39 protein-coding genes (1 of these 39 running past the window's edge) are annotated in these 44,434 nt (G+C 47.0%); 14 read left to right on the forward strand and 25 right to left on the reverse strand.

The annotated features are described in order from the left end of the window. Nucleotides 1-1,835, forward strand: the 3' portion of a protein-coding gene (locus ACNKW2_RS05990) for an acyltransferase family protein (protein WP_419147737.1). It extends 133 nt beyond the left edge of the window; the window shows 1,835 of its 1,968 coding nt (coding positions 134-1,968); its start codon lies off the left edge, out of view; it ends in the stop codon at nt 1,833-1,835. Between the two features lie 105 nt (nt 1,836-1,940). On the opposite strand, the gene ACNKW2_RS05995 is transcribed toward ACNKW2_RS05990, so the two are convergent. The 3 genes from ACNKW2_RS05995 to dinB form a co-directional block, all read right to left on the reverse strand. Next, a complete protein-coding gene (locus tag ACNKW2_RS05995; protein ID WP_419147738.1) occupies nt 1,941-3,473 on the reverse strand; it encodes a M17 family metallopeptidase in 1,533 nt (510 codons plus the stop codon). Nucleotides 3,474-3,541: 68 nt separating this feature from the next. Further along, the gene (locus ACNKW2_RS06000) at nt 3,542-5,227 is read right to left on the reverse strand and encodes a carbon starvation CstA family protein (RefSeq protein WP_419147739.1); all 1,686 of its coding nucleotides are present in this window, start codon (nt 5,225-5,227) and stop codon (nt 3,542-3,544) included. Between the two features lie 143 nt (nt 5,228-5,370). Continuing rightward, the gene (dinB, locus tag ACNKW2_RS06005) at nt 5,371-6,423 is read right to left on the reverse strand and encodes a DNA polymerase IV (protein WP_419147740.1); all 1,053 of its coding nucleotides are present in this window, start codon (nt 6,421-6,423) and stop codon (nt 5,371-5,373) included. A 257-nt stretch (nt 6,424-6,680) separates the two neighbouring features. Between dinB and ACNKW2_RS06010 the strand changes: the two genes are divergently transcribed. The 4 genes from ACNKW2_RS06010 (at nt 6,681) to ACNKW2_RS06025 (ending at nt 9,861) form a co-directional block, all read left to right on the forward strand. Then, complete coding sequence (locus ACNKW2_RS06010) at nt 6,681-7,733, forward strand: aldo/keto reductase (RefSeq protein ID WP_419147741.1); 1,053 nt, start codon at nt 6,681-6,683, stop codon at nt 7,731-7,733. A 65-nt stretch (nt 7,734-7,798) separates the two neighbouring features. After that, on the forward strand, nt 7,799-8,305 hold the full coding sequence (locus ACNKW2_RS06015; RefSeq protein ID WP_419147742.1) for an NUDIX hydrolase: 507 nt from the start codon (nt 7,799-7,801) through the stop codon (nt 8,303-8,305). 94 nt (nt 8,306-8,399) lie between these two features. Continuing rightward, a complete protein-coding gene (locus ACNKW2_RS06020; protein ID WP_419147743.1) occupies nt 8,400-8,882 on the forward strand; it encodes an NYN domain-containing protein in 483 nt (160 codons plus the stop codon). 19 nt (nt 8,883-8,901) lie between these two features. Further along, nucleotides 8,902-9,861, forward strand: coding sequence for a DUF4350 domain-containing protein (locus ACNKW2_RS06025; RefSeq protein WP_419147744.1), 960 nt, complete (start codon nt 8,902-8,904; stop codon nt 9,859-9,861). A gap of 98 nt (nt 9,862-9,959) precedes the next feature. Here the strand turns inward: ACNKW2_RS06025 and ACNKW2_RS06030 are convergent, their stop codons facing one another. Next, the gene (locus tag ACNKW2_RS06030; RefSeq protein WP_419147745.1) at nt 9,960-10,670 is read right to left on the reverse strand and encodes an SIMPL domain-containing protein; all 711 of its coding nucleotides are present in this window, start codon (nt 10,668-10,670) and stop codon (nt 9,960-9,962) included. Nucleotides 10,671-10,792: 122 nt separating this feature from the next. Here ACNKW2_RS06030 and ACNKW2_RS06035 point away from each other — a divergent pair, with 122 nt between their 5' ends. Together ACNKW2_RS06035 and ACNKW2_RS06040 are read left to right on the forward strand one after the other, a co-directional pair. Next, entirely contained in the window at nt 10,793-13,471 is a 2,679-nt protein-coding gene (locus ACNKW2_RS06035) for a bifunctional acetate--CoA ligase family protein/GNAT family N-acetyltransferase (RefSeq protein WP_419147746.1), read from the forward strand. Nucleotides 13,472-13,487: 16 nt separating this feature from the next. Continuing rightward, on the forward strand, nt 13,488-14,435 hold the full coding sequence (locus ACNKW2_RS06040; protein WP_419147773.1) for an ion transporter: 948 nt from the start codon (nt 13,488-13,490) through the stop codon (nt 14,433-14,435). A gap of 12 nt (nt 14,436-14,447) precedes the next feature. Here ACNKW2_RS06040 and ACNKW2_RS06045 read toward each other — a convergent pair whose 3' ends face one another. Genes ACNKW2_RS06045 through ACNKW2_RS06055 form a run of 3 tightly spaced genes read right to left on the reverse strand, consistent with a single transcriptional unit; the run spans nt 14,448 to nt 18,309 of the window. After that, complete coding sequence (locus tag ACNKW2_RS06045; RefSeq protein WP_419147747.1) at nt 14,448-17,633, reverse strand: two-component regulator propeller domain-containing protein; 3,186 nt, start codon at nt 17,631-17,633, stop codon at nt 14,448-14,450. A gap of 19 nt (nt 17,634-17,652) precedes the next feature. Then, entirely contained in the window at nt 17,653-18,102 is a 450-nt protein-coding gene (locus ACNKW2_RS06050) for a GNAT family N-acetyltransferase (RefSeq protein ID WP_419147748.1), read from the reverse strand. Nucleotides 18,103-18,105: 3 nt separating this feature from the next. Further along, complete coding sequence (locus ACNKW2_RS06055; RefSeq protein WP_336567294.1) at nt 18,106-18,309, reverse strand: DUF3283 family protein; 204 nt, start codon at nt 18,307-18,309, stop codon at nt 18,106-18,108. Nucleotides 18,310-18,574: 265 nt separating this feature from the next. On the opposite strand from ACNKW2_RS06055, the gene ACNKW2_RS06060 reads away from it, so the two are divergent. Further along, nucleotides 18,575-19,189: a hypothetical protein gene (locus ACNKW2_RS06060; RefSeq protein WP_419147749.1), complete on the forward strand. Its 615-nt coding sequence runs from the start codon at nt 18,575-18,577 to the stop codon at nt 19,187-19,189. On the opposite strand, the gene ACNKW2_RS06065 is transcribed toward ACNKW2_RS06060, so the two are convergent. The 5 genes from ACNKW2_RS06065 to pdhR all read right to left on the reverse strand — a co-directional run bounded on the left by ACNKW2_RS06065 (nt 19,173) and on the right by pdhR (nt 26,816). Further along, entirely contained in the window at nt 19,173-19,421 is a 249-nt protein-coding gene (locus ACNKW2_RS06065) for a DUF1289 domain-containing protein (RefSeq protein ID WP_336567296.1), read from the reverse strand. The two genes, ACNKW2_RS06060 and ACNKW2_RS06065, sit on opposite strands and share 17 nt — an antisense overlap. Nucleotides 19,422-19,766: 345 nt before the next feature. After that, nucleotides 19,767-21,194 (reverse strand): dihydrolipoyl dehydrogenase, encoded by a 1,428-nt coding sequence (lpdA, locus tag ACNKW2_RS06070; RefSeq protein WP_419147750.1) that lies wholly within the window; start codon nt 21,192-21,194, stop codon nt 19,767-19,769. Between the two features lie 213 nt (nt 21,195-21,407). Next, a complete protein-coding gene (aceF, locus tag ACNKW2_RS06075; RefSeq protein ID WP_419147751.1) occupies nt 21,408-23,318 on the reverse strand; it encodes a pyruvate dehydrogenase complex dihydrolipoyllysine-residue acetyltransferase in 1,911 nt (636 codons plus the stop codon). A gap of 11 nt (nt 23,319-23,329) precedes the next feature. Next, nucleotides 23,330-25,996: a pyruvate dehydrogenase (acetyl-transferring), homodimeric type gene (gene aceE / locus ACNKW2_RS06080; RefSeq protein ID WP_419147752.1), complete on the reverse strand. Its 2,667-nt coding sequence runs from the start codon at nt 25,994-25,996 to the stop codon at nt 23,330-23,332. Between the two features lie 70 nt (nt 25,997-26,066). Further along, nucleotides 26,067-26,816 carry a pyruvate dehydrogenase complex transcriptional repressor PdhR gene (gene pdhR, locus ACNKW2_RS06085; protein WP_419147753.1) on the reverse strand — a complete coding sequence of 250 codons (750 nt, stop codon included), beginning with the start codon at nt 26,814-26,816 and terminating at the stop codon, nt 26,067-26,069. Nucleotides 26,817-27,192: 376 nt separating this feature from the next. Between pdhR and ACNKW2_RS06090 the strand changes: the two genes are divergently transcribed. Beyond that, a complete protein-coding gene (locus ACNKW2_RS06090; RefSeq protein WP_419147754.1) occupies nt 27,193-28,302 on the forward strand; it encodes a hypothetical protein in 1,110 nt (369 codons plus the stop codon). A 1-nt stretch (nt 28,303) separates the two neighbouring features. On the opposite strand, the gene ACNKW2_RS06095 is transcribed toward ACNKW2_RS06090, so the two are convergent. Both ACNKW2_RS06095 and serB read right to left on the reverse strand, forming a co-directional pair. Further along, nucleotides 28,304-29,047 carry a substrate-binding periplasmic protein gene (locus ACNKW2_RS06095; protein ID WP_419147755.1) on the reverse strand — a complete coding sequence of 248 codons (744 nt, stop codon included), beginning with the start codon at nt 29,045-29,047 and terminating at the stop codon, nt 28,304-28,306. Nucleotides 29,048-29,155: 108 nt separating this feature from the next. Beyond that, a complete protein-coding gene (serB, locus tag ACNKW2_RS06100; RefSeq protein ID WP_419147756.1) occupies nt 29,156-30,169 on the reverse strand; it encodes a phosphoserine phosphatase SerB in 1,014 nt (337 codons plus the stop codon). A gap of 99 nt (nt 30,170-30,268) precedes the next feature. Between serB and ACNKW2_RS06105 the strand changes: the two genes are divergently transcribed. Further along, complete coding sequence (locus tag ACNKW2_RS06105) at nt 30,269-30,907, forward strand: AhpA/YtjB family protein (protein ID WP_419147757.1); 639 nt, start codon at nt 30,269-30,271, stop codon at nt 30,905-30,907. 9 nt (nt 30,908-30,916) lie between these two features. On the opposite strand, the gene ACNKW2_RS06110 is transcribed toward ACNKW2_RS06105, so the two are convergent. The 6 genes from ACNKW2_RS06110 to ACNKW2_RS06135 form a co-directional block, all read right to left on the reverse strand. Further along, nucleotides 30,917-31,726: a TatD family hydrolase gene (locus ACNKW2_RS06110; RefSeq protein WP_419147758.1), complete on the reverse strand. Its 810-nt coding sequence runs from the start codon at nt 31,724-31,726 to the stop codon at nt 30,917-30,919. Continuing rightward, complete coding sequence (gene pdxH / locus ACNKW2_RS06115) at nt 31,692-32,330, reverse strand: pyridoxamine 5'-phosphate oxidase (protein ID WP_336567311.1); 639 nt, start codon at nt 32,328-32,330, stop codon at nt 31,692-31,694. The genes ACNKW2_RS06110 and pdxH overlap by 35 nt, the downstream gene beginning before the upstream one ends. Before the next feature lie 70 nt (nt 32,331-32,400). Then, complete coding sequence (gene argS / locus ACNKW2_RS06120; RefSeq protein WP_419147759.1) at nt 32,401-34,143, reverse strand: arginine--tRNA ligase; 1,743 nt, start codon at nt 34,141-34,143, stop codon at nt 32,401-32,403. Nucleotides 34,144-34,167: 24 nt separating this feature from the next. Then, nucleotides 34,168-35,757 carry a peptide chain release factor 3 gene (gene prfC / locus ACNKW2_RS06125; RefSeq protein ID WP_419147760.1) on the reverse strand — a complete coding sequence of 530 codons (1,590 nt, stop codon included), beginning with the start codon at nt 35,755-35,757 and terminating at the stop codon, nt 34,168-34,170. A gap of 263 nt (nt 35,758-36,020) precedes the next feature. Then, entirely contained in the window at nt 36,021-36,722 is a 702-nt protein-coding gene (locus tag ACNKW2_RS06130) for a DUF3581 family protein (RefSeq protein WP_336567315.1), read from the reverse strand. A gap of 74 nt (nt 36,723-36,796) precedes the next feature. Continuing rightward, complete coding sequence (locus ACNKW2_RS06135; protein WP_419147761.1) at nt 36,797-37,435, reverse strand: cytochrome b/b6 domain-containing protein; 639 nt, start codon at nt 37,433-37,435, stop codon at nt 36,797-36,799. A 163-nt stretch (nt 37,436-37,598) separates the two neighbouring features. Here ACNKW2_RS06135 and ACNKW2_RS06140 point away from each other — a divergent pair, with 163 nt between their 5' ends. Together ACNKW2_RS06140 and ACNKW2_RS06145 are read left to right on the forward strand one after the other, a co-directional pair. Then, nucleotides 37,599-38,081, forward strand: a complete 483-nt coding sequence (locus ACNKW2_RS06140; RefSeq protein ID WP_419147762.1) for a glutathione peroxidase — start codon at nt 37,599-37,601, stop codon at nt 38,079-38,081. A 4-nt stretch (nt 38,082-38,085) separates the two neighbouring features. After that, complete coding sequence (locus ACNKW2_RS06145; protein ID WP_336567319.1) at nt 38,086-38,526, forward strand: MarR family winged helix-turn-helix transcriptional regulator; 441 nt, start codon at nt 38,086-38,088, stop codon at nt 38,524-38,526. A 33-nt stretch (nt 38,527-38,559) separates the two neighbouring features. Here the strand turns inward: ACNKW2_RS06145 and gltX are convergent, their stop codons facing one another. From gltX to proB, 4 genes are all read right to left on the reverse strand, one after another. Beyond that, nucleotides 38,560-40,047 carry a glutamate--tRNA ligase gene (gene gltX, locus ACNKW2_RS06150; protein ID WP_419147763.1) on the reverse strand — a complete coding sequence of 496 codons (1,488 nt, stop codon included), beginning with the start codon at nt 40,045-40,047 and terminating at the stop codon, nt 38,560-38,562. Between the two features lie 86 nt (nt 40,048-40,133). After that, on the reverse strand, nt 40,134-40,499 hold the full coding sequence (locus tag ACNKW2_RS06155) for a glutaredoxin family protein (protein ID WP_419147764.1): 366 nt from the start codon (nt 40,497-40,499) through the stop codon (nt 40,134-40,136). A 90-nt stretch (nt 40,500-40,589) separates the two neighbouring features. Further along, nucleotides 40,590-41,555, reverse strand: coding sequence for a GGDEF domain-containing protein (locus ACNKW2_RS06160; RefSeq protein WP_419147765.1), 966 nt, complete (start codon nt 41,553-41,555; stop codon nt 40,590-40,592). 81 nt (nt 41,556-41,636) lie between these two features. Next, the gene (gene proB / locus ACNKW2_RS06165; protein ID WP_419147766.1) at nt 41,637-42,770 is read right to left on the reverse strand and encodes a glutamate 5-kinase; all 1,134 of its coding nucleotides are present in this window, start codon (nt 42,768-42,770) and stop codon (nt 41,637-41,639) included. Nucleotides 42,771-42,988: 218 nt separating this feature from the next. On the opposite strand from proB, the gene ACNKW2_RS06170 reads away from it, so the two are divergent. Next, nucleotides 42,989-43,207, forward strand: a complete 219-nt coding sequence (locus ACNKW2_RS06170) for a hypothetical protein (RefSeq protein WP_419147767.1) — start codon at nt 42,989-42,991, stop codon at nt 43,205-43,207. 2 nt (nt 43,208-43,209) lie between these two features. On the opposite strand, the gene ACNKW2_RS06175 is transcribed toward ACNKW2_RS06170, so the two are convergent. Continuing rightward, the gene (locus tag ACNKW2_RS06175) at nt 43,210-43,710 is read right to left on the reverse strand and encodes a DUF1543 domain-containing protein (protein ID WP_419147768.1); all 501 of its coding nucleotides are present in this window, start codon (nt 43,708-43,710) and stop codon (nt 43,210-43,212) included. Between the two features lie 114 nt (nt 43,711-43,824). Between ACNKW2_RS06175 and ACNKW2_RS06180 the strand changes: the two genes are divergently transcribed. Further along, nucleotides 43,825-44,434 (forward strand): amidohydrolase family protein (locus ACNKW2_RS06180; RefSeq protein WP_419147769.1); only part of this gene is annotated, 610 nt, incomplete at its 3' end.

The following is a 44,434-nucleotide window of genomic DNA, read 5'->3' on the forward strand; positions in this document are numbered from 1 at the left end:
TTTTCTTTGTCATTTCAGGCTATTTAATGACTGCAATTATTGTTAATGAAAATGAGCGAGGAAACTTCTCGATCTGGAATTTTTATATGGCAAGGGCAAGAAGAATTCTGCCAGCATTGTTTGTTGTTCTTATTTTTTTACTTGCCTTAGGTTGGTTCTGGTTACCAACCTATGATTACAAATCTTTGGGGTTGCAATCTATTTTTGCAGTAAACTCTCTGAGTAATATCTTGTTTTATAAATCAGCAGGGTATTTTGATTCCATAGCAGAAGACAAATGGTTATTGCATACCTGGTCACTAGGGATAGAGGCTCAGTTTTATATTCTCTTCCCAATATTTTTAACCTTAGTTAATAAAAAATGGCAAGGTAGTAAAGCGTTAACTATTAGCATATTTTTTCTGTTTCTAATTTCTTTTTTTTTAAACTTAATAATTTCCAAGAGAGATCCATCCGCTGCTTTTTACCTGCTCCCGACTCGTATCTGGGAGTTGGCCGCTGGGGGGTTAGTCTTCATGGTGATAAAACAATATAACCAATTAAAAATGCGAAGCAACAAGTTATACTGGCTTGGCTGGTTACTTATTATTATTAGCTTTCTTTTTATAGATGAAAGTTTCACATGGCCAAGTTATTGGGCTATTGCTCCAACTTTAGGAACTTGCTTAATTATTCTGTCCCAAAAAGAAAAATGCATATTTACAAATAACTCTGTTGCTCAATGGCTCGGTGAACGTTCTTACTCACTTTACCTTTGGCATTGGCCTTTTGTTGTTGCATTATATTTTGCAAACCTTCAGCATGACTCGGCATGGGTTTATGGGAGTGTATTATTATGTATTCTAATAGCACATTACTCATATAAATTAGTGGAAATACCTTCCAGAAAGATATTGTCGAGCCGTTCCATAAAAAGCGAATTATTCATTATTGCCTTCTTATGTCTACTTTTAAGCTCTTTTGCTGCAAGCATAAAGTTTAACAATTATCATTGGAGACTGGCCGATCCTGAAATACAAAAAGTAGTGAGTGTTCAGAAGCAAGCGAAGCCACAACCAAAAAGCAACTCGGCAATGGATGGTGATATTGTATTACTTGGTGACTCTCATGCTGCTGTGTCGAGCGCTTACCTCAAACAAGTAGTAGAGCGACACAAGTTAACTTTTTCAACCTATAATCAGCCAGGCTGCCCAATGATAGAAGGAGTGAGCTATACAGACTTCGGTATGGAGTCAAAGAATAAAAATGCATGTTCAAGCTTCGTTCAGCAAATACTGAAAAAAAAGCAGTTTAAAACGGTTGTGATTATTAATAGGTTGCCGTATTACTTCCATGGTCCAAATGAGCAGGGAAAAGAACCTTATTGGGGCTTGCCAGTTGTGTTTTTTAAAGGTGGACTTCAAACGAATACTTTCACTGATGATTATTTGGAAAAACTAAAAACAAGATACATTGATACCGTATGCAAAATTAAGAGAAAATCAAATAACGTATTTCTCACCCGACCTATACCCGAAGTTATAGTACATACCTCAAACGTTTTAATGCGAAATAGGTTATTTAAAAAGGCTGATGATGATATAAAAATTAGCATATACGACTATTACAAGCGCAATGTGTTTATCTGGGAAATGCAAGATGAAGCCAGTAAGCGGTGTGGGGTAAAAATTGTGGATCCTACAAAATACTTGTGTGATAAACAGTTTTGCTATGCTTCAAAGAATGGATACCCATATTACTCAGATAATAACCACTTAAACTTTCTTGGTAATCAGCTTATTAGTCCCATTTTTGAAAAAATAGCACTGTCGGAATCTTCCTCTAAGGGGAAATAACTTGGAAGGAAAGCTTTTTCTTTTTAGGATTTGTCAGCCACAACATACACCAATAACTAATGAAGGGAAGCAAAGCGCTTCCCTTTCTACAAACAAACCAAAAGCTTAAATACAATAACGCGCAAACAAGCTCGCCACGGTCGCGGCGGTCGGCTTACCATGCTGCCAATCACCCCCTTCAACTCCACTCCCTGCAATATCCATATGCACATAAGGTAGCGGCTGCTCAGCATTACAACCGTGCTTATCTAAACCACCCACAATCGCTAAGAACGCCATTGGGAACTGGTGACCACGAGCTGTCACTGCAGACGCGGCATTGTTGCTCGATAGCACATCGTCAGCCAAGGTACGCGGCTGGATAAAGTCATAGTCTTCACGACGACTGCGAGACACCTCAGCGCAATCTGCCCACAGGTCACCCAAGTCAGCGATTTGACGCGAGACTTTGGCCGCTCGAGCCGGACCATTTTCAACATACGCGCTGTAAGGACCCATAGCACGGGCAGCGTGCCCCGTTAGTGTGGCAACCGTGAATAGCTCTGGATTTTTCTCACCCAGCGCTAAGTCTTTGGCTTCACTGAGTAAGTCGCCCATGGCAAGACGCCCTTCGGCATCGGTATTACCAATGCGCACCCGTACGCCTTCACGACCGGCAATAATTTCATCGGGCACAAAACAGTCAGAGCCAATTGAATTGCGTACTACGGCTAAGTAAGCAATGACTTTAACGCCCTTCGGCTGGTATTTTGCCACCGCTTCCATAAAGCCAACCACCGATGCCGCACCACCTTTATCGCGGCTCATGCCTGCCATAAAGCCACCTACTTTTAAGTCGGCACCACCGGTGTCATACACCAAGCCCTTACCAACAAAAATCAAGGTGCGTTCAACTTCACCTTCTGGCTCATAAGCCATTTTTACCACCCGTGGGTGATGGCGCTCAACCGCATAAGAAGCGCGAGCAACGGTACTTAGCAGCGGGTACTGCTCATCAATGGTTTTACGGTCGGCCACCACTTCCACATTCACCGCAGAGTCTTTAAATAACTCAACGCAGTAATCGGCAAAGCGCGGTGGAGCCATACGCTCAGGTTCCGTACCACAAAGGTCACGTGCCGCATATTGACCAGCAGAAATGGCCGTTAACTGTTGGCAGGTTTGCTCTGTTGCCGAGAATAAATAAATACTGCTAATTGGCTCAATCTCTTCACCACGATATTCTCGTGCTTCAAGAGGTTGCCAAAGGCCTTGGCAAGCACCTAAAAAGCTCACCGCTAAAGCATTTTCATAGCGCGAATCGCTTGGGGCATTAGCCACAACAAGTAAAGGTTTTACTGCGCCGGCTGCTTTGGCTTCTAAAACGCCCGCTTTCGCCGCCTCGAAAAAGCGTCTTACGTCATCGTAATCTCTGTCTACAGGCCCAGTAGGTGCAATCACTAAACGCTTGCCAGGTACTTGTTCAGAAACCAACAAAGTGGTTTTTTGGGCAATGCGTGCATCTACGGCAATATAAGGAGCGGCAACCTCATCGAGAGTAGAATTGCCAAGGTGATTGATGTCATGGGTGATAACGACAATGGCGTCGGCATCATTATTGAAAAGTTCATTACTCGGTAATGCGACTGGAAAAGACATAAACGGCCCTTTTCTATTTTTAGAATTAGGGCCGACTATAGGGGATTTCCCCTGAACTTCCAAGGGCTCTAGGAGATATCTTGGCTTTTTTCAGGGCTCGCTTTGGTTTTGTTTATCACCGACCAAGCTTCAAGCATCACCAACACACTCACCACTAAGACAATGACATCGAGCACCACCAACAGCCAATTGCCTTGCTGATAATACTCACCGAGCTTAATGATCCCGGCAAAAAACGCCATCACCAAAACAAACACCATCGGCACTAAGGTGTAACGGGCCGGACGCCCCAATTTTATTAAATACACCGAGATAACCAATAAGGTTAGACTGGCCAAAATTTGATTGGTTGAGCCAAACAGCGGCCAAATCACCATGCCGCCACTGCCGGAAGCACCACCGGCACCAAAGGCCAACAGCAAGCAGCAGCCTACCGCTAATAAAGTGGCAACAATGCCATTACCAAGCGCCTTGATGTTATAAATCTCACCCCACTCTTGAATAATGTAGCGCTGCAAACGCACCCCAGAGTCCATGGTTGTGCCAGCAAACAACACCACCATCACCGCCAATAAAGTCGAGGCAATTTCCACTGGGATCCCCCAACCTGTGCTGATCAAGTTCGAGCCACCATCGACAAAGGCTGCCACACTGCCGGCACCTAAGTGACTGTATATTTCATGCCACTGCTCTGGAGAAACCGCCAGCATCACACCACTGACGGCAACCAAAGTGATTAGAGCTAACGAGCCTTCACCTACCGCACCTAAGTAACCCACAAAACGGCCATCGGTTTCTTTGTTAAGCTGCTTCGAGCTGGTGCCTGAAGAAACAATCCCGTGGAAGCCTGACACCGCACCACAAGCGATGGTAACAAACAACAGCGGAATGATACTGGGTGTGTTTTCAACGGTTTGCGTATTAAATGCCGGCGCGGTAATGTCTGGCATGACGACAAACACCGCACCATACAAGAGCACTAACCCAACCAGCAGCTGCATGCCATTAATAAAGTCACGAGGCTGTAATAGCATCCACACCGGCAGTAACGAGGCCACCGCCGCATAGATGAACAGAATAATGATCCAATTGGCTTTATCGCCTAGGCCAAACATTTCCGACGGCAAGCTCAGTGGCATACCACTGCCCACGTAAATCGAGGCATAAAGGATAAACACGCCAATAATACACAGTGGAATTAGCGGCACTTTACGCTTTAATAGCTGGCCTATCACCAGCGCCACAACAATGGCAGACCAAGCTGGGAAAACCGCTTCGGGGTTACCCACAAAGGAGTTGGCAATCACCACGCCAAACACGGCGTTCACCATCAGCAACACCAGGAAAACCACAATCATAAATAAAGAGCGCGTGCGTTTACCGATAACACTTTCAGACAGCGCCCCCATGGATTTGCCTTTGTGTCGGGCACTGGCCCACAACGCCCCCATGTCATGCACACCGGCGAAGAAAATAGTACCAATCACCACCCAAAGTACGGCAGGCACCCAGCCCCAATACACCGCAATAGCAGGACCAACAATAGGCGCTGCGCCTGCGACTGAAGTAAAGTGATGCCCCCACAGTACCACCTTGTTGGTAGGCACATAATCGACGCCATCTTCCAGCTCGTGAGCCGGGGTGACGAAGTTGTCATCCATTTTAAATATTTTCTCGGCAATGAATTTGGAGTAAACAAACCACCCAAATAACATGCCGATAATGCCAAAAAGCACGATCATTATGGATTGCATTACGCTTTCCTCTTGTTGTTGTTTTAAACACACTTGCCACTCGAAGCTAGCATAGTTTTTTTAAATTGCAGTTATCTTTTAGTCTAGGGTAGTGAAAGATTTCTAGAGGAGGGAGATACCAACTCGCTTATTTCAGGCGAGTATTAATCAAATAAACCTAGCTGGGTATGATCGTGGGGCTGTTCATTTAAGCCAATATGCAACCCTACCAACCTAACGGGCTTGTATTTATGCCGGGCAAGTGCTTCGAGTAACAGAGTTTCAAACACCTGCAAATCCAGTTGCTGATATTGACATTCTTTGGTGGTTTGGCTGAAGTCATAAAATTTAACCTTAACACCCAGCTTATGAAAGCCACGCTGTTGGAATGGCTCTGCGCGCCGAGTGAGTTCAGGTAAGAGCTTATTTGCGATGATTTGCTTTAACGTCTCCGGCTCGCTGATGTCCTCGGAAAAGGTGCTTTCTACGCCCACCGACTTGCGCACTCGGTCTACTTCAACACCGCGCTCATCTACGCCTTGGCAGCGCCGCCATAATACTGCACCAAACTTGCCAAAGGATTTACGCAACTGCATTTCGTTTAGGGCTTTAACATCGCGACCATATTCTAACCCCATTGCCAAGAGCTTTTGCTGCGTCACCTTACCCACGCCAGGAATTTTTTTCAGCGGCAGGTTATCAATAAAATCCGCCACCTGATCCGGCGTGATCACACACTGACCATTCGGCTTATTTTCATCGCTGGCGATTTTAGCTAAAAACTTGATTGGCGCAATGCCTGCCGATGCCGTGAGGCCAGTTTGTTGATGAATTTCGCGGCGGATCTGCTCTGCAATTAGGGTGGCACTGCCATTACAGGCTTGGCAGTCGGTAACATCGAGGTAGGCTTCATCTAACGACAGCGGTTCGATAAGCTCCGTATACTTTGCAAAAACCCCCCTGATCTGGCGAGAAATCTCTTTGTACAGCCCCATTCTTCCCGGCACGATAACCAGCTGGGGACAGAGCTTTTTTGCCTGATAGTTCGACATCGCTGAGCGCACGCCATACTGCCGAGCAATGTAATTTGCCGTAGACAGCACTCCGCGATGGCTATTGCCACCGATGGCCATGGGCACCTTGGCAAGCTCTGGGTTATCACGCATCTCTACCGAGGCGTAAAAGGCGTCCATATCAATATGTACAAACTTACGCATATCAAACACTGTGTAAATAAACAGTATTTAGTATGCGCTATATTTACTCTTGATGCAATAATGACCACGCAAAACCCAGCACCATACGTTAAGCTAATAGAGTTACCGCATAGAGTTGCATCAACGGTGATAAAGCAGCCATAATGCTTTTAGTTAGAGGGTGTTATACATGCTGTACAGGTTGTAGCCATGGCCCTTTTGGGGCAAAAGGCACAACTCACCCAATTCTTTTTTGTCCATTTTCATCAGGAGCCTGCATGAAGTATTCACGACTCGGTAGTAGCCCGCTAGAGGTTTCACGGATTTGCTTAGGAAGCATGACTTGGGGCGTGCAAAACAATCAACATGACGCCGATGAGCAGATCAACTATGCCTTAAGTCGCGGCATCAACTTTATCGATACCGCGGAAATGTATGCGGTTCCGCCCGCCCCTGAGACCTATGGTAAAACCGAGGAAATCATCGGCAATTGGCTCAGTCGCCATCAAGAAAAGCGTGAGCAGTTGGTGATTGCCACTAAAATTGCCGGTAATGGTCTGCCTTGGATCCGCAATGGCGGCCCCATCACAGGAGACGCGGTAGTCAAAGCCGTAGACGACTCACTTACTCGCTTACAAAGCGATTACATCGACCTGTATCAACTGCATTGGCCCAACCGCACTTCTCCGCACTTTGGTAAACAGTGGCCAGGCATGCTCGCCATCAACGAAGTAGACAGCACTGCAGAGCGCGAGGGCATGCTCGATATTCTGCAAGGCCTAGAGAAGTGCATTAAAGCAGGAAAGATTCGCCACTGGGGGTTATCGGACGATACTCCTTGGGGGATTCAAACTTACCTAAGCCTGGCTCAGCAACACAACCTGTCTAAGCCAGTGGCGATTCAAAATGAGTTTAGCTTGCTCCACGCCAAAGACTGGCCTTATCTGATTGAGCAATGTAAGCACGAAGACATCGCTTATTTACCTTGGTCGCCACTTGCCAGTGGCATGCTCAGTGGTAAGTATTTAGGCGGCGCACGACCTGAAGGCAGCCGTTGGACATTAGTACAACGTCAAGGGTTATTCAGAGACACCCAACTGGCACAAGAGGCGGTGGCCAAGTACCAAGAAATTGCCCACGAGTTTGACTTAACGGCAGCGCAACTGGCGTTGGCATGGTGTGACCAAGTTGAAGGCGTCACTTCCACCATTATTGGTGCCACCTCCATGGCGCAGTTAAAAGAAAATATCCAAGCATTCGAGCGGCCCCTTTGCCCAGAAGCACTGGCGGAAATAGATACCGTATTTAAAGCGTATCCGGCGCCGTTCTGATACCATAACCACATCCGTTATTAAAAGCGCCACGCACGTCGTGGCGCTGTTGTTGTAGTTAAACCATGCAGAACTTAAATCCGACTGCCGTCAGCCCACCTGCTGGCAGCTGTTTTACCCGAGAAACCACCCGCGCGATTGTGTTACGCGGCGATGAAATTTTGTTACTCTATACCGCGCGTTATGACGATTACACCCTGCCGGGCGGCGGTGTTGATGCCGGAGAGTCACTACCTCAGGCGCTAGAGCGTGAGCTTAAAGAAGAAACCGGTGCTAAGAACCTGTTAACCATCACCGAGTTTGGCTGTTATGAGGAATACCGCCCTTGGTATAAAAACGACTTTGATAATGTTCATATCGTTTCACACTGTTTTGTTTGTGAAATTTGTGGTGAGTTTAGCGCCCCAGAAATGGAAGCCTATGAACAGGCCAATGGTATGAAGCCGGTGTGGATGAAACTCAGCGACGCCATTGCTCATAATCAGCAAAAGTTGGCCGACCCCAACAACAAAGGTCAGTCAGTTCGCCGCGAATTAACGCTACTTAACCACATCGCTGAGCAATTGCTGTAACGCTAACAGTGAAACATCACAGCAAAATGCTAAGTTAAAATAGTAAGCAATAAAACGGTTACCCCAGTGACCTCCAAACGTCAGAGAGCATATTATGCAAAGCGTTACCATCTTAGTTGATGCCCAAAACGTCTATTACACCACTAAGCAGGCCTATGGTTGCGGCTTTGACTACAATGCGTTTTGGCGTCAAGTAACCCACAACCGCACGATTCATAAAGCCATCGCTTATTCCAGCGATCGCGGCGATGATAAACAGCGACAATTTCAGAACATTCTTCGCGCCATTGGCTTTGAGGTAAAATTAAAACCTTACATTCAACGCAGTGATGGCTCCGCTAAATGCGATTGGGATGTCGGGATCACCATAGACGCCATGGAAGCGGCGGCGCACAGTGATGTTATCGTGCTGGTCAGCGGCGATGGCGACTTTGATATTCTCGCCACTAAGCTTAGAGAAAAATACCACACTCGCGTCGAAGTCTACGGCGTACCGCAACTGACCGCCGCCTCATTGACGCGAGCGGCCAGCGAGTTTATCGCCATTGACGGCGAGCTATTAATAAACAAGCAATAAAAAATACAAGATGCGGCCTATGAAAACACTGAAGAGCCTAGTGGCGGTTGCCTTAGCACTACTATTCACAGCCTGTTCAGAGTCCCCTCAACAAGCCGACCCTGACTTTATGCCACAGCAAAGAGTGGCTTATTTTGCCCCCAACACCGGCCCCGTGGTGTTGGTCGATGAAGGCCATAACAACTTTCTCACCGCAGGTGATAGATACCAGCCCTTTGCGCAAGTGCTCATCAGTGACGGCTTTAGGGTCAAGGCAAATAAAGGCAAATTGACGGCAGCGCAACTGAATCACGCTGATATTGTCGTCATTGCAAACGCCCTAGACAGAGACAGAAGCGATTGGCTGCCACCTTATGGTCAAGCACTTACGCAACATGAAGTGGCCACATTAAAAAGTTGGATACTAGAGGGCGGCGCGCTTTTTTTAGTCGCTGATCATACTCCTTTTCCCAAAGTGATTGCTAATCTGGCCGAAGCTTTGGGGTTTCAGTTTAGTAATGGCCACGTGCCAAGCGTAACGTTCAAAAAAGAGAACCAATCTCTTGCCGAACACCCGCTCACTTACAGCAACACCAAGACTGACAATAACGCCCTTACGCCTCTTACTTTCCAAGCAATGGACTCGACTGCATCGCAAATACATCAAGTAAAGTCGTTTGGTGGCTCAGCCTTTAAAGCACCAGCGGAAGCCGTGTCTTTATTGCGTTTAGGTGACGGCGTGGTGTCAGCAGAGCCTGCTCGGCCATTTCAAATCAGCGCAGAGACACCAAGAATATCCATGAAGGGGTGGAGTCAGGGCGCAATACTAGAGCTTGGCGCAGGACGCGTAGCGGTTTTTTCTGAGGGGATGATGTTCTCATCGCAGCTGATTAAAAATACAGGAAAAAAGCACGGATTAAGATCGCCCGGTGCAAAGCAAAATGAAGCCTTTTTGCTTAATATCATGCACTGGCTGGCAAATAGCAGTAAGCACGAATAACTATCTAATCCCCCCCTACCTTATTAGCACCACAAGTATTGGCCATTAAAGCAAGGGGAAGCGCAATGAAAGACAGTTGCCGAAGCGACTTTGCTACATTAATCCGACAGGTAATACTCGACGCTGGTCACTACTCGCACAATCTTAATTTGCGGGGTATTGCTATCGCGGTCACGAATACTAAACTGCCCTTGGCGTGCCGATTTAATTTTTCCTAGTACCGAATCCGAGTCTTTAGCAAACTTAACCGCCACCTCGCGAGCCTTTTGCGTCGCCTCTTGCACCATTTGTGGTTTGATGTCGTTGAGCCCAGTAAACAGGTATTCAACGCGGTTTTGATAATCGTCTTTAGTAATGGCAATGCCCTGCTTTGCCAACTCATTAAGCTTACTTAAGGCTTGGGCAACCTTGTCAGGGCTGTTGCTGTATACCGTTACCCCAGATTTGGCGACATAGCGAAAGCCTTGAGCGTTTTGACCATATTCTTGGGCGTACTTGTCGGTAATCGAAGGGGCAGAGACAGACAACTCCTCGCTGGCAAAGCCGTGTAAGGTTAAAAACGCACGGATCGCCGAATTTTTGCTCTCAATGCGTTCCACCAGCGCCTCTAAGTCGTTATCAGCATCGCGGTAAAACACCGGCCAAATTACCGTGTCGGCTTTCACCTCTTGCTCAGCCAAGCCTTTTACTCGTACGCTGCGTTCCATGCTTTTTACTTCTAAAATGGTGTCTTTTACCAGCCAAGCACTGGTCACCACGGCCACCGCTAGTAGTGCTGCGGGGGCGATGTATTTGTTAAATGTCGACATACGGAGTCCTTATAGCCGCTGTGAATAGAATATAGATCAAAGTCTACCTGAATTACGCTCGAAAACTATCAGCAAAATGGTAGAGTGGAGAATATGAGCTGCGGCTGAATCAAGGACCAAGCATGAGTGTAAAGCGCATAAGCCAGTTTTTTAACCCCACATCCATTGCCGTTATTGGTGCGTCGAATAACCCCGACCGCGCCGGGTTTATTGTCATGCGAAACTTACTGCAAGGCGGTTTTAAAGGGCCGATTATGCCAGTTAGCCCAAAACACACAGCGGTTCATGGGGTATTGGCCTACCACAGCATTAAGCAACTGCCAAAAGTGCCAGACCTAGCGGTGATCTGCACCAACAAAAATACCTTAACCGACATTATTACCGAACTGGGAACGCTTGGCTGTCGCCATGCCATTATTATTGCTGCCGGCTTAGATAATCCGCAAAAGCAGCAGTTAAAGCTGCACGCTCTTGAGGCCAAAGTGACCTTACTGGGCCCCAACTGCCTAGGGTTATTGATCCCCCACTTAGGTGTTAATGCCAGCTTTTCTCACACCGTTGCCAATCCCGGTAAGCTCGCTTTTGTATCTCAGTCGGCGGCGGTGTGCTCAACCATTTTAGACTGGGCACAACAACGTAAAATTGGCTTTTCCTACTTTGTTTCTGTGGGCGATTGTCTTGATATCGACTTTGACGAACTGCTCGATTTCTTAGGTCGTGACGCCAAAACCCAAGCCATCTTGCTCTACATCGACAACATCGATGACGTGCGGGCATTTATCTCCGCCGCCCGTGCTGCCGCATTTAGTAAACCGGTGATCGCCATCAAAACCGGAAAAACCAAAGCGGGCGCGCTGGCTGCGCTCAACCATACCGGCGGTAATAGTTCCGACGATGCGGTGTATGACGCCATTTTCCAACGCGCGGGGATGCTGCGAGTAAACTCGTTAAGTGAGTTATTTGCTGCCACCCAAACCCTGTCATTGCACCCCAAACTGCTGCAAGTGGAGCAGTTGACCATCTTAACTAATGGCGGTGGCCCTGGGGTGATGGCAGTGGATACCCTGTTACAAAATTCCGGTAAGCTGGCGGTACTCAGTGAGCAAACCAAGCAAGCCTTGAGCGACTTAATTCCACAAACCGATCACGCTTGTAACCCCGTTGATATTTTTGGCGACTCGTCACCTAAGCGTTACCAACAGGCTTTGGAAATATTACTGAAAGCGCCGGAAGTAAAAAACTTACTCATTATTCACACCCCCTCGGCACTGGCGCCAAGTACTGCCTACGCCAATATCGTGGCCGATACCTTGAGTAAAATCCCAAAAATGTCACGGCCCTACGTGATGACTAATTTTATGGGTGAAGAGGCAGCCTACGATGCTAGATTAGTATGCGCCAACGCCCAAATCCCCACGTACCGCACTCCTGAAGGGGCTGTCAGCGCCTTTATGCACTTGGTCAGTTACCGCCGCAACCAAAAGCACCTCACGCAAACTCCCGAGTCTTACAGTGATGAAACTCAGTTGCAGCATAAGCAAACCAAAGCACTGATCAACCAATACTTAGACCAAGGTGCCTCGCAGTTATCGACCCATTTAGCCCGAACCATCTTAGATTATTACGATATCGATTGTATCGCCACCGAGGTGGCACTGACTCCCTCAGAAGCCAAAGAGCAGGCTGAGGAAATGGGCTTTCCTGTGGCGCTTAAACTTATCAGCCATGATATTCCCTCGAAGTCAGAAGTCGGCGGTGTGGTATTGAATTTAAACGACGCTGAAGAGGTCGAACAAACCGCGTTTGCGATGCTATTACGGGTGCGTAATAACGCCCCTGACGCTGAGATTGAAGGCTTTTCATTACAGCGCATGGCCAAACGTGCTGGCGGTCAAGAGCTGAGGATCGCGGTGAAAACCGAGCCAGAAGTTGGCCCGGTCATCTTGCTTGGGGAAGCTGGCACTGGGTTAAACTTTTCCAATGCCGCCGTGGCGCTGCCGCCGCTGAATATGAACCTGGCCAAATACCTGATCGCCGCGGCTCATGATAAAGGCGTGATCAAAGAGCGGGCATTACCTGAAAAGGTCGACAAATACCGTCTTTGTGCCTTATTAACGCGATTGTCGCAGATGGTGGTAGACCAAAGTGATATTTATGAAATCGAACTCAACCCCATTTTAGCCTGTGCCGGACAGTTCCAAGTATTGGATGCTAATATCACCCTGAAACGCTACCAGCCCACCCCAGGCAGAAAGCGCCTTGCTATTCGCCCCTATCCCAGAGAGCTGGTAACCACAGTAACCCTGAAAGATGGCCGAGCGGCAACATTAAGGCCCATTCGACCAGAAGATGAGCGCGCCCACCAGGAGTTTGATCAGTCACTCAGCAAAGAAGACAGGTATCGGCGCTTTTTTGGTGAGCTGCCACAGTTTAATCACGACCAACTGGCGAAAATGACCCAAATTGATTACGACCGAGAGATGGCATTTATTGTTACCGTGCCCAACAAATCCAGTTATCAAACCTTGGGAGTGTCGCGAGTACTGATGGATCCAGATAACCAAGTAGCGGAATTTGCCGTGGTGGTGCGCTCCGATTGCCAAGGCTTGGGGCTTGGAAAAATACTCATGCAAGCGGCCATTAAGCACTGTCAAAAACAAGGCGTTGCTACCATTGAGGGGATCACCTTACCAGAGAATAGTGGCATGATAGGACTGGCAAAAAGCCTTGGTTTTACGGTTTCTCGGGACTTTGAAGAAGGCACCATCGAAATGGTGTTACACTTAGATAAAAAACAATAAAGGAATTAAATTGGCGATGTCGCTTCACCTAAGAGAAAAAGTGGCTGCAGTACTTGAAGAAACTGGGCAATATCAACGCCTAGGGCGCGCCGTGGATATATTTCTAATTTTACTGATCTTGGCCAATGTCATTGCTATTGTTTTAGAGTCAGAAAAAGCCTTATCGCAAACATATCATAGCCACTTTCTGCGCCTCGAAATAATCAGTGTCAGCATTTTCGCCCTCGAGTATGTACTGCGTTTATGGTGTTGTGTTGATAAAATTGAATATGCCCAGCTCAAGCAACCTAATTGGAAAAAACGCCTCAAATACGCCACTTCGCCACTGGCAGTGATTGATTTAATCGCCATTTTGCCCACTATCCTAATGGCATTTATTACCTTTGACCTGCGCTTCTTACGGGTTATTCGGTTATTGCGGATTTTCAAACTGACGCGTTACTCTCGCGCAATGCAATTGTTGCTCGCGGCATTTAAAGAAGAGTCGAGCTCTTTGTTGGCGGCCTTTTTTATCATGAGTGTGGTGTTGATCATGGCCTCTTGCGGGATTTATTTGATTGAACACGACATTCAACCTGATAAATTTGGCTCCATACCGAAAGCCATGTGGTGGGCCATGGCAACGCTGACAACGGTCGGTTATGGTGACTCTGTTCCTGTTACGCCATTAGGGCAATTTTTTGGTGGTTTGATCACCTTACTGAGCATGGGCATGGTGGCCATTCCCACCGGTTTGCTGGCCTCAAGCTTTGCCGAGCAGTTACGTAAACGCCGCGATGCCTTTAATGAGGCCATTTTACATGCCCTCGTCGATGGTGAAGTGGACGAAAATGAGCGACAACACTTAGAAGCACTGCGCATTGAACTTGGCCTCAGCCCTTTGGAAGCGAACCAAGCGATTAAGCTTATGACCAGCCAACGAGTGCATCATATGTACTGCCGCCATTGCGGTAAAAAACTGTAACGTCACAGCACACTAATGGCTGTGCTGTGACGGTTCACGTTGTTGACTGATGTCGGTTAGCACTACTACATAGCTGTGCAGTTCATTTTGGTTATTAGCCACCGCGCTAATTTTCACCAGTACCGTTCTTTGCTCTTGATTTGGTAAAGTGATCACTTCCTCAGCGCTAAAGTGCTGATGTACTTTTAACGCCAAGGTTTTGCGAATATAGGCCATGCGCTGTTGTGTGGATAACCCTAGCGTCACTGAGGTGCTTGAGCGCGGAACAGACGCAATGTTAAAGGCGTTTTGTAGTGCCCGGTTACAGGCTTGAATACGTAAGCGCTTATCGAGGATCATCACCCAATCTCGGGTTTGTTCAAATGCCGCGCCAAATAACGAGGCGCGCTCTTCAAACAAACGCTCTCGGGTTAAGTTGGTGTACGTGCCGGCTACCTGCGTTGGCACCCCGCCATGCCATTCCAATACCTTGCCAAAGTCTTTGTACCAGCGCCACTGCCCTTGCTTATCGCGAAGCCGGTAAGTGCAGTCGATAAAGCCTTTGTCGGTGGTGACAAACTCTAACCATTGCAACCGGAACATAGCCCGATCGGCTGGATGAACTTTGTGTAGATAGTCATCTAGGCTCACGCTTTCCATGTCGTAATTAAGCTCAGAAACCAGACGCGGCTGATAGATTAACGTACTGCCAGCATGCCACTCCCAAACTCCAGAGTTACTGCCTTCTAAGGCCATTTTTAGGCGGGCTTCGCGGTCTTGCGTGGCACGGTGAGCGGCTAAAATCAGTTGCTCAACACGATGCTTACGATAGCTCCAAATGGATAAAATCAATAACAATAAAAACACATACCCCGCTATCGCTGCAGGCGAGCGCCACAGCGGATAGTTAACCTTAATACTGAGCTTGGCCGGCGGCGTATAATCTCCAGTAAGGGGATCCTTAGCCCAAACTTTTAGTTCATATTCCCCGGGGTTAAGCTTGGGAAACATCACACGGTTTTGATTGCGGCTGAGAATTTTTTGCCCACCTGAAATTTGATATTCGTAAATAATGCGGTCTTGATAACTAAATGCCATGGCAGAGAAGGACACTTCTAAACCAATGTCATCATGTTCCAGTTCAATGTGATCAAATTGTTTCAACCCGGCCTCTTGATTGGGGCGAGAGATTAAGTCAACACTGGTAATATTAACTCTATCGAGCAACGGCCTTTGTGGACGGTTTTGCTCAGGAGAGAAAATCACCGCCCCTTTAATCATGCCATAGGCTATTCTGCCATCAGAAAGCTGCGCTGAAGCGCCACCATTGAACTCATTGGAAAGAATGCCATCCTCAGTTGTGAACTGCTGTAAGTGCAAGTTATCTGGGTCTAAGCGCCAAATACCTTTGTGCGAAGACATCCAGATCATGCCTTTTTCATCCTGGCGCATTTCATACATCAGGGTATCGATTTTATGCGCTTTAAGGTCAATGTTATAAATCGGCTCGTAGCCATCTAACGTAAGGCCCACTAAGCCAAATGAAGACAGCGCCAGCCAAAGTACATTGTTTTTATCTATGGTGTAGGTGGTCACGTCCACCGCTAAATGCTTATTTGCCTGAGGTGATTTGTAAATTGGCGATAGCTTTTGCGCCTCAGGGTCATATTGATACAACACCCCGGCATTAAAATAAAGTGGCTTTTCTGGTGCGGTGGGTAAAGGCGGGTAAAAGCCATAAGTCAAAAAGGGGTCAACGTTCTCAAACGATTTAGTTAAGTGGCGTAGTTCACCGCTGTCCATGTTGTAAACAAACATGCCAATGTCACTGTTGACAAAGTACAACTTACCATTGTCTAAAAACACACCGCCTTTAACAAAGTCTGTAAGCACATCTTTATCTTCTTCCCTAGTTACTTTGGGGCGAGTAATTTCATAACTCACGGGGTCAAAGACAAATAAGCCTTTGACGGTAATGAGCCAGAGCTTTTCTTTATACAAAGCAATCCGCCAGACAATAAACTCGGATAAAATTTCATCGCCCAAATAGCCCTTTAAAAACGGTTTAGTTTCTCTTGTTTGCGGGTCGTAACGGGTGATGCCATCATTGGTTGCTAACCATAAATAGCCACACGCCTCCGCCATTGACCAAATATTGCTATGAGAAAAGCCTTCGCCTTTAACACTGAGATCGCTGACATTATCAAAGCTCAGGGTGCGATTAGGGAGATAAAAAGCGCCATCTTCTTTGGTGGCCACCCACAGGCCTTCATTACCGTCACGGACAATATCAATCACGCTGGTATCAGACGGTAAGAAAACACTATTGGATAGGCGCTTATCACGCACCACACTGTGGTCGTCAAGGTGATAATACACTAAGCCTTTGTCGGTCCCGAGCAACAAGGTGTTTGGCCCTTCTCGAAGCATTTTCCACACATTGAGCGAGGTTAAACGGGTTTGATAGCTGACATCGGCACTAAAGTCTTGTCGCAGTGCACTGATATCCAGCTCATATAAGCCTTGCACTGTGCCCAAAAGCAAGGTGTCGTCATCGAGTAAAAATAAGGACTTAGCATTGCTTTGAAAAGGGTGTTCAAGGGCTTCTATGTGCTCTATTTCGCGCAATGTTTTAGAGGGTAAATGGTAACCATACAAGCGCTCAGAGGTGGCAATAAACAAGATATCGCCGTGCTGTTTTACCGCACGGATAAAGCCACTTTCTTCATCCAGTGGCAAAGACACTTCTTTGCTAAGCTCCCCAGAGTCGATATTTAACACCGCAATGTCATTGGTGCGCACAATCCACATGTGCTCGGCGTCTTTGCTGAGCACGCGGTAAACTAAATTATTAAAAAACTCGTCTCCCGATGACGGCGCGGCAATGTAGGTGCGGTATTCGTCTTTGCGCGGGTCATAACGCAACAACCCAGAAAGCCCTGTGGCTATCCACACACCGTGCTGGCTATCTTGATAAATATGATTTACTTGCACCTTATCCAACATGCCATCGGGTCCACTGACCTCGAGCACTTGATAGCCATCGTATCGATTAAGCCCACCCTCGGTTGATAGCCATAAGTAGCCTTGCTTATCAAGCAGTAGGGTATTGACGTAACTTTGTGACAAGCCCTCCGCCGGAGACAGGCGAGAGATTTGGGTGGCACTTATAGACAAAGAAATAACGCTGAGCAACAGCAATAAACAGAGGCGCAACATAAAAAGCCGAGGTTGTTAATTAGACATAATACATTGCCACGAGTTGACGTTTTTGTCCAAGATAACTAGACAAAAGCGGCTGTAGTGCCGGCGGAAGTTGCTCACACTTAGCAAAGCCAAGGTGGCAATAAAATGACTGCAGATGCGTATAGGCAAAAGTATGAATGGTGGCGCCCGGAAGGAGTTGTTGAAACTCCACCATGGCACAGCTCAGCAAGCGTTTGGCAATGCCTTGGCCACGCCAATTGCTATCAACATAGACACCACAAAGTAGCCACTGCTCAGCCACCGGGCGATATCGACAAGCACCAATGATGGCACCTTGAGCCCTGGCAACCCACACTTTATCGTGTTTAGCCGCTCTCCCTCTGGCACCTTGCTCAGCATAGAATTTATTGACTAAGGGAGTTTTTATCGCCGCTAACGGCGTAATTTCTAGGGTCATCGCAGAGGACGATTGTGGCGCCAAGGATTACGCCAACATCAGGCTCAGGTAATGCTCGAAGTGTTGCTTTAAAAAGTCTTGCTCCGACACCGGCCGCTGATTGATGGTGTCGTACACCACCTCGCGACTTTTTTTGCCACGCTTAATTTGGTAAGCCCAAAAAGAGGCCTCATACTCTAGCTGAATTTTATACTTTTCGTGTCTGGGTAAAAGGCAAAGGTTATGACTCATATTCACAATTCGGCTGACTTAATCTCGCTAATAAGTATATCACAGCACAACGCAAATGAACTTTTTGCAGGCTAATTTCCTGCCCTTGATGATAAAAGTTTTGTATAATTCTTAACAAGGAACGCCCCGTGACCATGCGCCTGTTTGCTTAGCTGGGTTACTATCAATCACTTTATCAAGATAAGGAAAATAGTTGCGAGCTTTATTTCTATGTTGCCTGCTGTGCTGTGCGCTTTTTAGCCATAGCAGTGAGAGCAATAAGGTCATGCGCTTTAATGCTCCTGCCGATGTCCCGCAGGCACGCTATGTGATTGAACTCATGACCCGTGTGTATGCTGAACTGGGTTATGAATTACTGGTGCAAGATTTTAACCATCCTAACGCGTTAATTGCGGCCAATGCCGGTTCTCTCGATGGCCAACTGGGCCGCGTTGCTTCGATTAGTAATGACTACCCTAACCTGCGCCGCGTCGATTTCCCGCTGTTTAAGTTCAAGTTACAGCTGGTGAGTTTCTGTCGTGATTGTCGTTATCAAGACGTCAACTCGCTCACCATTCGCAGTGGCTACCCTGTCGCTGAAGACTATCTTGCTCAGCACCCCACCTCAGCGTATGTGGTTAAAGTTAAAAGCGCAGTGGCACAGCTTAACCTAGTAATGCAACAACAAGTGGAAGCGGCACTGCTCCTCGACTTCCACCTGAAACCACACCTAGCCAAACTGAACCTTGATAAGTTGCAAGTGACAGACTTGGCTTTAGTGGAGAGTTTTCACTTTGTGCATAAACGCCATGATGATTTGGTGCCCTTGCTTAAAGATAAGCTAGAGGAGCTTGAACGGGCGGGAGTGGTTGCCGAGCTCAAAGCTAAATATCAAATTTGAAGTTTTCCCCGCTTGCAACATCGGATTGTTGTGCCTTGGCTTGCTTTTGTAAGTAGCGTTTATAACGCTGTTGGCACAGGGCAATGACCTTGCGCTTTTGTTCGTTGCTTAATGAATTCCAGGCAAAACGTTCCTCACGACTGCGATAGCAGCCTTTACAATAGCCACGATTATTAACCTGACAGATCCCCTTACACGGACTGGGGATCTCAAATATTTCTATCTGTTCCATTTGCGCTTTACTTGCTTGCCCCTAAGTTAAGCATACTGGCTAGATTGTGTGCTGCCAAGGTGTAATACCAATCCACATTACTACCAGCTCAATTTGAAGAGCAGATTGGTATAACCGATAAAACCCGCTGTCGAGCATTATCGCGACATAAAGTCGCGCCTACCCTTTGCTTTAGATAGCTTCTATTTAGCGTTTCTGTAACTTTATACCAAGCCCTTCCCCACAGGTAGGAGGCGGTTTATCCGGGGAGACCTCAATGGCAGGAGCAATTCAGAGCCAGATGCCGAGGCCGCAAAAACAAAAAACCCAGCGCTAGGCTGGGTTTTTTATCAAGCTTAGAAAAAATTACTTTTTCTTTTTAACCGCTTTTTTGTTTGGTAGGTCAGTAATAGACCCTTCAAAGATTTCCGCAGCCAAGCCGATAGACTCATTCAATGTTGGGTGAGCATGAATGGTTAGCGCGATGTCTTCAGCATCCGCACCCATCTCAACACCTAGGCCAATCTCACCTAGCATTTCACCGGCATTGATACCGACCATAGCACCACCAATTAGGCGATCGGTGTCTTTATCAAAGATCAGCTTAGTTTGACCTTCAGTACGTGAAGAAGCGATTGCACGGCCAGAAGCTGCCCACGGGAATACCGCAGTTTCAATGTTCATACCTTGCTCTTTTGCTTCTTTCTCTGTAACACCTACCCATGCGATTTCTGGGTCTGTGTAAGCAATTGAAGGAATGCATTTCGGATCGAAGTAATGTTTCTTACCAGAGATAACTTCAGCAGCTACGTGACCTTCATGAACCGCTTTGTGGGCAAGCATTGGCTGGCCTACGATGTCACCAATTGCGAAGATGTTATCAACGTTGGTCTTCATTTGTTTGTCAGTGTTAATAAAGCCACGCTCATCAACGTTTACGCCCGCTTTATCAGCATCGATTAGTTTACCGTTTGGCGTACGACCAACCGCAACCAATACTTTGTCATAACGTACTTGCTCTTCCGGCGCTTGCTTGCCTTCGAAGGTAACATAGATGCCGTCGTCTTTTGCTTCTACCGCCACAACTTTGGTTGATAGCATAACGTTGAACTTGTCTTTCACGTATTTCTGGTAGATTTTGATAACGTCTTTGTCCGCTGCAGGAACCAATTGATCGGCAAATTCTACTACGTCAATTTCTGAACCTAGCGCACGGTAAACTGTACCCATCTCAAGACCAATGATACCACCGCCTAGAACTAGCAGCTTTTCAGGCACGTCTTTTAGCTCAAGTGCACCCGTTGAATCAATGATACGCTCGTCTTCAGGAATGAAAGGTAGATTTACTGGCTGTGAGCCTGCCGCGATAATCGCGTTTTCGAAGGTTACTGTTTTTTCGCCGTCTTTGGTTTCAACCGCAATGGTGTTTGAACCTGAGAATTTACCGTAACCAGTCACTACGTTTACTTTACGCATCTTAGCCATACCGCTAAGGCCACCAGTAAGTTGACCGATAACAGACTCTTTCCATTCACGGATTTTATCTAAATCAATTTCAGGAGCACCGAAAGAAACACCGTGTGAAGACATTTCAGCAGCATCATCAATTACTTTTGCAACGTGAAGCAATGCTTTTGAAGGAATACAACCTACGTTCAAGCACACCCCACCAAGAGTGTCACGTGAATCGATTAGTGTTACGTCTAAACCTAAGTCCGCCGCACGGAATGCAGCAGAGTAACCACCAGGACCACCGCCTAGCACAACAACTTGAGATTTAATTTCGTTGCTCATGTTATTACCTTAACTGTTATTTGAACGGGTTTACTCATCAAGAGTGTCCGACCCAAAGTGCCTGCCTAACACCCGACAGTGGGCACTGGGCAGAGAGTTTTTGTTGCGGGAAAGTGTATCATTGACACCGCCCATTGTCCCGCCTAAATATCAGGCAAGACCATAATATCAATAAAATAAAACCGCACAGTGAAGCACTGCGCGGTTTCTTTATTACATCACTAGCTGGCGAATATCGCTCAGGTAGTTAGCCAGTGTCACAGTAAAGCGAGCTGCTAACGCACCGTCAATAACACGATGGTCGTATGAACAGCTTAGCGGCACCATCAGGCGCGGCTCAAACTCTTTACCATTCCACTTCGGTTTAAAGTCTGACTTAGACACACCTAAGATAGCCACTTCAGGGGCATTCACAATCGGTGTAAATGACGTACCACCAATGCCACCTAGGCTTGAGATAGTGAAACAGCCACCTTGCATATCTGATGAAGTCAGCTTGCCATCACGAGCTTTCTTAGAGATTTCCATCAACTCACGCGACAGCTCAATGATGCCTTTCTTATTAACATCACGAACCACTGGTACCACTAGGCCATTTGGCGTATCTACTGCGATACCAATGTGCACGTACTTCTTCAAGATCAAGCTTTCGCCGTCTTCAGACAGTGAAGAGTTGAAGGTTGGGAAGTCTTCCAGTGCTTTAGCAGCGGCTTTCATTACGAATACTAATGGCGTGATCTTAACGTCCATTTTCTTCTTCTCAGCCAGCGCATTTTGCTCTTTACGGAACTTCTCAAGTTCAGTGATATCGGCTTCATCAAACTGCGTTACATGTGGGATTTGTACCCAGTTACGGTGAAGGTTAGCACCAGAAAGCTTGTTGATACGTGAAAGCTTCTTCTCTTCCACTTCACCAAACTTACTGAAGTCTACTTTTGGCCATGGAATAAGACCTAACTCACCACCACCAGCGTTTCCACCTTTGCTAGCTTGACCAGACTCAACTTGCTTAACCACTTCTTTAACGTAGTTTTGCACGTCTTCTTTCAGCACGCGGTTCTTGCGACCTGTGCCTTTAACGCGAGCCAGGTTAACGCCAAATTCGCGCGCTAAACGACGCACAACCGGTGAAGCATGGGCGTAGTCGTCATTAGCCACAAAGTCATCTTTTTGTGCTGATGCTTTGGCGGCCTCTGGTTTTTGCGATTGGGCTTTCTCAGCAGGTTTCTCTGCCGGCTTGTCAGCTGGCTTTTCTGCCGGAGCCGCGCCTTCCACCTCAAAGACAAAAATCAATGAGCCGGTTGAGACCTTATCACCAGTGTTTACCTTAACTTCTTTCACTTTACCAGCGAAAGGAGCAGGTACTTCCATTGAGGCTTTATCGCCTTCAACGGTCAGTAATGACTGCTCTTCTTCAACCGCGTCACCCGCTGCCACTAAGATTTCTGTCACTTCGACTTCGTCGCCACCGATGTCAGGCACATGCACTTCTTTTTCGCTGCTGCCTGCAGGCTCGGATTGCGCGGCTTCTGAGTCATTTGATGATGAGCTATCAGCTGCTGCAGCGTCACCACTGCCAGCCGTTTCAAAGACAAAAATCAATGAGCCAGTAGATACCGTATCACCAGTATTCACTTTAATTTCAGTCACGGTACCGGCAAATGGCGCCGGCACTTCCATTGACGCTTTATCGCCTTCAACGGTAATAAGCGACTGCTCTTCTTCAACGCTATCGCCTTCAGACACTAGAATTTCGGTGACTTCAACATCGTCGCCGCCAATGTCTGGAACGTGCACTTCTTTGCGCTCGGTTTTGCCCGATGACGCTTCAGCTGGAGCCGATTCTTTCTGCTGCGATGCTTCTGACTCTTTACTCTCTTCTTTTTCACCGTCTGCGGCGTCAAAGATCATAATTAATGAGCCAGTTGAAACCGTATCGCCTTCAGCAATTTTGATTTCTTTAACCGTTCCGGCCACTGAGGCAGGCACTTCCATCGAGGCTTTATCGCCCTCTACGGTAATAAGCGACTGCTCTTCTTCAACCGAATCCCCTACGCTTACTAGGATCTCGGTTACTTCAACCTCATCGGCACCAATATCTGGAACATGAATTTCGATTGCCATCACTTGTCCTCTTATGCGTAAAGTGGGTTAGTTTTGCTGGTGTCGATATCAAATTTCTTGATAGCTTCGCTCACCACTGACTTTTCAACGCTGCCTTGTTTAACCAGCTCAGTTAATGCTGCAACCACAACATAGCCGGCGTTCACCTCAAAGTGACGACGGAGGTTTTCACGGCTATCTGAACGACCATAACCATCGGTACCTAGCACCTTGTACGATGCGCTTGGCATAAAGGCACGTACCTGATCGGCGTAACTCTTCATGTAGTCAGTTGCTGCGATAGCAGGTGCGTCACCGACAACATTGGCAATGTAAGGAACTTTTTGCTCGGCATCTGGGTTTAGCATGTTGAAACGCTCAGCATCCTGACCGTCACGTGCCAGCTCATTGAATGAGGTGACAGAGAAGACATCAGAACCCACACCATAATCGTCGCTTAGGATTTGCGCCGCTTTACGTACTTCGTTCAAGATAGTACCTGAGCCCATCAGCTGAACTTGTGCCTTATTACCGGCATAGCTTTCAAGCTTGTAAATACCTTTACGGATACCCTCTTCGGCTCCTTCTGGCATCGCAGGCTGATGATAGTTTTCATTCATCAGAGTCAGGTAATAGAACACGTTTTCCTGATCTGGACCGTACATACGACGAATACCGTCTTGCAGAATAACCGCCACTTCAAAGGCAAACGTTGGGTCGTAAGAGATACAGTTAGGTACAGTACCCGCTTGAATGTGTGAGTGACCATCTTCGTGCTGTAGGCCTTCACCATTAAGCGTGGTACGGCCAGCCGTTGCACCTAATAAGAAACCACGTGCTTGCTGGTCGCCCGCCATCCATGCCATATCGCCTACACGTTGGAAACCAAACATTGAGTAGTAGATATAGAATGGGATCATCGGTAGGTCGTTGGTTGAGTATGACGTCGCCGCCGCTACCCATGAAGACATAGCACCGAGTTCGTTAATCCCTTCTTGCAGTACCTGACCAGAGGTTGCTTCTTTGTAGTAAGAAACAATATCGCGGTCTTCAGGCTTATAGTTCTGACCGTGCGGGTTATAAATACCAATTTGACGGAACAAACCTTCCATACCAAAAGTACGCGCTTCATCGGCAATAATTGGCACAATGTTTTTGCCAATGTTTTTGTCTTTAAGCAGGATGTTCAGAGCACGCACATAAGCCATGGTGGTAGAGATATCACGCTTTTGCTCTTCCAGTAGTGGCTTAAACGCCTCAAGCTCAGGGATAGTTAAGTCCTCTGAGAAGTTTGGTAAGCGCTGCGGCGTGTAACCATGAAGTGCTTTACGACGCTGATGTAAGTACTCATATTCTTTTGAGCCTTCTTCCAGCGTAAGGTATGGCAAGTCTTTTAATTGCTCATCGGATACTAAGTCATCCAGACCCAAACGTGAACGTAAATGCTCAACGTGTGTCATGTCCATTTTCTTCACTTGGTGGGCAACGTTTTTACCTTCAGCCGCAGCACCCATGCCATACCCTTTAACGGTCTTAGCTAGGATAACGGTTGGACGGCCTTTGGTTTCTTGCGCGGCTTTAAATGCGGCAAACAGCTTAGATGGTTCATGACCACCACGCTTCAGCGCGAAGATTTCTTCGTCGGTCATGTCAGCAACCAAAGCTGCGGTTTCTGGGTAACGACCGAAGAAATGCTCGCGGACGTAGGCGCCATCTTTTGATTTATACGTTTGGTAATCGCCATCCACAGTTTCGTTCATCAGCTGTAGCAATTTACCTGTGGTGTCTTTTGCCAGTAGCTTATCCCAGCCTGAACCCCAAACCACTTTAATCACGTTCCAGCCGGCACCTTTAAATAGGCCTTCAAGCTCTTGGATGATCTTACCGTTACCCATTACTGGGCCATCTAGGCGTTGTAGGTTACAGTTGATTAGGTAGCAAAGGTTGTCGAGCTTTTCACGAGCTGCAAAAGAAATCGCACCACGTGATTCTGGCTCATCCATTTCGCCATCACCAAGGAAAGCGTAAACGCGCTGCTCAGACGTATCCTTGAGACCACGACCATCTAGGTACTTAAGGAAACGCGCTTGATAGATTGAAGCAATCGGACCTAGACCCATAGATACCGTTGGGAACTGCCAAAACTCAGGCATTAACTTCGGGTGCGGGTAAGAAGAAAGACCTTTACCATCCACTTCTTGACGGAAGTTGTCTAATTGCTCTTCGGTTAAACGTCCTTCAACAAAAGCACGTGAGTAAATACCTGGAGAAATATGACCTTGGTAATACACTAAATCGCCGCCGTCTTTTTCATTTGGCGCGCGGAAGAAATGGTTGAAACACATTTCATAAAAAGCAGCTGACGACTGATAAGACGCCATATGCCCGCCCAGCTCAAGATCTTTCTTCGAGGCACGAAGCACGATCATCACGGCATTCCAACGAATGATTGAGCGAATACGACGCTCAATATTAACATCCCCTGGGTATGCAGGTTCATCTGCAGCTGGGATAGTGTTGACATAGTTAGTCGTAGTGCCTGTAGGCATATCTACGCCATCAAGACGTGCTTGCTCTAATACTTGTTCTAACAAGAATTGAGCGCGTTCGACGCCTTCTTCTTTTACGACCGACTCAAGCGCCTGTAACCATTCTTGGGTTTCGAGCGCGTCTACGTCAATTTTATTGACTTCAGACATATGGAGTGTTCCTTATGTTTAAAATACGAATTTATTCTATTTGTGCCAATTCTTACGGAGCTAAGCGGAATTACTGCTGCTTGGTTCTACGTAAAGAACGTTCAATGCGTGAACGCTCTTTACCGGCTTCCAGTAGTGCCTCTTCGATAAAGGCTAAGTGGGCGTTACTGGCTAAGCGTGCTTGCTCTGGATTACCATTGATCACCGCATCTAATAACAACTTTCGGTGCTCTCCGAGTTGCTCACTGACATCGGATTTTTGTACCAATACCGTTAAGTTTTGCAACACGTTTTGCTCCAGCAATGACTGCATGCCTTTGACTAAGTGAAGTAACACCACATTATGAGATGCTTCTGCTACGGCAAAGTGAAAGGCGTTAATCGCCCTTGCCTTAAGCATTAAGTCTTCACCAACATCGGCGATGTTATCAAAGCTTTGTTGTACTTTTGCAAAGTCATTTTCGGTGCCACGGAGCGCCGCATAATAGGCGGCAATGCCCTCAAGAGCATGACGAAACTCGAGCAAATCAAACTGTGACTCTGGGTGTTTACTGATCAAATCAAATAAGGGATCAGTTAAGCCCTCTTCCAGCTGATTTTTGACGTAGGTACCGCCGCCTTGGCGACGAGTGACTAAGCCTTTTGCTTCTAATTTCTGGATCGCCTCTCTTAAAGACGGTCGTGATACCTCAAATTGCTTGGCAAGTTCACGTTCTGGCGGCAGCTTTTCTCCAGGTAACAACGACCCCTCGAGGATCATATTCTCAAGTTGCTGGAGTATTACGTCGGATAACTTTGCTGCTTTTATCTTTAAAGACATTGAAATAACGCCAAATTTTTATGATGTGACCGAGCCAGGCGACTGACTTATTTTAATCAATTTGGTAAGAATTAACGTCATAGGTAAATTGGTCATACCAAATTTGCACAATACGTTATCAAAATCCATGGCAGCTGTCAAAATTCAGCCAAAGCGAATAACTATTCAAGTGTAAAAGCTCAGCGCAAAATGTCTAAATTTTATGCAATAAAGTGTAAAATTTAAAAGACGATTTAAATGGTCAGACCAGATGAAGAAACACTATTTTAACGCCGCTCTCTTTATTCGGAACAAAGATGGGCTTTTACCCTAGCCATGGCGACGTTAATTGGCTATAAAGGCTGGTATTGGGAATGACTAAATCAGGAAAGCGGTTTTGCTCTGGCGCATTGTAATTATTGTTACCATACTCACTTTTTTAGTCTTTGCTGCATTTCAGTTGTATTTTGCTGATACGCCATCGCTCAAGCAGCCACTTCATCCAGAGCCGGCAATTCCAGTAGAGCGTGCCCCTTCGGTGGCCATAACCCCAGCCCCACAGCGGCCCCCTCGGGAGGCTGCAACGAATGCCCCGCAACAACCGCCTGTCGCGCTTCCTCCTGCGCTGCGTAACCTCACTGCTCACAGTGATGTAACCATGATGTTTAGTGGTATCAATAAACAAACCTGTGGCGCCATCAAGCAGCAACTGTTTGCCATTAAACAACACACCACAACAGACGCTTTTGCTTTAACGCTAACGGGCTTAAAAATGAGTGCCGAGTTTAGCCAGCAAGCACACGCTCGCCTGTGGGTGATTTATCACTTTTACCAACACTTTTTACAGCAATCGGCACAACGAACCGAACTGCCACCAATTCAATTAAATATGTACATTGCCCCTAACGAGCAGGATTATGACCAAGCCATACAGGCCCGAGATGCCCTACCCACTGGCACGGCGGGTATGTATTTTGTTATGGATAATCAGGGCTATATAAAGTACCAAGGCGATGACAAGGCAGCCCTCAGGGTGTTAGTGCATGAAGCCGTTCATGCACTAAACTTTTACTTTTTTGGTTTCACGCCCCGTTGGCTAACCGAGGGGCTGGCGGAGTTTTTTGAGCATTTACACGTGCCTGATGCAGGTCAGTTTGTGATTGCGCCTTCTGTTGAAGATTGGATAAATAAGCAGGGTTTACTAGCAGATGGCTATCGCGCATTGGATATTGAGACCTTATTTAACAGCGAAGGGCAATGGCAAACGGCGCTTAGCCATACTTTATACGCTAACGCCTATTTGTTTAGTGCTTTTATGCACCATCATGATCCCAGCTTGCTCTATGACTATTTGCTGCAAGAGCGCAGTAACCCTTGCAACATTATCAGTCCTGAGCAAACTGCACTATTGCTGCGAAACTACGACAGCACCTTAGAATCACAGTACTTATACTTTCAAAAACAACCTGTAAAACCAACCCAAGGCTCTTATGCTGTGGAGCAGTAATCTAAAACCAAGAGCAGCGTTGATGGTAGTCCGCCACGTAATCTCCGTCTGACCACAGTGTGCTAATGCCATCGTCGAACACAGCGGCCAATTGTGGCTGATGCTTATTGATCAGTAGATAACCTTTTCTAATAAACGCAGGAACCTCTTGGGCAACCAGTTGCGCAGCATCTTGTGGTGCTAAGTCGGCCATGTAAGCCTCGGCAGTGCGTTCATTCATTATCATCACGTCCGCGCGATCGCGCAGAATAAGCGCAACATTTTTACTGGCGTAAGTGTTATGTAATGTTTGAATTTGATACTTATCAATCGCAGCCAACAGTTCATCTGGGTAGGTTAACCCTTTATTTAACAGCAGCTTAAAGGGCTTAAGATCTTGGTAAGAGCGAAACTCAAGCGGCAGCGATTCATGGTGGTAAAAACGGCTGGTTTCAATAGTGAGGGCATGCTGGGTATAAATGTATTCCAGAGCGCGACGCTTGCTGTAATACCAATACGCACTGCCGGCGTAGGCGGCCTTTTTGCCTTCTTCGTAGGCGCGTTGCCACGGCATAAAAATAAACCGCACTTTGATATCATGGAGCGCAAAAGCATCTCGAATAAGGGCGGCAACACAACCTTGATCGCGTTTACTCTGATCTAGGTATGGCGGCCATTGTCCAGTGGTAATATTGATAACACGAGGGGTATCCGCGGCATGAGCCAGAGTTATAAAAAAGGCAAAAGCGAACGCAAGTATTTTCATAGCATAAATAGTGACCGTTTAAACTAAAGTATAAGCCACTATTGTGTATAAAGGTACAATTTTTAGTTTACCGCGCTGCAGGTAACCGCGGCGCGGTTATGCGCGCTATTACCTTGGGATACTGAGTAAATACACCAGTTGTAACAACGAGCCGGAGCAAATAGCAGCGTCTGCCGCCGCTACCACCTTCGGCTTGCCATGAACCGCCACCCCTAGTTGCGCCTCTGCCATCATTAGCAAGTCGTTGGCGCCATCGCCAATGGCGACCGTTTGCTCAGGTGCAATGCCGTACTGTTGCGCCAGCGCCGCCACTACTTGCGCTTTTTTCTCAGCATCGACGATATCCCCAATAACACGCCCGGTTAATTTGCCTTGCTCCACTTCCAAGGTATTGGCATAAACCGCATCTAACCCTAATGGCTCAATCAAGGCTTCAGCAAACCAAGTAAAGCCGCCTGAAGCCAAGGCTAAACGCCATTGGTGCTGTTTTAATACCTGACATAGCTCCACTATCCCAGCCATCAGTGGTAAGTTATCCTTCAGCCCTTGAATTTGCTCTAGTGATACAGAGCTTAGAGAAGCCACTCGCTGGTGCAGGCTAGCGGCAAAAGATAAGTTACCGGCCATCGCTTCTGCCGTTACCGCGGCGACCTCGTCGAAACGACCAGCAAGGCGTGCGATTTCATCAATGCACTCAATTTCTATTGCAGTGGAATCCATATCCATCACCAGCAAGCCTGGTTTACTCAGTTGTGGCGGTGACTGTAGCAGCGCAACTTGAGCGCCACAGCTTTGTGCAAACTGTTTCACCGCGGCTTTGTCTAGCTCAAGATCTGAAGGCAACGCCACGGCCAAAGCGACCGCTAAGCTCTTCACAGGCTGATAGGCACAAAGGTAATAATGGTTAATGTGCTGCTGGGCTAGAAATTGCTCTAATTGTAAGGCATGCTCATTAGTTAACTGGGCGCCAAAAATAGTAATAAACTGGCTGTACTCTGGCGGTGAGCTATTCACGGCAGAGAAACTTGTGTTACCTTCATATTGAAACCAGCGCCCTAAGGACAGTAACTTTTCTAGGGGCTGAGCTTTACCGCTGAGTGTCAGCGGGGATACTAAAGACATAACAATGCGATTCCTTTATAACGTAAGTTCGATTTTTAGCATGAATAGCGAGAGCTGTCAGCTCTCAACCTAGGTTAAAGCGAGTGACACACGATAAATATGAAAAATTTACATGTTACCGATATTATTCGTAGCAACCGTAGCCGCAGATTACTGCGCCTGTGCATTGCTGCGGTTAGCTTAGTGATGATCACTTGGCTGGCTTTTAACACCAGTTTTGAATCCCATCGCTTGCTGCACAATGGCGCCGACTTAACCGCACGCAGTCTCACCAAACAGTTGGCTAAAAACGTCGCATTGCCCTTATCGCGCAACGACACCCCCAGGCTCCACGCCTTAGCCAACCACTTAGCGGCCGATGACTTTGTTTTGCAGGTGGCCATTTATGATAACCAAGGCCGCTTTTTAGTGGCCAGCAATGGCATTAAGGCGCCAGCAAACTATCAAAACCTGCCAAAAACCTTGCCCGGTTTAAGCAAAACCAAGAGTATCATCTCAGAGCCGGTGTATACTCCAAATGGCCAACCGTTAGGTTTTGTTAATATGGTCTATTTAACCGAAGCCGCTATGGCGCAAAGCCATGACCACTTCCATGAATTGGGCCGAGTGGTGTTATTGATGCTGCTGATTACCGTGGTGTTTACTTGGCAAATTGCACGCGCTTTAAAGCGCTGGGAAGTCAGACGCCGCTTTTTAAAACGCGTCAAGCCGCCGCGTAAAAAAGCATCAGAGTCATAATGCAGCTGGCTACGCAGTAGAAAGGTTAAATAGCTGCAGAGTATTGTCATATAGCGCTGCGGCAAGCAACTCCTGGGGTTCACTACGGTATTGGCATAACGCCGCGAACACTTCCACCACTCGCTTAGGGACATTCACTTGACCTTGGTAACCATGCAGTGGCATCGAGGGCGAGTCCGTTTCCAATACCAAACTCGACAGTGGTAGCTGCGCCAATACCTGAGCCGTTTTTTCACCGCGCGGGTAGGTAATGGTGCCGCCGACACCCAGCTTAAACCCTTGCTTGATATAGTAATTCGCTTGTTGCAACGACCCGGTAAAGGCATGGATCACCCCGCCAGATTGCGGCCTAGTGCGCTTAAAACTGGCTGCAATGAGGTGGTGACTGTTACGGTGATGAACAATTAACGGCAACTGCAGTTCATTGCTTAGCTCAATATGCGCTGTGAATAAAGCACTTTGCCTGTCGATGTCTACGCAGCTCGCGTCGATACCACACTCACCGATGGCGCAAATATCGCGGCGATGCTCCCGCGCCCATGAGGCGAGCTCAGACATATCTTGTGGTTGATGCTCACTGATAAAATAGGGATGTAATCCGGCCGCGATATGACAATGGCGGTGAGCCTGGCGCAATGACAACAATTGCTGGCTTTTTGCCAGCGTAATACCTGGGATCACAAACTGCTCAACCCCCAGTTGCTGAGCCGCAGCCAGATGTTGTGGTAATTGCGCTGCCAACTCAGCAAAGTCGAGGTGGCAGTGACTGTCAATAAAACGCAGCTTAGGGGTTGAGTCGCTCAATCTGCCAACTACCATCAGCTTGTTTTATATACATAAAGCGGTCGTGTAAGCGATGTTCGCCGCCTTGCCAAAATTCAATTTTACTGGGCTCAACACAATATCCACCCCAGAAATCAGGTAACGGAATTTCACCTTTGGCAAACTTGTCTTTCATGCCACTGAAGGTTTGCAGCAGAGCTTGGCGCGAAGACACCGGGCGAGACTGCTGCGATGCCCAAGCGGCTAGTTGGCTTTCTTTTGGTCGCGATAAAAAGTACTTTGCCACACGAGCGGTAGGTAATGGCTTGGCTTCACCATAGACGATCACTTGCCGCTCCATGTCATGCCAAGGAAAGTGTAAGCATATTTTATTGTTGTGCTTCAGCTCTTGTGCCTTGCGGGAGCCAGTATTGGTAAAAAACACAAACCCTTGCTCATCGACGTTTTTCAGCAGCACAATGCGCTGCGAAGGTTGACCATGCTCGTCAACCGTGGCCACTACCATAGCCGTGGGATCGGCAAATTTCGCATCAATTGCCTGCTGCAACCACAGCTCAAACTGCGCAATCGGGGAGCTCTTAAGCATTTCACGACGCAGACCATCTTTAGTGTACTCACGACGAATGTCTTCAAGTTTCATTACCCTATCCTTAATAAAAAAGCCGCTAACAGCGGCTTTAATTGTACTTAAGAGTTGCAAACAAAGTAAGCTACATTTGCTCCATCACTTCAATACCCAGCAGGTCTAGGCCGGTTTTCAGTGTATTTGCAACCAGGTTACAAAGCATCAGGCGGCTTTCGCGCACCTCTGCTGCAACGTCTTGTTTCAATATTGGACACGCTTCATAGAAAGTCATATACAAGCTCGCCAGCTCGTATAAGTAACCACACAATACGTGTGGTGTGGCTTCATTGATCATCAGATCAAGTACTTCTTCAAACTGCAATAGTTTGATGGCCAAGGCTTTCTCTTGTGCTTCTTTAATGGCGATCTGGCCACTTAATGCATCACCATCCACACCCGCTTTACGGAAAATACTGCGCACTCGAGTATAAGCATATTGTAAGTAAGGTGCCGTCGCCCCTTCAAAGCTCAACATGCTATCCCAGTTAAAGATATAGTCGCTGGTTCTGTGTTTTGACAAGTCGGCGTATTTAACCGCGCCAATACCCACTTTGCGGGCAATTTCTTGACGTGCTTCTTCACTTAACTCAGCCATTCTGTCAGCGAGCTTATCACCGGCACGGCTGACCGCTTCGTCGAGCAGATCTGAAAGCTTAACAGTGCCGCCGGTACGGGTTTTAAATGGCTTGCCATCACTGCCCATCATAGTGCCAAACAGGCTCGGCTCATAGCTGGTTTTGTCTTGCAGTAGTCCGGCTTTACGCGCGGTGATCTCAACTTGGTTAAAGTGTAAGCCTTGGCGCGCATCAACAAAAATAAGAATACGGTCAACATCTAACTCGTTAGAGCGATAATCACAGGCCGCTAAATCGGTGGTTGAATATAAGAAGCCGCCCCCTGATTTTTGCACGATGAATACCGATGGCTCGCCGTCTTTGTTGGCCAGCTCATCTAAAAACACCACTTGTGCGCCCTGATCTTCTACTGCAATTTGCTTGTCTTTAAGTAGCTCAATAACTCCAGCCAAACGGTCGTTGTAGGCACTTTCCGCCATGATATCGTCACGAGTCAGTGTCACATTGAGCTTTTCATACACTTCTTCAGAGTGCTTTACTGAAGTGTCGATAAACATTTGCCATAGCTTTTTGCAGTGCTCGTCGCCACCTTGTAATTTCACCACGTAGTCACGAGCTTTGTCTGCAAAGCCGTCTTCGTCGTCAAAGCGCTTCTTGGCATCGCGATAGAAGCTTTCCAGATCTGCCAACGCCACGTTTTCAAGGTCAACGCCTTGGTTTAGCAAGTCTTCTAAGTGCGCAATCAACATACCAAACTGCGTCCCCCAGTCACCCATGTGGTTCTGACGGATCACGGTATCACCACGGAACTCTAGTGCACGCACCACAGCATCACCAATGATGGTAGAACGCAAATGTCCTACGTGCATCTCTTTAGCTAGGTTAGGTGATGAGTAATCAACCACCACTTTGTTGGCGTTAGCGTGTTCAGCTACGCCGAGTTTGCTATCGCCATTAGCCGTTTCCAAGCTCGCAGCTAAAAACGCTGGCTTTAAATGAATATTAATAAAACCAGGGCCAGCAATCTCGGTTTTTTCAGCAAGATCGGCCACGTCCAGATTATCAATAATTTTTTGCGCCAACTCTCTAGGGTTGGTTTTTAGCGCTTTGGCCGCGCCCATTGCGCCGTTTATTTGGTAATCACCAAACTGTGGGCGAGTACTTTGTGTTACCGCAGGGTTAGTGCCTTCAGGGATCCCAGCAGCTTGCATCGCTGCATTGGCTCTTTCAATTAGAATGCTCTTAATGTTCATTACTTTTCCTATAATACGCAGCGATTAGTGTTCACGAGTATGGCTAAACTTCACTTCTGGATAACGCTCCATCGATAAGTTTAAGTTCACTCGACTAGGGGCGATGTAGGTTAAGTTATCGCCACCGTCCAGTGCCAAGTTTTGCTCACACTTACGGCGGAACTCGGCCATTTTCTTATCATCGTCACAGCTGACCCAGCGCGCAGTTTGTACCGTTACACTCTCGTAGATAGCATCGACGTTGTACTCGGCTTTTAATCTTGCCACTACCACGTCAAACTGCAGCACCCCGACCGCACCTACGATCAAGTCGTTATTGGCCAGCGGTCTAAATACCTGTACCGCACCCTCTTCAGAAAGCTGTACCAGCCCTTTTAGCAGTTGCTTTTGTTTTAGAGGATCTTTTAAGCGAATACGACGGAATAATTCTGGTGCAAAGTTTGGAATACCGCTGAACTTTAGCGTTTCCCCTTGGGTAAAGGTATCACCAATTTGAATGGTACCGTGGTTATGTAAACCGATAATATCACCGGCAAAGGCTTCTTGAGCTCGCTCGCGATCTCCCGCCATAAACGTCACCGCATCGGCAATACTCACTTGCTTGCCAATGCGCACATGATTCATTTTCATGCCTTGGCTGTACTTACCAGAAACAATACGCATAAAGGCAATGCGGTCACGGTGTTTGGGATCCATGTTAGCTTGAATTTTAAACACAAAGCCGCTGAACTTTTCTTCATCAGCTTTCACTTCACGCTCGTCGGTTTGACGCGGTAATGGCGTCGGCGCCCACTCAGTCAAGCCATCTAGCATGTGGTCAACACCAAAGTTACCTAATGCAGTACCAAAAAACACCGGAGTTAACTCGCCTGATAAAAACAGCTCTTGATCGAACTCATGGGAAGCGCCAATCACCAGCTCAAGCTCTTCACGCAGTTGCTCTGCTAGACTGTCACCGATGGCCGCATCCAGCTCGCTGTTATCTAAGCCTTTGATCACACGTTTTTCTTGAATGGTATGACCTTGGCCGCTTTGATACAAAATAGTCTCATCACGGTGGATGTGATAGACCCCTTTAAATTCTTTACCGCAACCGATGGGCCACGTCACTGGAGCACACATGATATTTAACTCGGTTTCTACTTCATCAAGCAGTTCCATGGGATCGCGAATATCACGGTCGAGTTTGTTCATGAAGGTAACAATTGGCGTGTCACGTAAACGTGTGACTTCCATTAGCTTGCGCGTTCTGTCCTCAACACCTTTAGCGGCGTCAATAACCATCAAACACGAGTCAACGGCAGTCAAAGTACGGTAGGTATCTTCCGAGAAGTCTTCGTGCCCTGGAGTGTCTAAAAGGTTGACTAAGGCATCATTGTAAGGGAACTGCATCACCGAGGTGGTAACCGAGATGCCACGCTCTTTTTCCATTTCCATCCAGTCAGACTTAGCATGCTGATTAGAGCCGCGACCTTTTACTGTACCGGCTTTTTGCAGCGCCTTTCCGAATAACAGCACTTTTTCGGTAATCGTGGTTTTACCCGCATCCGGGTGTGAAATAATCGCAAAAGTACGTCTGCGCGACACTTCCTGCGGAATTCTCGTATTTGACATTGAAATTCTACTTATGGCATTGGCAACCGCACATGACTCGGCCGCACTAAATTCGAACAAAGATTGCTATATTCTCTCCGATCTTGGCCTTTTTAACAACTTGATGTCGGGATTTTTCCTACGCTAGAGCCGATAAACTCGGTTGTGCAACGCCAAGGTGAGTAAAAGCCTCAAACAAGGGATAGAAACAGGGACTAGACCTAAGTAGATAAGGTGGGGAGAATGAGGCTTGTGCGCACGACAGCACGCACAAACAAGGTAGATTATTCTGGCTTGAGTGCCACTTTTCTGTCGTTGTAATAGGCGATTAAATCATCGACCATTTGCTGGCAATAGGCGCGTATTCCTGACACCAACATGTGCTTCTCACCATAGCCAACTTTTTTGCCATTGCTGATTAAGTCAAACTTGAGATTAATTTTGCCGCGCTTACCGTCGTAACTAAATTCTGGTTTAGCCGCTTGTAAGCTCACTTCTGAGACCCGAATATCATCCATTTCAATAGCCATTGACTCATAAATTACCATTGGCCTTGCCGGGTTTATCATCACCTCTTGCTCGCCCATCAGTGGAATAATCACATGAGGAAACGCGGTGCCAGAGAATTCCACGTAATTTTTCGTTAGGCTGTCAATTAAGGTTGGACATTGACTGGTTTCGCCAGAGCGGCTAACCGAAAGCATCACTTTATCATCGGCTTTAATATCAAACTTATCGCCACCTTCCGGCAAAGTGAGCTCGGTGGTTTCATCGACCATACCGACAAAACTAAATTCCATGCTTTCACTAATGCCATAGTGTTTTAGCACTAAGGCAAACAGCAAATCACCAGGTACGCAGAACTTTTTGGCATCAACATCGTGCAGAGGATTAAAGTCATCCGCCATGCGCTTAGCAAACAAACTGCCCTGCTCTCGGGTGATGGTAATTTTATTGCCTTGCTGCTGGTAATACGGCTCTAACATGATTAATTTTCTCTAATTTTTACGACAAAACGGCAACATACTAACAGAAAAACGCGCACGAGAGGTCATATCTGTTACAGCAAGTAGCTGAGCGGTTCTGCGCCCCAAGTGAACAATAACAGCGCCGACAACAACACAAAAATACCATAGGCAATCAGACCAGAGCGCATTTTAGGTTGGCTTGATAGCTCGGCTTGTTTACCACTGAGTAGCGTTTTCACCAGATTTTGCCCCTTTAAGCGATAAAGCACGATGGCGGCAATATGCACCACAATCGCGGCGATGATGAATTCAATATTGGTATGATGAACATCGCCTGCCAATTGGGCTAAATCATAAGAGATGTATTGCACCAAGGGCCCTTCCACTAAGATGTCGTCGGTGGTCATTAACCCCGAAATCAGTTGCACCAAAATCAGTGCAAAGAACAGCAGCACCATTAAACTTCCAGCGGGGTTGTGACCAACATGAGGTTGTTTTGATTTTAGTGCCGCAATAATGGCTTTTGGTGAATGAAATAATGCACTCAACTTGGCAGTTTGGCTACCGATAACCCCCCAAATAAGTCGCGTGATCATTAAAGCCAACAATAAATACGCAATCACAAAATGCCATTCCATCATGCCCTCTTCACCGGTGATATACAAAGCCACCAAAGCCGCCACCAGCAACCAGTGAAAACCACGAATAAAGCCATCCCATACTTTCGTCATTTTAGTACCCCTTTAGAAAAACTGCGCTAATGATGACAGGTTCTAAATCCAAGTACAAAAGTCTCAAGATAAAATTCTTACTAAGATGATCTTCAGCAAAGTAATTGCACAAATTTCGTTCTTTATTATAATAAATCGTACACGATTTAATTGTGAGAGATTTATGTCATCCATTTATCAATTTGAAGCCACCACATTACAAGGGCAAGCTTACGACTTCAGTAACCTACAAGGCAAAGTGGTGTTGATTGTTAATACCGCCAGTGAATGTGGTTTAACGCCTCAGTACCAAGGCCTGCAACAACTCCACGAGCAATATAGCGAGCAAGGCCTAGTGATCATAGGCTTTCCATGTAACCAGTTCGGCCAACAGGAACCCGGGGATGCCAAGCAAATTGAACAAGGCTGCTTAATTAACTATGGCGTTGACTTTCAAATGATGGCCAAGGTCGACGTTAATGGCGAGCACGCACACCCTATTTATAACTACCTTAAGTCGGCGTTGCCGGGGTTATTTGGTAATAACATAAAATGGAATTTCACCAAGTTTTTAATCGGCAAAGACGGTAAGGCATTAGAGCGTTATGCCCCCATTACTAAACCTGAAAAAATAGCCAAAGACATCGAACAAGCATTGCAGGCCTAAAGCAATGAGCGACAAATACCCGCAGCTGCGTTTAGAAAACCAACTATGTTTTCGCTTATATGCTGCTTCACGGCAGGTCACTCGGCTTTATCAGCCATTACTGAAAAAGCTCGACCTGACCTACCCGCAATACATAGTGTTGCTTATATTGTGGGAGCAAGATGGCTTGTTGGTCAAAGAAATAGGCGCCCGCGCTGAGCTCAGCAGCAACACCTTAACCCCCTTGCTGAAACGTCTTGCAGAGCGAGACATAGTCACTCGTTCGCGCAATAGTGAAGATGAGCGACAAACCTTTATCCACTTAACCGATAAAGGCAAAGCATTAGAGCAAGAATGTGCTTGTATACCCGCGGCGATGTTAAACCAAGCGGGAATGAGCATGGCACAAATTGCAGCCCTTAAAGACACCCTCGATGCGTTTTTAGCGCTACAAAAAAGCCGCTAATTATATAGCGGCTTTTCCTTGATGATGCTGCGGTTAGGCTATCGACGGATACTCGCGGTAGGCTTTTTCTAGCTTCTTGGCTTGCTTTTTCGACACGCCAATGTGGTTAAGCGCCGCACGTAAACGAGCACGAGACAGATCCGAACCTAACACCTCCATGGCATCAACCACTGAGGTCGAAGACGTTTTACCGGTGATGGCAACAAAGATTGGCTCTAAGAAGTCTTTAATTTTCAACTCATGGTGAGTCGCCACGGTTTTGGCGATGGCAAAAATCTCCGACTTATTCCAGCTGCGCAGCTTGTCTAGCTCCCAAATAAAGAACTGTAGCGCTTGACGCACCACTTCTTCATCAGCTTTACCAGCAGTCAATAAAGCGGGGTCGTATTCTGGCATGCCCGCGACAAAGTGACCTGCCAGATCCACTAAATCCGATAAGGTGTTAATCCGCGCTTTGGCTTCAGGTAGCACGCGTGCCAGCGTTGTGGCATTAAATTTCCAATCCACAAAACGCTGGATCAGCTCTTCGTCTGATAAGTTTTCGCGGATCCATAAGCCGTTTAGCCAGTTTAGTTTTTCGATATCAAAAATCGGTCCGCCTAACGACACGCGCTTCATATCAAAGTGCTCGATCATTTCGCCTAGAGTGAACTTCTCACGCTCATCTGGCATTGACCAACCCATGCGACCTAGGTAGTTCAACAGCGCTTCCGGTAAAAAACCCATTTCTTTGTAATAATTAATAGAAGTTGGGTTCTTACGCTTGGATAATTTCGACTTATCAGGGTTACGCAACAGCGGTAAGTGACCTAAAACCGGTGCCTGCCAGCCAAAGTCTTCATACAGCTTTAATAGCTTAGGCGCAGAGTTAATCCACTCTTCACCACGGAAGATGTGGCTGATCTGCATATGGTGATCATCAACCACGTTAGCCAAGAAATAGGTTGGGTAACCGTCGGCTTTAAGCAGCACCTGCATGTCGACGTTTTCCCACGGGATCTCAATTTCGCCACGCAAATAGTCGTTAAATTTAAAGGTGCCTTCTGCTGGGATTTTCATACGGATAACGTAAGGTTTACCCGCTTCTAGGTTGGCCTTGATTTCTTCTTCAGAGAGCTTTAGACCACGGCCATCGTATTTTGGACGTAACCCTTCGGCCATTTGCTCTTCACGCATTTGCTCGAGCTCTTCGGCGGTAGCGAAACAGTAAAACGCTTTACCCTCTGCAACCAATTGATGGGCATATTTTTTATATAACTCAGAACGCTCAGATTGACGGTACGGGCCGAACTCACCACCGACATCTGGGCCATGATCCCAATCCAACCCTAACCAGCGAAGGCTGTCCATAATGGCTTGTTCAGACTCTGGAGTACTGCGAACTTGGTCGGTGTCTTCAATACGAAGTACAAACTCGCCATCTTGCTGCTTAGCAAAACAGTAGTTAAACAGGGCAATGTAGGCAGTGCCTAAATGCGGATCACCCGTTGGTGAGGGCGCAACACGAGTACGGATTGTCATCAAAATTCTCTTAAAAAATAGATTAATCGGTTTATGGCGCTATGCTAGCACAGCGCCCTAGTTGGGCAAAGGTTACGACCTAGCTGTTAAGCCGCTTTTTCCAGTTTTTCGAGGTAAGTAACGATCTCGCTGGATTCGTATAGCCAAGTGATTTCGCCTTGCTCCTCAATTCGCAAACATGGCACTTTCACTTTACCACCTTGCTCAAGTAGCTCTTGGCGATAGCTTGGATTTTCTTTGGCATCGCGAGTTTCCAGCTTTAAGCCTTCTCGCTTAGCCGCTCGTCTGACCTTAACGCAAAACGGGCAGGCCTTGAATTGGTATAGTTTTAGCTTTGCCGTCATGGCGTCGAGCTTTTGTTGCTGCTCCGCCGGACGCTTTTTGCTACGCGGGGTAAAAATAAAATCGAACAGTAAAATTAATCGCCCTAGCAGCCACCTAACAAACTTCATGCATACCTCCAACAGATATTAACCACAGCCATAAAATTGAGGCGCAAGTTTACCACACTCAAGCCAGCGGATGGAAATATCAGAGGTTCATTAAAACAATTCAATATCGCTTAATGGCGGGCTTTGCGGCGCCAATCCCAAGGCTTGATAATCAGTGACTTGATTGCGACCCTGTTCCTTGCTGTGATACAGCGCTAAATCGCTTTTGTGCACTTGATCTGATACCTGCAAGGTGTCTTCAATTTCACTGAAACCAATACTCACCGTCACCTTCCCCACTTGTGGAAAGCGGTAATCTGCGATGGCCTCTCTTAAGCGCTGTAACGCCGCTTGCGCCTCAGCGGCATTATGACTTTGGAACAACACAGCAAACTCTTCTCCGCCATAACGAAAGACATAATCTTCAGCACGAAAATTCGCTTTTAATAGCCTTGCCACCAAGAGGATCACTTCATCGCCAATCACATGACCAAAGTTATCGTTTACTTGTTTAAAGTGATCAATATCGACCAAAGCCAAATACCAGGCTCTTTCATCACTGTTTTCACGACAGATAGCAAAGCCATTGCCATTGGTGATCTCCATCACCTTTTCATCAAAGGTTTGCCGATTAAGTAGCTCAGATAAGGGGTCAATACGAGCAAAATACAAGGTCGCCATTTGGTGGGCAAACACATTGAGTAAGTGTTTGCACAGAGTGGCTTGTGACACATTTAACTGCTTTTGCAGGTATAACACTCCAATTCGCTGGCCTCGGAAGTGAAGCGGCACGACACTGCTTCCCTCGCTCAGGTAAAGACTTTTATCGCAAAAATGGGTTGGTAGTTGGGCTAGAGCGGTGGTGGCACGGTCTAACAGCTCACAATCGGCTTCACTTTGAAAAATCACCTTAGGGGTTTCTCGGGCAGACAGGCTGCGACTAAAAAAGAACACGTAGTGGCAGCTAAACAACTGGGTAACAACCTGCTCTAATGCTTGAAACAGCAACAGCTCACTTTTTTGCTCAAGCAATTCTAAAGTTAACTCATGCCCACAGGTTGAATAGGTATCGGCCACCGTGATCCCTCTTATCCAAGTTTGATTGGGTAAGTGTAGAACATCTCAGCAAAAACACAGCCAAGTAGGCTGCGTATGAAGTTAAGAGCTTACCTTAGCGCTGTTGGGTGTCATTAAGACTAAGTTATCGCGGTGAACCACCTCGGTGTTGCACTGATATCCGAGTAACTCAGCGAACGCTTCGCTGTGACAACCTTTCACTTTATCAAGGGCTAGGTGGCTGAGCTCAGATAACCCCTGAGCCACCACGCTGCCTTTGCTATCGCAGATTTGCACTAACTCACCAGGGGCAAAAGTCCCGGTTACAGCCACTACGCCTTTGGCTAATAAACTCGCACCAGTGCTACAAATGGCGTTAACGGCACCGCCATCACAAATAATTTGACCACTGGCTTTTGGCCCTGACAGCAACCAGCGTTTACGCCCACCTAAAGGGGCATTAAAGCGCATAAAGGTAGTACTAGGAGCGGTTTGCGCCATCACTCGGGTAAGGATGTCGCTCTCACTGCCTTTAGCAATAATCACATCAACCCCGGCGCGCTGGGCAATGTCTGCGGCTTGCAGTTTGGTGGCCATGCCACCTGTGCCTAAGTTACTACCACTGTCTCCCGCCAAGGCTCTGATGCTGTCATCAATGGCGTGTACTTGAGTGATCAATTTGGCACTGGGGTTGGCGCGGGGGTCAGCAGTAAATAAGCCATCTTGATCGGTGAGCAGAATCAGTTTCTCGGCATTGGCTAAAATCGCCACATAAGCCGATAAGTTATCGTTGTCGCCGACTTTAATTTCAGCCGTGGCCACGGCATCGTTTTCATTTACGATGGGGATCACTTGGTATTCCAGGAGCTTACCTAGCATATCTCGCGCCGTTAAGTAGCGGCTACGGTCTTCTAGGTCGGCGCGAGTTAGCAGCATTTGCGCCACTTTGACATCAAAAATGGCAAACAAACGTTGCCAAAGGTGAATAAGCTGACCCTGGCCTACCGCAGCGAGCATTTGCTTTTCAGCCAGTGAGTTACCAACTTGCTGCTGCATTACTCCTCTGCCGGCGGCAACAGCACCACTGGAGACGATCACCAGCTGGTACCCGGCTTTTTTTAATTCCACACATTGACGCACTAACTCAATCATACGTGCCTGATTAAGCTTGGTGGTGGCCGCTGTTAGCACACTGGTGCCTAATTTAATTACTAGAGTGGGTTTATGGTTTTGCATCTTGCTACTAAGTGCCCAACACACTGTCGATAGGAGCTTCAGTTATAGCATGGAACTCCCCCAGGCCAAATAGACGCAGATTGAATTTTCCTAAACTAGCCGCCTTTGGGTATAATGGCGCGGCTATGATTTTAATCAAAGCACGCTCCCAGCCTAAGTGTCAAAGTACCCGTGTTGCTAATCGCTGCGCCAGGTAAGTTTAAACAGGTTTAATCTAGATGAAAAAACACAAAAAAAGTAAAGAGTTGATGATGCTGCCATTGCTGTTTGTGGTGATTGCACTGTGTATTGGCGGTCACTTCATTTTACAACCCAGCTATCAGCAAAACAGCCTGGCAGAATACAGTTTAGCGGCGCTGCCTTTTGTGATGTTTGCCATTGTGATCATTGCCATTAAAATGGCCATCAAAGCAGATAAAGACGACCACAACGACTGAATTTATAACGGGTGATAGCCAAACCACAAAGGAGTTAATGGCGTCGACTGGCCGCTGGGGGTAAGCTTAATATTGAGCTGTTGGTCGAGTAAATCAACGGCAAAACAATCATCGACATCGTGTAAATCATCTTTGTGCAGATGGCTTAAACCACTGAGTAAATGAGCTTTTGCTTTCTCTTTGGCCTCATCGGGTGAGTGCGCCACATAGAGCCCAAAATCGTGAATTTCCGCGAGGCTTTCAGGGCGATAAGCGCCTAGGTTAACAAAATACAGTTGCTGTGATTGGCTTATGGGCGCTTCAGTGAGTTCGACTGCATGGCCATCGGCGTGCTCGATAATCGTGTAACTATCCATATGCACACTGCCCTTGTCGCCAACCCACTGCTGTTTTAGTTTGGGATAGGCCTCTTCAATACTATTCGCGGCAACAAAGCGCACGTCATGCATTTCAATATGACATCCAGCGATGCGCCCGCCTAAGTACACGATAAACAGTTTCATTGTACGTCTCCTTGCAAAACAGCAGTATAGCAACTGCAATTGGTGGCTAAAAGGTTGGCAATCTGGGCTTTGCCCTTTATGCTGAACAGATTATATGCAAAGAAGGACAATATAATGAAAACAATCGTTCTCGCGCTCGCCACTTTGTTTAGTGTCACCGCCACCGCGCAAGTGACTTTAATTCATAACGTCAATGGCTACACACCAACCAAAGCGCAACAGCTGAAACGCTTTAGCTCACTGGTGATCAAAGACGGTAAAGTAGTGAAAACCAGCCAACAGGATTTATCCTCGCAATACCCCAGCGCCACTCACTTTGATGGCCAAGGAAAAACCTTACTACCGGGTTTAATCGATGCCCACGGCCATGTGATTGGCTTAGGTAATAACCTCCTGACTCTAGATGTCCGCGGCAGTAAAAGTATCGCCGCAGTGGGCGAAAAGCTCGCCGCCTATGCCAAACAGCATCAAGGTAAGTGGATCATCGGCCGTGGTTGGGACCAAACGCTGTGGCCTGGTGGGCAGTTTCCAAATGCAGCTGATTTAGACCGTTATGTCGCGGATAAGCCGGTGATGCTGTCTCGGGTAGACGGTCATGCCATTTGGGTGAACTCGAAAGCCATGGAGCTGGCCAAGCTAGACCCAGCAGTAACAGCACCTGAGGGCGGCGAAATTATTCGTCTTAGCAATAACCAACCTAGCGGTATTTTTATCGATAAGGCCG

This window comes from Pseudoalteromonas 'SMAR', from assembly GCF_048515945.1.
GTDB lineage: Bacteria > Pseudomonadota > Gammaproteobacteria > Enterobacterales > Alteromonadaceae > Pseudoalteromonas.

Bases quoted from the DNA above. Each gene is read 5' to 3' on its own strand.
- ACNKW2_RS06045 (WP_419147747.1), bottom strand. From the start codon at position 17,633: ATGTTGCGCCTCTGTTTATTGCTGTTGCTCAGCGTTATTTCTTTGTCT.
- serB (WP_419147756.1), bottom strand. From the start codon at position 30,169: ATGTCTTTAGTATCCCCGCTGACACTCAGCGGTAAAGCTCAGCCCCTA.
- proB (WP_419147766.1), bottom strand. From the start codon at position 42,770: ATGCAAAACCATAAACCCACTCTAGTAATTAAATTAGGCACCAGTGTG.
- lpdA (WP_419147750.1), bottom strand. From the start codon at position 21,194: ATGAGCAACGAAATTAAATCTCAAGTTGTTGTGCTAGGCGGTGGTCCT.
- ACNKW2_RS06035 (WP_419147746.1), top strand. From the start codon at position 10,793: ATGAGTGTAAAGCGCATAAGCCAGTTTTTTAACCCCACATCCATTGCC.
- prfC (WP_419147760.1), bottom strand. From the start codon at position 35,757: ATGTCAAATACGAGAATTCCGCAGGAAGTGTCGCGCAGACGTACTTTT.
- ACNKW2_RS06135 (WP_419147761.1), bottom strand. From the start codon at position 37,435: ATGACGAAAGTATGGGATGGCTTTATTCGTGGTTTTCACTGGTTGCTG.
- ACNKW2_RS06015 (WP_419147742.1), top strand. From the start codon at position 7,799: ATGCAGAACTTAAATCCGACTGCCGTCAGCCCACCTGCTGGCAGCTGT.
- ACNKW2_RS06055 (WP_336567294.1), bottom strand. From the start codon at position 18,309: ATGAGTCATAACCTTTGCCTTTTACCCAGACACGAAAAGTATAAAATT.
- argS (WP_419147759.1), bottom strand. From the start codon at position 34,143: ATGAACATTAAGAGCATTCTAATTGAAAGAGCCAATGCAGCGATGCAA.
- dinB (WP_419147740.1), bottom strand. From the start codon at position 6,423: ATGCGTAAGTTTGTACATATTGATATGGACGCCTTTTACGCCTCGGTA.
- ACNKW2_RS06130 (WP_336567315.1), bottom strand. From the start codon at position 36,722: ATGTTAGAGCCGTATTACCAGCAGCAAGGCAATAAAATTACCATCACC.
- ACNKW2_RS06030 (WP_419147745.1), bottom strand. From the start codon at position 10,670: ATGTCGACATTTAACAAATACATCGCCCCCGCAGCACTACTAGCGGTG.
- ACNKW2_RS06000 (WP_419147739.1), bottom strand. From the start codon at position 5,227: ATGCAATCCATAATGATCGTGCTTTTTGGCATTATCGGCATGTTATTT.
- ACNKW2_RS06065 (WP_336567296.1), bottom strand. From the start codon at position 19,421: ATGGAACAGATAGAAATATTTGAGATCCCCAGTCCGTGTAAGGGGATC.
- ACNKW2_RS06020 (WP_419147743.1), top strand. From the start codon at position 8,400: ATGCAAAGCGTTACCATCTTAGTTGATGCCCAAAACGTCTATTACACC.
- ACNKW2_RS06095 (WP_419147755.1), bottom strand. From the start codon at position 29,047: ATGAAAATACTTGCGTTCGCTTTTGCCTTTTTTATAACTCTGGCTCAT.
- ACNKW2_RS06110 (WP_419147758.1), bottom strand. From the start codon at position 31,726: ATGGTAGTTGGCAGATTGAGCGACTCAACCCCTAAGCTGCGTTTTATT.
- ACNKW2_RS05995 (WP_419147738.1), bottom strand. From the start codon at position 3,473: ATGTCTTTTCCAGTCGCATTACCGAGTAATGAACTTTTCAATAATGAT.
- ACNKW2_RS06155 (WP_419147764.1), bottom strand. From the start codon at position 40,499: ATGAAGTTTGTTAGGTGGCTGCTAGGGCGATTAATTTTACTGTTCGAT.
- ACNKW2_RS06010 (WP_419147741.1), top strand. From the start codon at position 6,681: ATGAAGTATTCACGACTCGGTAGTAGCCCGCTAGAGGTTTCACGGATT.
- ACNKW2_RS06175 (WP_419147768.1), bottom strand. From the start codon at position 43,710: ATGAAACTGTTTATCGTGTACTTAGGCGGGCGCATCGCTGGATGTCAT.
- pdhR (WP_419147753.1), bottom strand. From the start codon at position 26,816: ATGTCTTTAAAGATAAAAGCAGCAAAGTTATCCGACGTAATACTCCAG.
- gltX (WP_419147763.1), bottom strand. From the start codon at position 40,047: ATGACAATCCGTACTCGTGTTGCGCCCTCACCAACGGGTGATCCGCAT.
- ACNKW2_RS06060 (WP_419147749.1), top strand. From the start codon at position 18,575: ATGCGCTTTAATGCTCCTGCCGATGTCCCGCAGGCACGCTATGTGATT.
- ACNKW2_RS06105 (WP_419147757.1), top strand. From the start codon at position 30,269: ATGAAAAATTTACATGTTACCGATATTATTCGTAGCAACCGTAGCCGC.
- pdxH (WP_336567311.1), bottom strand. From the start codon at position 32,330: ATGAAACTTGAAGACATTCGTCGTGAGTACACTAAAGATGGTCTGCGT.
- aceE (WP_419147752.1), bottom strand. From the start codon at position 25,996: ATGTCTGAAGTCAATAAAATTGACGTAGACGCGCTCGAAACCCAAGAA.
- ACNKW2_RS06025 (WP_419147744.1), top strand. From the start codon at position 8,902: ATGAAAACACTGAAGAGCCTAGTGGCGGTTGCCTTAGCACTACTATTC.
- ACNKW2_RS06140 (WP_419147762.1), top strand. From the start codon at position 37,599: ATGTCATCCATTTATCAATTTGAAGCCACCACATTACAAGGGCAAGCT.
- ACNKW2_RS06170 (WP_419147767.1), top strand. From the start codon at position 42,989: ATGAAAAAACACAAAAAAAGTAAAGAGTTGATGATGCTGCCATTGCTG.
- ACNKW2_RS06145 (WP_336567319.1), top strand. From the start codon at position 38,086: ATGAGCGACAAATACCCGCAGCTGCGTTTAGAAAACCAACTATGTTTT.
- ACNKW2_RS06040 (WP_419147773.1), top strand. From the start codon at position 13,488: ATGTCGCTTCACCTAAGAGAAAAAGTGGCTGCAGTACTTGAAGAAACT.
- aceF (WP_419147751.1), bottom strand. From the start codon at position 23,318: ATGGCAATCGAAATTCATGTTCCAGATATTGGTGCCGATGAGGTTGAA.